A 57,671-nucleotide genomic window follows, 5' to 3' on the forward strand; every position below is an offset into this window, starting at 1 on the left:
AATTTTCAGAGACCTTCCTAAATTTTGTGTAAGTATTTAATCTAAACGTCAGTTACACAGAATCTGGGATGGTCTCTTCAAGTCCTCACTAGCGCACCGATCATAGATAGAATATCTATGGTAAGTACATCATGAAGTACACTGTGGCTATCTCAGCAAGTTGAAACCTTAATACCATTAGCTCACAGCCAAAGATTCAAGTCCTCACTAGGGTACCACCCTTATTTCCATTACGGGTCTTATGTTAGATGGTTCGAGAATAAAAAACTGCCGTGTTGGTTGTGCTACATTGTAGACGGTTTATAGATAAAATATCTCAAAAACACGCCCTAATTATGAGCTGTGGTATAATTTATCACTATAATACCAGCACATTGCTGCCATAGCCTATTTCTCCTTTATACATTAAGACTCTTTTATGTCCAACTCTACATTTGATGCTCAATCTATCTCTAACAGCTTAAAAGCTGCCAAACACCAACCGCGTAAGCGTTTTGGTCAAAACTTCTTGCATGATACGAGCGTGATTCGCGAAATCGTCGAAAGCATTCGCCTAGAGCGTGATGACAATCTGATTGAAATTGGCCCCGGTATGGGCGCGTTGACTGAGCCTTTGCTAGCAGAAGTGGATGCGATGACAGTGGTAGAGCTGGATCGTGACTTGGCAGACAGCTTGCGCATTCGTATTGGGGCCAACAGCCACCCAAACTTTGAGATCATAAAAGACAATGCAATGCATGTGGATTACCGTGAGCTTTACAGTGAAGAGCGCGGTAAGCTGCGCGTAGTAGGTAACTTGCCATATAATATCTCGACACCTATTTTATTTCATTTGCTCGGCTATGCCGATGTGATCCAAGACATGCATTTTATGCTACAAAAAGAAGTGGTGGAGCGCATCACAGCAGACGTGGGTAGCAAAACCTACGGCCGCTTATCGGTCATCATGCAGTATCACTGCGATACCGATTATTTGCTGACCGTACCTCGCGGCGCCTTTAACCCACCGCCAAAAGTCACCAGTGCAGTGTTTCGATTAACGCCGCATATCAACAAACCTGTAGTGGCTGAAGACGAAGAGCATTTTGCCATTGTGGTACGTGAGACCTTTAACCATCGTCGTAAGACGCTACGGGCTATATTTAAAAAATCAACCTTGCTACCGACACTGAGCGAAGATGATTTTGCCGCTTGTGGTATTGATCCGCAGGCACGTCCTGAGACCTTGAGCGTTACAGATTTTGTGAACCTAAGCAATCAGGCACGCAACTTAGAGATTTAAGTAGTAGAGGGTTGAGCCTTAGAGATTTAAGCTAATAGACTGCTAATTATTATCACATAAAGATCATAGAGGTATTATGAGTTTTCGCCATCAGTATGTCATCGGTGATCTACAAGGTTGCCATGCGGCTTATCTGCAATTGCTTAAGGCCTTAGATTTCGATCCTGACCAAGATAAGCTATGGTTTGCAGGTGATCTGGTGGCGCGCGGCGAGGATTCATTAAATACATTACGCGATGTCAAAGCGTTATGTGAGCAGGGCGCAGCAGCCACTGTATTAGGCAATCACGATCTCAATTTAATTGCTGTTTGGCGCGGTGCGGCGAAGCTCAAAAACAAGGATAGAACAGCGCCTATCTTTGCCGCTGATGATTGTGATGAATTGCTTGAATGGTTGCGTCGGCAGCCGTTGTTGATTTATCCAGATAAGCATACCGTGCTCGTACATGCCGGTATCCCGCCGCATTGGACTATTGAGGCAGCAGCAGGATATGCCAAACAGCTAGAAGCACAATTACAAGGTAGCCTAAAGCAACTTGATCGACTATTACCCAATCTTTATAGCAAACAAGCAGATGAGTGGCATGCAGGTATCAATGGCTTCACTAAGATGCGTGCAGTCGCCAATTACCTCACTCGTATGCGGCTGTGTAAGCAAGATGGGATGCTGGAGTTTGAGTTTAACGCTGGACTAGATGAGCCGATGCCAAAAGACTTTTTGCCGTGGTTTGAGTGGCAAGTACCGCGTACGCGTAAAATACTGTTTGGTCATTGGGCGGCTCTAAAAGGTGAGATTGATTTGCCATATGCCCGCGCGCTTGATGGTGGTTGTGTTTGGGGCAATTACTTACTGGCTTATAGACTGGGTGATGGACAGGTTCTTACTTCAGGTGCAGGGTGCTAAAGATCATACCGAGGGCTATAAACATCTTGATATATAGGGTTAGGCAAGTGATTTGTTTTAAGCGGTCCATTAATACGTTTAAAGGGCTAAATAACTGGCTCTTTTGGTGTGTGCCCTAAAGGCATTCATTTTGAAATTCGTGCTATTTAGAAGAAAATTTATGCAACTCACTTTTGGATTCTTCGTTTAAAAAATCATACAAGTCATTATTCAAGACATCGTATGCGCACATAAAAGCACTTTTGTTTTTTTGAGTATAGTCTTGCATCATGTCTATACAAGAAAATGAATTGAGTACATTAAATAGAATACTAGTGTTGTGAGAGGTATATTCCAAAGCTTTTTGGAAATAAATAAGTCCAGAGTAGTTTTCTTTATCTTCAGAAAGATATGGAGCAAGCTCTATGGTTATTCCTTTGAGGTTTAAAGCCTCAGCTATTTCGCTATCTGTTGAATTACTATCAGTAATTACTTCATTTAAGATCTCAAGAGCCAGCTCTGGTTCATCGTTTTGGTAAAAAATATCTGCTTGGGTCAGTCTTTTTTCTATACTAGTCATTAGTTTTTTATCCATTCATCTTTGGTTATACGGTCAGCAACTCAACACCCATATACCACACTGATTAGATACCGATAGCTCTTTGAATAAATATACGACTTTGAAAATGGGTTTAGAGAAAGAATAGGGATGAGTCCCAAAAAGGCAGCAGCATAAGATACTTTAGTGAAGTCTCTATCGTACATGAGTAATGGCATTGGTCTTGAAACAAACAATACACCGATGCCATTACTCGCTTATAGCAGATTTTACTTATTCTTGAACATGCCACATGGCATGTCTAGGGTCAGGCCCCTAAGCTTGTCTGGTCACAGATACTGATTGGTTGACAAAATCCATGGATCCGAACGCCGTTAGGAACGCGACGCTAGACGCGTCGGAACCAACACCGATGCGGGCCATCGTGTTGGCTTCTGCCATACCGGTTGGATCAATGAGATGCCAGCTCCCTCCGAGATAGACCTCCGCCACGGCATGAAAGTCCTGTGGCGTCACATCGGGCGCATAAACGCTCGCGAACCTAGCTGGTATCGACGACGCGCGCGCTAGTGTCACAAGAACATGCGCAAAGTCGCGGCACACGCCCTGACGCTGAACAAAGCTGTCAAGCGCGGTGGTCTGTGCGTGGCTCGATCCAGGCACATAGCTAAACGCCGATTCGATCCAATCGCGCATCGCCGCAATCCGTGCACCACCAGCGAGATTGCCAAATTCGGCATCCACAAAGGCTTGGAACTGATCTGATGGGCAATATCGAGATGGCATCAAATGTCTGATCGTCTCTCCGGGCAAAAGATGGAGAGGCACTTGGGGCAGTACCGATATGTCCAAGGCAGGACGGTCAACGGCAATTTCTGCGAGGTAAGTGCAGCTAAAATCTCCTTCGGCGCGAATCCAGATCCGCTCTCCTATGCCATCATCGGCTGAGACCCGTGAAAAATGAGCAACGTCTGATGTCCAAATCTCAGTCGAACGAACCTGTTGATCGACAAGATTGGCAGCTTCGATCTGAAGTAAAAGGTCCATCGGCTCGGATAGACGATAATGAAGTTTGACATCAAGTTTCAGGATCATATTTGAACTCACTAAGAATGTTGGTCTGGTAAACTAAGGACAGTGTGGGATTTCTAATAGATACAAGGCGACACCTAAGCCGCGCAGGCCTATCGAAACCAAAATATTTTGTGATGAACTGTTTTGTATATCAGAGATTGGCGTACTTAAGTTAGGCAGCAATGCCTCACAGAGTTGAATTATCATAGTACCGTTTTTCAATCTAAAAAGGTAAGATATAACCATAGCACTATGCAGACGGGCTTTATTAAAGCTGAGACGCGTCAAAATTGATTAATTATGGACTTAGCGTTGCAGAGCGAGCGCTGTGCTTGAAGTGTTACTTAATCAAAGGCTGACAGCTCGGCCCCGTAGGTCCCATGCCACTGCTATTTTGGGCTTTTTTGTGTCTACTAGTGCTTGACTCGACACTGCCATAGTGTTCATAACGAACGTTATGAACACTATGGCTTTAAAACCAGCTATTTACCAAGTATCTAGCCATCGAAACTGCCACTCTAATTGGGTAGTTTCGGTGGTTTTTTCGGTTTTGGCAAAGGGGTTTTGGCGTCGCCAGTCGGCTTATCATCAGGATCAGCATGATATTCTTCATCGAGGTCATCGCTATCGATGGCGCTTATTGTTTTGGTCGTTTTATCATACTGAATATCATCGGTATAAGGAGCATTGTTCAATTCTTCATCAGTCAAACCATCATCTAGATCCACGACTTTTTTTGGAGAGTTGTGAGGCTGAGTGTGATCACCTTTTGGTTGACTGTCATAATATATGTCTGTACTTGTCTTCGAGTTTTGAGCTTCATTTTGCTTAGACTCAGGTAGTATTCTGACATCAGATAATCGGCGAACCACATAATTGCTTGGTATTGCCTTTCCGTTCCTTTGTGCTGAGGTATCGTCAAATATCATGTGCCCTTGACTATCGATACGCGCATAGTCCATCGGCTTATCACGCGGCCAAAAGAAGTCAGACGGGTGGCTAATGATGTGACCGAACACCAGTTTTGTGAGGCGACTCCACTCAAAAAATCGCACTTCTTTAGAGCGTAGGGCGACAAACAGTGCCAGTGAAAAGCTGACTATGAGGTTCACCATGCCGATGAGTGCTACGCCAAGTATAGAAATTAAAATGAGGCTCCAATTTATTTCATCAGCAGATATGTTGAAAAGTCCATGTGCCAAGTTGGCCGAGGCAAAAGCAATATGGCGAATATCAATAGGTAAGCCGAAGATATAGCCAATAGTTGCCGTACTACCCAAGAACACCCCGAATAAAAAGTTGCCCATAATAGCGCCTAGATTGGCTTCTATAAATCCGCCCAAACGCTTAAGCCATGATTGAGGCAATATATATTTTAAGAACCTATGACGCTGTATACGTGCACCCACATGGTTATACACTGCTAGGTTGTCATAGTAGCCTGCAATGAGACCAGATAAGAACAGATATACACCAGCGATGGCAGCGTGGGGTAGTGCTAAGGAGCGAAACGGGTCTAGATCGTGTAGTAAGTGACCAGCTTTTTCTGAATCAATCATTGGTGCGCCTGTGTACTGTAACCAGGCGAAAGAAATAATAAGCGCCACAGGCACAGCCAACATTACGTTACCCATGATAGCAACGAACTGAGTCCGCAAAATATCAACAACCAATTCTGATAGCTTTGTTAGCTGATGAGATTTTTTTCCAGAGCCTTCAGATATCGTAGAGGCGATAGCTGCGGCCGTCATAGCGGGCTGTTTTGTCGCTACTGTACCACGAATAATATGAATAAATACAAAGCCCAAACCATAAATCATGCTGTTGATAAACGCCCGTCCCATAGGGGCGAGTGCCAAATGGTAGGCCAGTATCTTGATGGTGGCCATAAATGCAATGAAAAAGCCACCAATAGAGGCTTTTTTGAACATTTTTTGATAGCCAGATTTGTCGGTACTGATGTAATGTTCACCCACACGGCTAGCGTTCTCGGTGACCTTGCGTGAGAGTAGCTTGGTATTATTATCAATCAAATAGCCAATACTATAGCGCTGTCTGGCAGTAGTGATTAGCGTCTGTATCAGCTCGATGACGGCGCGATCTCGTCTTTGGTGATCGTCTGTGACAAGCTCTGTCAAAATACGCATGCGCTGTAAGCTCTGATCCAGACGCAGCATCATATTGGTCAGGCGAATGGAGATACCTGTCTTGTAGATACGTTTGCGGATAGTGGCAACAATATCTTCGCATTGCTCAATCATGACTAATAGCGGTGCTGGATCAACTGCATGTTCAGGGGTAATATCAGTTAAAGTGTCGAGCTCATGTGCTTGTCTATATTGATTGACAAAGAGTACGGCTTCTTGGTTTTGAGCCACAAAAGAAGCGGAGTAGTTGAGCATTTGCGGGTAGGAGTCCATCAGATCAGGATGCAAGCCAAGTCCGCTAATACGATAAGACAAAATAATGATCGCGTTTAAAATACTGTTTTTTGCCGTGGCGACCAAATCTAGGTGCTTTTCTTCTACTCTAATAAGCTCTACCAGCTTATCCCATTTCTCTGCCTCAATATTGGCAAGCCAGCGCTCATCAGTACGCTTATTGAATAGATAACCAATCAATTCAACGACAGAGTCATCTTGGGGGAGTATTGGCAAAAAACGATGACCAATCAATCGTCTTAAACTATTAAAGAATCCTTGATCTGACATGATGCCAGTATCGGTATACAGTGCGATTTGACGGTATTGGATAATCAGTTTTAGCACAAAGCTAGAGAGACCATCGCCGTATTCTGGATGCTGATGCAAGATATCAATAAGGGATTGGATATTTTCGTTTGCTAGAGCCGGTTCTTTATCACTGACTCGCAGTTCATCGATTAAGCGTTTGAGCACCGCAGCATCAGGTACATCACTTAGGGCAGTAATCTGTTGTAAAATGCGTTTTAATTCTGACACGTCGCACCCTTTATTGTAGTTGTTTCTATCACTTTTGTTATTTGATACTTTGACACTATGCATCACATAATGAGTAGCAATGGCTGTCTTAGATTTAGAATATTTTAATTTCGCGTAGCGACACCTTGTCTTGCGTTATTTTAATCGTAACGACGCATCGATAGTGAATTATTTTGTTAGGATTTATTTTGACAAAAAAAAGGACAGTAACAAGACTGTCCTTTTTATCAAAGAATTATAAAGTATTCAAGATGACCATTTAACTTGCAGGAACATCGAAATAGCCAAGATCAAAGTTCATCATTGGATCACTACCAGCTTTAACCATCTGTGCGTGAGCACTGATACGTGGTAGGACACGACCAACGAAATAGTCAGCAAGCTTAGCTTTGTTGGTATAGAACTCGCCTTCTTGACCATTGGCAGCTTCGACCATTAGCGCAAACATGTAAGAGTAGGCTAGGTAGCCAAAAGCATGCATGTAGTCAACAGCACAGCCGTTGATTTCATTTTTGCGTTCGCCAATATTGCTAAGAACCGTTTTGGTTAGCTCTTCAATAGTATCTGCTGCATCTAGAGTAGCTTGCTTGATAGCGTGATCTGCTTGCATGTTATTCACAAAGTCACGAATCTCTTCTAAGAAGTTTGTGACGTACTTACCATTGTTACGAGCAACTTTACGACCCAACAGGTCAAGCGCCTGAATACCGTTAGTCCCTTCATAAATCTGAGCAATACGCGTATCACGAACGATCTGCTCCATACCCCATTCGCGAATATAGCCATGACCACCAAAGACTTGCTGACAATCAACGGTTGCTTCTAATGCCTTATCAGTTAAGAACGCTTTGGCAACAGGGGTTAATAGAGCAACACGAGCAGAAGCCGCTTTTGCTGATTCAGGGTCAGTACTAAATTTCTCTTCATCAAGATTTTTGGCAACGTACATAGCAAAACAACGTGAAGCTTCATTGTTTACTTTGGCATTCAAGAGCATGCGGCGCACGTCTGCATGATGGATAATAGCATCAGCTGGTTTTTCTGGGCTTTGTAGCTGCGTATCGCTACGGCCTTGACCGCGATCATTAGCATATAAAGCAGCATTCTGATAAGCGAGCTCAGAACCACCAAGACCTTGTAGGCCCATAGTAACGCGCTCGTAGTTCATCATAATAAACATAGAAGACAGACCAGTGTTTTCTGCACCAACCATCCAGCCTTTAGCATTATCAAAGTTCATAACACAAGTCGCAGAGGCTTTGATACCCATTTTGTGCTCGATAGAACCTACAGCTAGCGTGTTGCGTTCGCCCAAGCTACCATCAGCATTAACCAAAAACTTTGGTACGACAAATAGTGAGATACCTTTTGAGCCTTCTGGCGCATTTGGTGTCTTTGCTAATACCAAGTGAATGATATTATCGGTAAGGTCATGCTCACCACCAGTGATAAAGATTTTGGTACCAGAGATATTATAGCTGCCATCATCGTTAGGAACGGCTTTGGTCTTGATAATACCCAAATCTGTACCAGCATGTGGCTCAGTCAAACACATAGTTCCTGACCATTCACCGTTGTACATTTTTTCTAGATAAGTCTGTTTTTGTTCTTCAGAACCAGCAGCGTTCAAGCAAAGCGTCGCACCAACTGTCAGGTTTGGATACAGGGCAAACGATTGGTTTGCCGTAAAAACCATTTCTTCAGTAAGCATGGTTACCATTTTTGGGAAGCCTTGACCGCCGTACTCAGCGTTACCACTTAACCCAACCCAACCTGACTCAGCATACTGTTTATAAGCATCTTTGAAACCTGTTGGGGTCGTAACAACGCCGTCACCCTCAAAGGTTGCGCCTTCTTCATCACCGCTACGGTTGATAGGCAGTAGAATATTCTTTGACAGTTTTCCCATTTCTTCTAAAATCATATCGACAGTTTCCATATCGACATGAGCTAGTTTTTCGTTATTTTGCCAAAATTGTGGCGCTTTAAATACATCATTTAAAATAAAACGCATGTCATTAAGAGGGGCATTATAAACAGCCATAAACATTCCTTTGGTTCAAATGAATAAAATTGGAGGTGTTAAGATTATCAACTGTTCTCTTGATATAACCTTAGCGATTCATACTCAAAGTTTAACAAATAAGCTTGTATGCTAGTGTATTTCTTCGTGAATAGTGCGTGCACCAAAAGTTAGTGGCAGCTATTGTAGTGTTTAAATAAGCCTTAGAAACCATCAGTACGTATCAAGAGTATCTAATTAACAAGTATAGATTACAGTCATAATTATAATTACGCTGACTACCATTTTTTTGGTGGCTATCTTTTGTATAGTTATGAGCATATGCACAAAATAAATCGGCAACATACCGTGGTATGTTGCCGATAAAATACAGTGTCAGTAGTGCTTAATGTCTAATTAAAAAGCAAACTGTTCAACATCCATGCTCATAAACGGCTCAACACCAGTACCGATACGTTGTACATGGGTCGTGGTACGCGGTAATAGTTTAGCGAAGTAAAACTGAGCCGTTTTGATCTTCGCGTCATAGAACGCTTTCTCGCCAGTACCATCTGCAATAGCGGTTTGAGCAACCAGTGCCATACGCGCCCATAGGTAAGCTAGGGTCACATAACCACTAAAGTACATATAATCGACCGCCGCGCCGCCGACAGCATCTGGGTTTTCAGTGGCTTGCATGCCGACACGTGCTGTCAAATCACCCCATTCTTTAATGTGCTTGGCAAGCGGGCGGATGAACTGACCCATCTCGTCATTTTCTTTGTTGTCTTCACAGAATGTTTGAATGACTTTTACAAAGTTTGCAAGTAGCTTGCCTTGTGAGCCTAGAACTTTACGGCCGATCAAATCAAGTGACTGGATCTGAGTTGTCCCTTCATAGATACAAGCAATCGTCGTATCACGTACGTTTTGCTCTAGACCATATTCGGTACAGAAGCCACTACCACCCATGACCTGTACACCATGACCTGCCGCTTCTAGACCTGTTTCAGTCAAGAACGCTTTACCAATCGGCGTTAGGAAAGATAGCATTTGATTGGCATACTTTTGCTCATCGCCATTACCTTTGGCAACGATATCAGCAAACTGAGACATATAACCGATAAGTGCACGGCCACCTTCAGCAAATGCTTTGGTAGTCAATAACATATCGCGAACTGCAGGATGAACAATAATAGGATCTGCTGGCTTTTCAGGAGCCTTAGCACCCTTCAAAGAGCGAAACGCCAAACGATCATTTGCAAACGCAAGGCCACCTTGGAAAGCGAACTGAGCTGCGGTAACCCCCTGAATGGCAGTACCGATACGCGCCACATTCATAAACGTGAACATCGCGTTCAAACCACGGTTTTCTTCACCAATTAAGTAACCAGTTGCACCATCATAGTTCATGACACAAGTCGCAGAGGCTTTGATACCCATCTTGTGCTCGATAGAACCACATGATACTTCGTTACGCTCACCTAAGCTCTCATCATCATTAACGTGGAATTTTGAGACCACAAACAAAGACAAGCCTTTAGTGCCTTCTGGCGCATTTGGCAGACGAGCTAGAACGATATGAATGATATTCTCAGACATGTCGTGCTCACCAGCTGAGATCCAGATCTTGCTACCTTTGATGTTGTAAGTGCCATCATCGTTAGGCTCAGCTTTTGTACGTACTTGGTTCAAATCTGAACCACACTGAGGCTCAGTCAAGCACATGACGCCAGTCCATTCGCCTGAGATTAGCTTTGGTAAGTATTTTTGCTTTTGCTCATCAGTACCATGATGCTCTAGAGTCGCCATACAGCCTTCAGACAGACCAGGATACATGCCAAAAGACCAGTTAGCAGTGCCCATAAACTCAGAGATTGCTGAGTTTAGTGACATTGGCATATTTTGCCCACCAAACTCTTCTTCAGCTGTCAATGAGGTAAAGCCAAGCTCACAATACTGCTTATAAGCTTCTTTGAAGCCTTTTGGTGTGGTCACGACGCCATTTTCGAAATGACAGCCTTCAGCATCGCCGCTTTGGTTCAATGGCGATAGCTCGTTTTCAGCAAAGCTTGCAGCTGTTTCTAGATAGCTATCTACAATGTCTGCTTCAATATGAGCATAATCATCAATATTTTGATAATGAGTTGTACTATCTAGAAGCTCATGCATGACAAATTTCATATCACGAATAGGGGCTTTATATTGCATGGTATCCTGTCCTTTTTGTAATGTAGTCGATGATCATTCATAGCAAGCATATGGTGCACTATTTTCTAGCGCGTTGCTCTTACCTAGCCAATCTGAAAATCTAAATAAGTGACAAACAGCAAAGCAGGTCAATCAGGCTGTCGATCACATAAAATAGTGTTGAAAAGAGTAGTGATTGTTAGAGGCAATATGAGATCAAATGCGCTCCAACAAATTCACTATAAAAGATAGGCTTTCATAGATGATTATACAAGTTTGGTCACAGCACTGATAAGTCATGAACCCGCCTTGCATCAGTTATGCAATCGACGTTAGGCACCAATGCTCATCAGTAATAACCGTATAGGAATCTAACGTTACTGACAGGATTAACGCCATGATAATAGGGCATAAAATAAAAAAGCAGTGTTTAATAAACACTACTAATTAAAAGGGTCTTAAGACACGAACATTTATATGATTATTCGGTAGTATATTGTTTGAGCAGCATCTCAGTGGCAACATCAGCAGGGATGGGTTTGCTGAACCAATAACCTTGCCCCTGTTTGCAGCCCATGTCTAGGAGCACATCGCGTTGCTGCTCAGTTTCGATACCTTCCGCCACTACTTGCATATCTAAAGCAACGGCTAGATCTAAAATGGCTTTTACAATCGCATGCTGGGTACGATCCGTTTCGATATTGGATATAAAGCTCTTATCGACTTTGATAAAGTCAAATGGATACTCTTGTAAATAACTCAAAGACGCATAACCAGTGCCAAAGTCGTCTAGCGCAAGACAAACCCCCAGCTCTTTGAGTGAGTTGAGCTGTTGTCTAACGTTATCATGGCGCTGAATCAAGGAAGATTCAGTCACTTCAATATGCAGCTGACAGGCAGCAATATTATGCTGTACCAGCAGACCACTGACCATATCAAAAAAGTCAGGATGGCTAAATTCAGCTGCGTCGGCATTGATACAGATATGTTGGCAAAAACCTTGCTGCTGCCACTCAGATAACTGTTTGGCGATTTGATTTGCCATCTGTGAAAACAGCTCAAATGATAGCTTGTGCGTGAGAATAGCGTCAATAAAATGTATGGGCTTTAGCAGACCACGTGTAGGATGTTGCCAGCGTACCAAGGCTTCAAAACCCGTGATGGCACCCGTATCTAACGAGAATTTTGGCTGATAGTAGGGAACGAACTGACCGTCAGTAGTCGCCACTCTAAGCTCGGCCTCTAACTGCAGACTGCCTGCCGTTGCCTCTTCAATGGTCTTGTCATACCAGCGAATATCGTCACCGCCATGCTGTTTGACGTACTGTAATGCTTTTTCTGCCTTCGTCAGTAATCCTGTTACTTGACCATCGTTTTTAGGAAAATAACTGACGCCCGCTGAAACATGGCAATAAATATTTGCGTCCGTTGTGGCGCTGTCGTTCATAGGGAAAGGGAGTTCACACATTTGCATCAGTGTATCTAGCTGATGGCGTACCATATTGCCGTCTTTGCATTCGAACAATAATGCAAAATCATCACCACCAAAGTGAGATAAACACCGTAAATGCGCCAATTCGAGTTGCTTAATGCGTTCTACAAAGCTGGTTATTAAGGAGTTGATACCATCAGGTCCTAATAAGTTTGCCAGATTGCGATAACGGTCGATATTGAGACGCACGATGACCACTTCTTGATAAGTATCTAATAAAATATCGCTGGTCTGACTCAAAAACACCTTACGGTTAGGTAATCCGGTAAGTTGATCGTAGTTGAGCAAGTGCGCAACTTGTTTTTGATCTTTAACAACCGAAGACATATCGCGTAGCATGCCAACATGATATACCACACCCTCAACAGAGATTTTTCGATAGGTCACATGACATTCGATCATTTGTCCATAGCGATTAGCCATTGAAAAATCAAGCTCGTGAAACCCTTTCTCGCTTAGATTGTTTTTGATGTCTTTTAAAATAAGCTGCTCTTCTTCTGACAAAAATTCAGCAGCGTAAATACCAAGTGGACGACCGACCAAAAATGATTCTTTGTAACCAATCAGGAGCTCATAACTAGCATTAACCGTGAGATAACGCAAATTGCCATCCAATATAAATATGGCATCGTCTATCTGCTCACACAGCTCGGTCATTAATTGCTGTTTAATCGATACTGGGATAGGGTCAAAATTGCTCATAATAATGTCTCACAAAAGATAATGACTCATAGAAACAAATAAAGACTGTGATTCAACTGACTAAAATTGAGCTAAGATCACTTTTAATTCTACACAATATAAAACAAAAGTTGTACTTTAATCATGACTTAAAAGATAACGACTATCATTATTGATTATTTATTATAACTATACAAGGCGAGTAAGGTCGTCAAAGCGACGACAGGTACGGTCTCTGTACGTAAGACTCGAACACCGATTTGCCAAGGGGCAAAACCTACTGACTCCGCTTTTTGACACTCATCATCGCTAAGCCCACCTTCAGGACCAATTAATAGTTCAATATAGGGTGACTCTTGTTTAAGAACGGTATCCAGTATCTCTGGTTTGGCAGGTTGATTTGCTGCCGGTACACTCATTTGCAACCGTAAATCTGCTGTGCTCTCTAGCACTTGATAGTATTTGTCTTTACTGAGTGTAGAGACAATAGGGCTGACCGCTGTCTTATTGTTTGGGGACTCAGTAGGGGCTAGCCAGTCACGAATAGATAACGGAGCAAGGATAAGTGGCGGGCGGTTGAGACCGCATTGCTCACAGGCTGCTATGGCCACTTGTTGCCAATGCGCCAGCTTTTTTTCAACTTGTGCAGGCTTTAAGTTAACTTCACCATGATGGCTGCTGAGCAGTTGTATAGCAGTTACACCAAGCTCTGTTGCTTTTTGGATCGCGTAATCCATACGTTCACCGCGACTCATTACTAGCCCAATCTTACTGATAACAGGTGCGGTGCGGTCATCGTCAAGGTGCGAGAGTAAGGTAGCAGTTGCTTTCTTCTTACTGATTGTCTGTAGCTGTACCTTATACTCACCGCCGAACCCGTCAAACAAGATGCCCTGATCATCGACATTGGCACGCAGAACGCGGCACCAGTGATGGATGATACTATCTGGTAATTCAATATCGCTACCCAAAGCGAGTTCACTCAGCTTAGGCAGTGATGGGGCATCAGCGTTATCACTATCAATGGTATAAAAAAAACGTCGCACGGGGTCTTATTCCTATTTTTTGATTGGAAGCTTTTATTAGCGGTTCCATAGAATATCACTTGAGCCATCTAAAGGCATGGCTTTTGTGATAATTATTGTTAAGCAGAATCACTTTGTATACAGATAATACTATCGCACAGTGAAGGAAAAATAAAAAATTAATTAAGATGAAGTGTATCTCATAAAATATAAAAGGCAGGAGCCCAAAATTTTTCCAATAAAAAACTGGCACTCCTAAGAGCGCCAGTTAACGATCAATCGATTAGATTTGTATTTAAATATTAATCACTAAGCAGTTGATGTTACTCAGCAGTTAAGCCTAGTGCTTCAACCAAGCGTTTGTTTGGCTCGACTTTGTTCATGCTATAAAAATGCATGGCTGGAACACCCTCGGCAATCAAGCGTTCACATAAGCGATAAACCACATCAAACCCAAACTCACGGATGGCTTTGTTGTCGTCGCCGAAGTCAGCCAAGCGTTTACGTACATAGCGTGGAATATCAGCACCGCAGCTATCAGCAAAGCGTATCAGATTGCTAGAGTTGGTGATTGGCATAATACCAGCCACCAATGGCTGTGCGTTGGTATCGATACCGCGTTTTTCTAGTGTGTCACGCAGATATAGATAGCTGTCTGCGTTATAAAAGAACTGCGTAATCGATGCATTGGCACCAGCACGATATTTATTTACCAGATTATCGACATCGAACTCAAAGCTACGTGCTTGTGGGTGCATCTCAGGATAAGAGGCCACTTCGATATGAAAGTGATCACCTGAGTGTTCACGGATAAATCTGACCAAATCTACTGCAAACGGGAGTTCACCCATACCGACCTGACCTGATGGTAAGTCACCACGCAATGCGACAAGACGTCTGATCCCTAAGCTTTTATAAAACTCAAGCAGTTCAGCGATCTCAGACTTGTCATCACCGATACAAGACATATGCGGCGCAATTTCGGTATCTCCGCGTGCGCTCAATGCTTTTACAATGTCTAAGGTACGGTTGCGGGTCGAACCACCGGCACCGTAGGTCACTGAAAAATACGCTGGTGACAGCGAATTCAACTCATCATAAGTGCTAAGAAGTTTTTCGTGACCTAGCTCGGTTTTTGCAGGAAAGAACTCAAAGGAGAAAGCAGGCTTACTCACAGTCAGGCTCCTTTTAGTATTTGTAAGCATCAGGCTTGAATGGACCTTCAACAGGTACGCCTAGATATTTGGCTTGCTTTTGGGTCAGCTTAGTTAGGGTACCGTTAAAACCTGCAACCATAGCAGCGGCTACTTCTTCGTCCAGCTTCTTCGGTAAGACTTTGACATATAAGTTGTCAAAACGCTCATCAGTGGGCAGATCAGCAAATTTTTCTTCGAACAAATACATCTGTGCCAATACTTGGTTGGCAAATGAGCCGTCCATCACGCGTGATGGGTGACCAGTAGCATTACCTAGGTTCACTAGGCGACCTTCAGCAAGCAAGATCAAATAATCGTTTTCGTCATCTGAGCGGAAGATTTGATGCACTTGTGGTTTGATCTCAACCCAGCGCCAGTTATCACGCATAAACTGAGTGTCGATTTCGGTATCAAAGTGACCGATGTTACATACCACAGCACCAGGTTTTAACGCTGCTAGCATATGACGATCACAAACATGGTAGTTACCAGTGGTCGTGACGATCATGTCGGTGTCTTCAAGCAAGCGTTTGTTGATGTTGTCTGCGCCGCCCGTGTTATCACCGTCGATGTATGGCGATAATACTTCAAAGCCGTCCATACATGCTTGCATTGCACAGATTGGATCAACTTCTGAGACACGTACGATCATGCCTTCTTGGCGTAAGCTCTGCGTAGAGCCTTTACCCACATCGCCATAACCGATAACCAAAGCGCGGCGACCAGCAAGGAACATGTCGGTGGCGCGTTTAATAGCATCGTTTAAGCTATGACGGCAGCCGTATTTGTTATCATTTTTAGACTTGGTAACTGCATCGTTGACGTTGATGGCAGGTACTTTGAGTGTGCCGTTGCCAAGCATTTCAACCAGACGATGTACACCAGTGGTGGTCTCCTCTGAGATACCATGGATGTTATCAAGAAGCTCAGCATAATCATCATGGATAAGAGCGGTCAAATCACCACCATCATCCAAGATTAAGTTAGCATCCCAAAGCTGACCTGACGCTTCGCCACCAACATGTACTTGCTGACGTAGGCACCATTCATACTCTTCTTCTGTTTCGCCTTTCCAAGCATAAACAGAGATACCCGCAGCAGCAATCGCCGCAGCAGCATGATCCTGAGTTGAGAAAATGTTACATGAGGTCCAGCGTACTTCAGCACCTAGCGCGACGAGTGTCTCGATAAGTACGGCAGTCTGGATAGTCATGTGGATACAGCCAGCGATTTTCGCGCCTTTGAGTGGCTGGTCTGCTTCGTAGCGACGACGCAAGCCCATTAGGGCAGGCATTTCGGCTTCAGCAAGCGTGATTTCACGGCGGCCGTAATCAGCAAGGCTGATGTCAGCGACTTTATAGTCAGTGAAAGAGGGATCGATCGTATGGGCAGATGGTGTAGTAGACACTGCGTCCATAATATGCTCCTATCAGTGGTTAACGAATGATAAAAAGAATAAAAACGCAGGTGCCGTTGTTTGCGCTGTCAGCGACCAAAAATGTGATCTCTCGACAGTTAACCGAGCCTAACATAACCTGTGATTGCATAACTTTAGAATATTAATGCAGTAAATCACTATTATGGCGCAACACCTCTCGGAGGTCGTTATTGTAATAGATGAGTGGTTAATTGTCACCTATTGACTGAGATAAATGATAAGCAGTCATGGCATAAGTACCTGTATTTTTTCATAGGTATAAAAAAAGGCCACCTGTAGATGACCTTTTATATTTAGATATTTTTTGATGCTACTCAGCCAATGTTAGTACCACTTGTAAGTCAAAGTGGTAAAGTAACTCGTACCTTCTGTGGCGTACTCATTACCGAATTGGCTTGCAAGGGTATAATCCTCATCAGTAATATTATCTACACGCAGGTTAGCACGTAGATTAGGTGTAATATAGGCACTCCCACTCAAGTTAAGCAGTGTATAGCTATCAAGTTCATTGTTTTCAGTTGTTAGTCTATCATCACTATATTTCGCCTCTAAGCGCATATCAAACATAGGCTGCTGATATCCAATATAAACTAAACCACTATTTTTAGGGCGGTAGGGAAGCTGTTGATCAAAGTTGGCATTAGTTTTGGTTTTGTTCTTAGCGTCTAAGTAGTCATACCCTAGGCCAAATATAAAGGCACTCATATTCCAATCTGAAGTCAAACTCAAACCTTTTATTTTTGCTTCACTAATGTTTGTACCACTTGCAATAAGGTCTTCTGCGTCTGTGTGATAGCCTGTCAATCTTGAAGTTTGCATATCGTTAACGTATTCAACGAATACTTCAGTATTCTCAGTTCTTTCAGGCTTTAGGTTTGGATTGTTATCCCCTGGGTAATATAAATCGTTAAAAGTTGGTGCGCGAAAGCCTGTGGCATAATTTGCACCGATGCGCATACCAGCTAGCGGACGTATGGCTGCCCCTAAGTTGTACGTGCTTTCATTACCATATTGTGAGTTGTCATCTACACGATAGTTGGCTTGCAAGTCATAATAAGTATCCGCTAATTGATAACCTACAAAAGCACTCTTAACATCTCTATCGTCAGGGTTATAGGCAGTTTGCACCGCAGGATCAGGGAAGTTTGAAAAGTCTAAAACGTCTGAAGCATCTAATTTTTGTGATAACCATTCTGCACCCACAATGACGGTGCCAGGTTGCGCGTTAATACTAGTCTCTAAGCGTGCTTGCTCTTGAGTGGTATCAAACTGGCTACCATTGTCGTAACTGATAGAGTTGTTATCATGAGAGGTTGATTTATCAATACTTTGACCGTAGCTAAGTTTAGTAAGAGTTAATGGGGTTTTGTATTGTAGATAGGCGTTAGCGCTACCGTTTTTTTGATCAGAGTAAGCGTAAGGAATGACTTCTCCAGCTGAGTCAAACTCAGTCTTAGAGTCTGAATATAAGCCACTAATCCCTGCACTTAATGCATTTGTGAACTTGTGCTGTAGTGCCAAACTGACATTGGTAAATTCAAAGCCATCATCATCAGGGTTATAATCAAAAGAATTACGATTAGCAATCGCGTTAAAACCATCAGTTTCGTTGCGACTTACACCCAAGCTCATTGATGAAGTGTCGTTTTTGAGTTGGCCTGTCACACCGACTTGATAGTGATTATTACTACCATAACCAACTGTAGCAGAGACATTAGATTGGTCTACACTATTGCCCTTAGTAAAAATTTGAATAACACCGCCCATAGCATCTGAGCCATAAAGACTTGATCCTGAAGCGCCATATAAAATCTCAATACGATCAATTTGATCCGCTGATAATAGATTTAGTGATGGACTACCCAAAGATACTGAGCTGTAACGAACGCCATCGATAAGCACCAATACCTGCTTGCTATCGTAACCACGCATATAAAAGTTACTGGTTGTTCCCATGCCGCCGCTTTGCGTAATGTTGATACCGGGTTGATTTTTTAATACATCAGTGACTGTTTGACCCTGATAACGTTGTAATTCTTCCTTATTAATTACTCGTGTTTGCGCAATAACATTACTGGTCTTGGTAGGCGTACGCGTCGCTGTCACGACGATCTCGTCAAGTTCAACCTGTGGCAAGTCACTATCACTGATAGCCGTATCTTGAATGGTAGCTGCCATCGCAGTATTTACTGCAAGTAAGCCAAGCGCGCTCAAAATACTTAAACGAAGATAGGTACGTGAAGATGCACGTGATACAGACATAGTCGATTCCAAAGTAATCAAGTTAAAAATGCAGAAATGAGAGGTAACCATTATGACGTAAAAGGGGTCAAAAGTTACAAAAAACAGTATATAAGCAAAACTGCGCTCATTATCTACAAATTAACTTGCTTTATAAACTACTTTAACCTAATTTTTATTCAGGGTAGCGTGAGTGGAATTCATGATGAGATGTTGATCCTTTGATCAAAGGTAACTTCTTTTTGATTATGGAGGCAGATGAACAATTAGGCCTGCTCATTCACACAGATGACAACAAAAATGCATAATCAAAAGCACTGCTGTTATAAATAATTGTTATCATAGTACAGATATTATATGTTCTTCATCGTGCCACCTATAAAGTTAAGAGGTTTGCCTTGTCTACTAAGCATAATCTGCCGTCTACTACTGCGTTTTTTTCACTAAACGCCATTACTAAAATACCGTTAGCAGTTATTTTGCTTTTGTTGGTCACGATAGTGGGTATTGCGGTGCCCAATAAGGCTTTTGCTCTTGAGGCAGGCGCGCTTGGGGTAGGTGGCGACAGTAGTGAAGAGATGGTAAGTGGACCATTACCTGATTCATTTGGGCGCGATACGCCGCGTGATACCGTGCAAGGATTTATCAGTGCGCTGGGCGAAAACGATTATTTGCTGGCGAGTAACTACCTAAACCTATCTAAGTCTGATAATCCAACGACCGTTGTGCGTCAGTTCAAACAAGCATTGGATGCAGGAGGGCGGTTCCAACCTGATTTGCAGATTAGTAATCTGCCTGGTGGTAATCTCACCGACCAGTTACCACCTAACCAAGAAAATGTGGGTGTGATCAGTATTGGTGAAAAAAACGTGTCATTGTTACTAGAAAGAGTAGTATCCGAAGATAACGAGCAGTACTGGCAGTTCTCAAGTGAAACGCTCGCTTCCGTACCAGAAGTCATAGAAAATACTGAGCCGACGTTGGTATCGCGTTATACCTTTGACTCACTTGACGGCAAAAAACTCTTTGGCTATCAGTTGGCTGACTTGGTCGCTGCGCTAACGATGATTGTGAGTAGTTTTGTGCTCACGTATATTGCTGTGTGGCTACTGTATCATTTACTAAGAATCACTTATCCTCGTGTGCGTGGTACGCCATTACCATTACCGAACAAAGTAATATTACCACTTGCTGTCGTTATTATGGCGCTGATATTGTCAGAGGTTATGGTCTATGCTGGCGTGTCAGTCACGCTGCGTGAGCCTGTCAATCGCTTTACTGATATTGCTTCATGGGTGGCAACCACTTGGCTGTTGCTGCGGGTTATCGATGCCATATTTACGCGCGCGGTCAATCTAAGCTATAAGAAAAACTACACTGAGCGTGTCTCGATATTGGGACTGATGCGAAAAGTAGTTAAAGCGTTACTATTGATATTCGCGGTCATCGTGATTTTTGGCAATTTGGGCTTTGACTTGACGACTGGTATTGCTGCATTGGGTGTGGGTGGTTTAGCCTTAGCACTTGGTGCGCAAAAGACTATTGAAAACCTCGTTGGTAGTGTCGTGGTGGTGGCCGATTCGCCCGTACGTATCGGTGATTATTGTAAATTTGGTACTTACGAAGGCACCGTTATTGATATTGGTATTCGCTCCTCGCGCGTACGCACCTTATCACGGACGATTGTCACCGTACCGAATGGTGATTTTTCGTCGATGCAAATTGAAAACTTTACCTCTCGTGATATGTTTCAGTTTTACCATAAGTTATATCTCAAACGTACCGCTGATATCGATGTGGTATTCAAAATGGTCACAGATTTGGATAATTTTCTGAAAGAACATGAGATGACCAACCAAGAGTGGAACCAAGTCAATATTTCAGAGCTGCGCCAAGACTGTTACGTGATTCAGCTGCAGGCGTATCTTAACGCCAATAACGTTGTTGATTTCTATGACAAGCAAAATGTATTGTTCGTTGAGGTATTGAACCAAGTGGCAAAATACAAGGTCGAGCATGCATTGCCCACCCAGCAGCTGATCGTCAATCAGGCTGAGCTTGAACATCATATAGACAGTACGGTAGATGAAACAATAGAAGAAGATACATCAAATGATAGCAGCGGTAATGGTGATGAGACAACGGTAAGCACAAACAGCAGTGACAATCATGCTAGTACTGGCCTTAACGACAATATAGGTAATGACAACATCAGAAACGATACCAAAAAACCCAATTCATCTATGGCAACCGTTACCAGAAAAGGCGCACTCAAAGCATTAAAACATAAAAGTCATATGCTTAGAAAAAGTAAATTTAAGCACACAAAAAACAAATTTAATCTTTCTATATGGAATCAACCATAAGCGCTATGCCGAACGGTGCTAAGTTCAACAGAGTTGCGTTCAATAGCATCATGTTTCATGACAGTAGTTGTTACAACGGCACAGCGGTTTTATTACGTAGTGAGCCGTAGTATGACCAAAGCAGTAGGCTGGCAGCGCTGCGATAGGGTGACCAATGCTGAGTGAGGTTTTTGAGTTGCTTAGGTGTTGGTCGTTCTGCTAAGCCTAGTAAATGCATGGCACCAACTTTGATGGCTAGGTCATCAACAGCAAACACGTCTGCACGCTTTAAAGAAAATAGTAAGTACATCTCAGCAGTCCAGCGGCCAATGCCTGTCACAGCTGTCAGCGTCTTTATGACGTCTTCATCAGGCATGGTTTCTAAAGTAGTGAAGTCAATATCATGATCGACTAGTGAGCGGACGTAGCGGGTTTTTTGTTTAGATAATCCTTGAGATTTTAGGGTTTCATCTGTCGCTTGACGTATCGCCTGCGGCGTTGTCAACCCTGCATCAACCAAACGTTGCCATATACTAGCCGCCGCCGCTACAGATAATTGCTGACCGACCATCGCTCTCATCAACTGCTCAAACCCACCTGCATTGTGTCTTAGACTAGGTGTGCCTACTTGTTCATAAACGGAGGCAAATTTTGGCTCAATAGCAAGCAACGCAGTGATGTTCTCCTGTAGCTCTTGACTGTTTTCGATGGTTCGTATGCTCATGGTAAGATCGCTTTTCTAATAAGTAGATGTCTTGATGGATATCATAGCAAAGAGTGGTGGGTTTATATCAGTAGGCAAGTGGCTAAACGTTAATAGGCAGAGGGCTAAACGTTAAACAATTAAAAAAACGTATAAGCTACAGACAAAAAAAGGACTACTTAGTGGTAGTCCTTTTTTAATACCGCTCAATTATTAGCGAGTAATCTATTCGCCGTCTGCCTTTGGCTTCTTGAGCAATACGAGTACAGCGCCATTACCGCCGTCTTTTGGCGGTGCAGAGCAAAAGGCCAGTACTTCTGGTAATTGACGCAACCACCCGTTGATACAGGTTTTTAGAATTGCTTCACTACCTTTACCATGTACGATTTTTACCATGGTCTCGTTACTTTGTTTTGCTTGGCTCAGCAGCTTAGTCATGGCATCGCGCGCTTCTTCTATCGTACAGCCATGAATATCTACTGCATCGTACCAGCGCAACTTACCTTTTTTGAGCTGATCGAAAATTTTGTTTTGGAGCGTTGGCTGCTTATAGGACAAATAAGCTTCAGCTGCAACAGGATTCAGTAGGGCTTGCATATCTGACAACCCTGCACCTAAATCACTAGCTTCGCTACCCTGAGCTGCTGCACGTTTTGAGAGTGTTGCTGCATCAGGTTTGCCTGCTTTGGTTGTGCTGGCAGGTGAGCGGACGTTCTTGTCTTCTAACTGATTCACCCCGTGCATGGCTTGCATGAACAGTACCTTATCATCATCGATATGTTCGCTATCGAGCTGTTTGACGGTTTTTTTGACTTGTTTTTGAGTCAATAGTGATACAGGCTCAGTTGGTTTTTGGTTCTCACCTTCAGGTGAATTGGTATCACGACCTTTACTCAATTGGCCTTTTAGTTCTTTGAGCTGGTCTTGCATTTCTTTTGAAAACAGAGAGTTTGACATAAAAGTTAACGTATCGTTGATTAATGAATGTTGGGATAACCGGTAGCACGCCTGCTTTATGAGGGTATTTGGTGCTATCGCCGCTTGAATATGTGAGTTACTTTACTCGTCTACTGTAACGCCTGCAAGTAAGGATTGTAACGCTTGTCCAGGATGGTCCGTTTTCATAAACTGTTCACCGATCAAAAAGTGCTGAATTTCATTGTTGAGCATCAGACGAATATCATCGCTACTATGAATACCACTTTCGGTCACGATCAGCGGTTTTTTATCAGCGTTATCTGCATCACTATCAGTAGCGAGTGCTTCGATTAACCTGCTTTTTAGATCAAGCGTGGTTTGTAGATCCACATCGAACGTATTCAAATCACGGTTATTGATACCATAGATATTATGCTCTGAACGTGGCAACTTTAGGGCCCGCTCAAGTTCGGACTGGGTATGTACTTCTATCAATACGTCCATACCAAGCTCGATACTTAGCGCGTGCAGCTCTTGTACTTTTGCATCGTCTAAGCAGGCCATGATAAGTAGAATACAGTCAGCACCCATCAGATAAGATTGATATATTTGATAAGTATCAATCATAAAGTCTTTGCGCAGTATCGGCAGGCTTGAGGTATTAGCCGCCTGAATCAGATAGATATCATCGCCCTGAAAGTAATCACGATCTGTCAGCACGGACAAACAGGTAGCACCTGCTTGCTCGTACTGCTGAGCAAATAGAGCAGGGGTAAAGTTATGATTGATGACCCCTTTAGATGGTGATGCTTTTTTTATCTCAGCGATGATGCCAACGCCATTGCTTGTAGAGCTGACCGCACGTAACGCAGCAGCAAAGCCTCGACGCGATTTATGATCCTCTGCAACCTTTGCTTGCAAACCCTCAAGGGGTAGTGCTACACGAGCTGCTTTTACTTCTTCTACTTTGGTTGCGACGATGCGTTGTAGTACCGAAGGTATGTCTGAGTGAGTTGTGGTCATACGAGTGTCCGAATATCGTTAAATTGAGTAGAAAATAATGAACAGATTTACGTGTTATAAATGGCGGTAAGTTAACCCTGAGCCACGAGCTGTTGTGTATAAGCAGCCAAAGATTCAAGTTTAAGTAGAGCATCACCATTTTGTATGACTTTTTGTGCTCGGCTGACACCATTCGGGTAGTTACTGGCAAGACCTGCAGTATATATAGCCGCGCCTGCATTCAACGCAATCATGTCACGTGCTTTGAGGACGGCGCGATCATGGGTATCATTACCAGACAGAGCGGCGCGAATCAGCTCAAGGCTTTGCGCTGGAGAGTCGACATCGAGACCGATCAGGGTTTGGGATTCGATACCTGCATCTTCTGGCATCATCTCATAAACAGAGATCTCGCCACCTTTTAGTTCAGCGACTGTGGTTGACGTTGCAAGACTGATCTCATCTAGACCGTCTTTTGCACCGACAACCATGACATGGCGTGCACCTAGGTTTTTCATTACTTTTGCGATCGGCTCACACAACTGTGCGGTAAATACACCAATGACTAGGTTAGGGGTGCCCGCTGGATTGGTCAATGGTCCCAAAATATTAAAGATCGTGCGTGCTTTTAGCTCACGGCGTACAGGATTGGCATAGCGCATGGCGCTGTGGTGATTGGGAGCAAACAAAAAGCCGATACCTTCGTTCTCAATACAGTCTTTTGCTTGTGCTGGACTAAGCGCTAGACTGATACCTGCCTGCTCAAGCAAGTCGGAGCTACCAGACTTGGTCGAGACGCCGCGATTACCGTGTTTGGCTACCTGCGCGCCAGCCGCCGCGACCACCAATGCTGATGCAGTCGAAACATTAAATAAATTAGCACCATCACCGCCAGTACCAACGATATCAACTAAATAATCGCAGTTCTTTGGTTCAATATTGGCGGCTAGTGCACGCATGGCACTGGCTGATGCGGTAATCTCGTCGATCGACTCACCCTTCATGCGTAGACCTGTCAAGATAGCGCCCATCATGGCATCACTACATCTGCCTTGCATGATGATAAGCATCACTTGATACATCTCATCAAAGGTTAGGTCAATATGCTGAAAAATTCTACCGAGCGCTGACGTTAGCAGTTGATGCGTTTGGTCGTCAGACAGTTTTTCGATACTCTCTGGGGTGTGCGTTTCTTCTGTTTTTGTTGTATTCATTATGATCTCGCTTATGATTATTCTTTATGTAAATCTGTGTGAAATTTGGAATGAGTTTATGCAAACAGTATTTTTTATCGACATGCTTTTAGTTAGATCTAACCAACTTGTGGTAGCTCATCGGATGTCAGGGTAGCCAAGCCATAAGTATGTAAAAAGTTATTGAGCAATTGGTAACCTGCTTCGCTCAATATTGACTCAGGATGGAACTGGACGCCCTCTACAGCCAACTCCTTGTGACGAATACCCATGATTTCTCCGATACTGCCATTACTGCTCTGTGTCCATGCAGTGAGCTCAAGACAGTTGGGTAGGCTACTCTTGTCAATAACGAGTGAATGATAACGCGTTACTTTTGATGGGTTGGGTAGTCCAGAAAATATACCTTGGTCATTATGATACACAGCAGATAAGCGCCCATGCATGACTTCACCAGCTTTAACAACTTGTCCACCAAATGCTTGCCCAATAGCCTGATGTCCCAAGCAAATACCAAGTATAGGAATTATCCCTTTGAACACTTCAATCACTTCTAGTGAAATACCAGCACGATCAGGGTCGCAAGGACCTGGTCCAATAACAATCACAGTAGGGGCAAGGGTCTGAATCTGCTCAATAGTGACCTGATCATTACGCCAAACCGTGATGTCTTGTTGCAATTCACCGAAGTACTGTACGATATTGTACGTAAAACTATCGTAATTATCGATCATCAGAATCATGAGCGTTCCAAATTATTGGTTTTTTATACTTCTCAGAATGGGGCGTACATATGGGGTAGATGTTGATAGAGAGCATCAAATAGCAAACATCAACAAGCCATGATGTTCTCGGCTTTTGGACGCCGCCGTTATCTTACCACTATTTTCTCCGCTATCAAATGTAGGACACATACAAGCTAGGCAACCGCGGCTCGAAATAGATTTTTTATCATACTGATCGACTTGGATTAATTATTACAAATAAAATCGTAACTTAATATTTTGATAGCGCACCACAACAGAACAATGGCATCATTACGACTGTCATTAGCACTAATTTGGTGCGTTATGTTTACTGTTGGTGCGTTAAGTAAAAGCAAAATAAAAGGCGATTGAATAAATATTACTGCTGACAACTACTTAGGTTTATTATAAGACGCTGTAATTACTGGTAATAAGCATTTGTATGAGCCGATTTTCGATAATCAATTTAAGACATTGGCACACCCTTTGCATTGACGCTGCTATGATTGTCTATGATTACAAAAAGTGGTCTCAAATAATCGTTAACCATTGATCATCAATAAGTGCCTGAAGCGTTCAGTATTATCAGTTATATATTGCTAGAATGACGTTAGAATTGACTTGGCGTATTTTAGACCATTAAGATAGAGCGGGTTTAATTAAGTAAACGTCTTAGATCAGTGTCTTGACTAATACGATAAATAGTGCTGATAATGAGCATAATATCGAATGCGCTGTTTGGTATTGAAAAGAGTACACTTGGAATACTTGAACAAGAAAATGGTACCAATAATTTTAAATTGCAATAACGTGACCAACACAACGGAGATTATGTATGTCGAACAAATTATTAGATCTTATTCAATCCTCTAATGCTAAATGGGTTGACTTTCGCTTTACTGATACACGCGGCAAAGAGCAGCACATCAGCTTTCCAGCATCTACTGTTGATGAAGATGTCATGGAAGATGGCAAAATGTTTGACGGTTCATCTATCGCTGGTTGGAAAGGTATCGAAGCGTCTGATATGATCTTGCGTCCTGATCCAGAAACAGCATTTATCGATCCGTTCTTTGATGCAGTTACTGTCGTCGTAACTTGCGATATCATCGAGCCATCAACGCTACAAGGCTATGATCGTGACCCACGTTCTATTGCTCGCCGCGCAGAAGAGTATTTGAAGTCTACTGGTATCGGTGACACGGCTTATTTTGGTCCTGAGCCTGAATTCTTCGTATTTGATGACGTTAAGTGGTCAGTTGACATGTCTGGCGTTAGTCATAAGATCACTGCTGAAGAAGCAGCATGGTCGACTAATGAGTCGTATGAATGGGGCAACATGGCGCATCGTCCACGTGTCAAAGGCGGTTACTTCCCAGTACCACCAATCGACAGCTCGCATGACATGCGCTCTGTTATGTGTGAACGTATCGAAGAAATCGTTGGTGAAGGCCGCGTCGAAGTTCATCACCATGAAGTTGCTTCTTGCCAGTCTGAAATCGGTGTTGCATTCAACACGATGGTACGTAAAGCGGATGAAGTTCAGCAATTGAAGTATGTTGTTCATAACGTTGCTCACCAGTTTGGTAAAACAGCGACCTTTATGCCAAAACCAATCGTTGGTGATAATGGCTCAGGTATGCACGTTCATATGTCAATCTCAAAAGATGGCGTAAACACGTTCTCTGGTGATGAATATGCCGGTCTATCTGAGACAGCATTGTACTTTGTTGGTGGTATCATCAAACACGCTCGTGCATTGAACGCAATTACCAACCCATCAACGAACAGCTACAAGCGTCTGGTGCCACATTACGAAGCACCTATTAAGCTTGCTTACTCAGCGTCTAACCGTTCAGCGTCTATTCGTGTGCCACATGTAAGTAGCCCAAAAGCGGTACGTATCGAAGCTCGCTTCCCAGATCCAACAGCCAACCCATACTTAGCATTTGCTGCGCTATTGATGGCAGGTCTTGACGGTATCCAGAACAAAATGCATCCAGGCGAAGCTGCTGACAAGAACTTGTATGACTTGCCACCAGAAGAAGAAGCACAGATCCCAACGGTTGCAGAGAGTCTAGATGTTGCACTACAAGCACTGAAAGATGATCACGACTTCTTATTAAAAGGTGACGTGTTCACTAAAGATATGCTAGAAGCCTTCATTGCATTGAAAGAAGAAGAAGTACAACGCTTGAACGTTACTGTGCATCCTGTTGAGTTTGACATGTACTACAGCTGCTAATCATGAATTAATCTGTTGAGTTAATTCAACAAAAAAGAACCAGTCAAGTTAATCTTGGCTGGTTTTTTTGTGCCGTTAAGACAAGAATGTACTAGCATCAGATAATGCTATTTGAGATGAATAGTGAAGCCACATCAAACATTGCTGATTTTGCATCGAAAATATCGCATAATGATTGATATATCATTATATTAATAGCAGACACTAATTAGGCTGATTGACTATGACTTTGTTATCAACGCAACACTCTATACGAGGCAACATAAAAGTAGGGCTATTGACGATTGCTGCGATAGCAAGTCTTTACGCACCGCTAAGCAATGCAGCACCCATCTATAAAGTGGTTGATGAGCAAACCGGTCAAGTCACCTTTACCGATCGACCGCAGGATTATGAGCAGCAAGCTGGCAAACAAGTCAGTCAAATGGCTATTACGACAGGCAATGAGACGAGCAGCTCAGCCAGCTCTAGCATGGCAGGTAGCTCTGATGCAAATGGCCTGCCATCGAATGTATCGCAAACGAAAGTTACTCCTACGGCCTCTGCTGCCATTACTAAGACCAAGACACCAGTAAACTATCAATTGGCGATTGCTGAACCTAGCGAAGAAAGAGCCTACCGTCGCCCAGCGCAAAGTATCGATGTCGCTGTACAGATAAATCCTGCGCTACAAGCAGATGACAGCGTGCGTATTTATCTAGATGATAAGGAAGTAGCACAAGGGTTGAGCGCGTCGATTGGTACTATAGACGTGCTGCCAGGTGCTCATACGATCAAAGTTGTCATACAAAGCGAAACCGGTCAGGCAATCAAGCAAGTCACACGTACGGTATACGTCATCCAAAATAATACGACGCTACAAAACAATAAAAAGATCGCGCAGCAGCTCTTGGCTTATCAGAATTTGCCTTGGTATCAAAAGGTGCTGTTGAAACTGCGCCAACAGGAAGTGGCCCAGTCTCAATAACGGTTAAATGAGATAGATATCGTTCACTAAAAAAAAGAAAAAGGCAAGCGCCACTGATGATGCTTGCCTTTTTTAACGTCAATTGATTATTTTAGGAGTAAATCAACTTATTTGGTTAGCTCAATGGTGCCGTTAGCAGTGACTGAGATAGTACTGTTACCAGATTCAAAGTTTTGGCTTGGTACTGACTCGTCTGCCATGCCTGATTTCATGCTCATGGCACTGTACATAGGACGTGGATAATTACTACCGGTGTTCAAGTTAACATTTATGACACGATAGCCACGGGCGTCCCAAGCACGGGTAAGGCTCTTGGCTTGCTGTTGAAACGCGCGGGAGGCTTCAGTCATTAGTTTTTGCTCTAGCGCATCTTTTTTGGTATCTGAGACACCAAAGTTCAAATTGTCCATGACCAAGGTTGCTTGTAGATCAGCAATAAGTTGGCTAGTAGCGGCAAAATCGGTACTTTTTAAATCTATATTTGCTTGACCTGTCCAACCGATGATTTTGTCGTTTTTATCGTAGCGTGGATAGGTACGTTGTTGTCCTGTGGTCACAGTAACGCTAGGATAGCGTTTGGCAATTTTCATGGCATTATTAATTGAGGTATTGAGCGTCGTGGCTAGCATTTTAGCATCCGTTGCCTGCGCCTTTTTGTATAAGCTGGCTCGTACTTCGTCGTTCTGGATTTCTTCTTTTATTTCTGTCTGAAAGGTCAGTTGATCGTAGCCTGTTGGTTCTGCATGGGCGCTTCCCATCATTACCGTCATTAGACAAACCGTACCAGACGCTAGCGCCGCTTTATTGAGTAACGTGTTTTTCATCATTGTCTCCTTAATTAATTCTATTGATCTTTATATGGATGTTTTACCGTCCGTTCTTATACAAGAAGCTGTCTCTTTTGTATTCTAAATATTGACATATGTGCAACTTCATTCCCTAAAATAGCAAAATCTATTTAATTTGCTGTGAGAATTTTGTGAGCTACGTTACTCAGTTATTAAACCACTAATATAACTGTGGTATCTTTCACATGGTTTTATTCTCTAGCGTGCGTGGCGCGTACTGGGGTCTAGGGTGCCAACAGTATCAAACGTTTTATATGCCTGTAAGTTCTGTGTGAGTAGCATATAATAGGTCAATGGCCAAGCTTTGGTTAGTGTCAGAAGAAAAAACATCGTTTGAATGAGGTCTATAACCGACTTGTTAAAACCAGTTTTATCGCAGGGGTTGCAAAATAAAAAAATCCTTGTATAATCTACATCCGGTGGCTCCATTGGTAGCCTCGCAACATTGTTCTATGAATCCCGCCAGGACCGGAAGGTAGCAACGGTAATAGTTATAATGTGTGCCGAGGATGTGCTGATGGAGTCGCTTTTTTTTGCCTAAAATTTGATACTGACATCGATAAAATACTAAATATGCTTCTCATTGAAGATACTTTTTATTTGAAACGCTTTTACGATGTGTCCAGCCCTTCATTGCAAAGGGCTTTTTTTTGTCCAAAATTTCATCCGAGATTTGGCTTGATGTGCTATTTAATTTCTTGTTCAATTCAAAAGCTTCATTGGTTAATATGAGTTAAAATACAATGTATTAACTTTTATTAACATTCTAGACACTTTGAGGTTTGGCTATGAAAATGTTTGTTTGGCTGTTTATTGCGTTTGTGGTGCTCGTAGTCGTATTTGGCGTGTCAGTATTTAATAGATTGGTACGCGCACGTAACCAAGCAAAGAACGGCTTTGCTCAAATAGATGTGCAATTAAAGCGTCGTCATGATCTGATTCCAAATCTAGTCGAAACTGCCAAGCGTTATTTGAGCCATGAAGAAGAGACTCTGACACGAGTGATTAGCGCGCGCAATCATGCTCAAGACTTACAAGACTCTAATAAACATCAGCCAGATTCACTAGAGCACATGGCACTATTTGCCAAAGCAGAAGGGATGCTGTCTAAAGCGCTAAGTCAGTTTTCTGCAGTTGTGGAAGCCTATCCTGAGCTCAAAGCCGATAGGATGATCAAGGAGCTCATGGATGAGCTGACTAATACTGAAAACCGAATCGGTTTTGCCCGCCAGCATTACAATGACAGCGTTATGTTCTATAACAATGACCGAGAAGTGTTTCCTAACAATCTTGTCAGTACGACCTTTGGCTTTCGTCCGCTCAGTCCTTTGGTATTCGAAGACAGAGAAGCCATTGCTCAAGCACCGAACGTCAATATGGGTTAAGGTTTCGACAAATTTGGCAAATATTAGGTAGCCTACGATCATGGATTTTTTTGGTGAGCAGCGCATACGTACGCGGCGCAGTCTATTGCTATATGGGCTGTTTTTTTTGATTGTGCTTGCTCATATTGCAGTAGCGCTCGCTGTCATGGGCTTACTACTGACGATATTTACAGGCGGTGTATACCGCTGGGTATTGATACTGGTTATTATCCTGACGCTAGGCAGCTTTTTTGTTGGTAGTTTTTTAGAGTATCAGCGCTTGAGAGCGGGTGGACGTGCTATTGCTCAGCGGGTTGGGGGCGTTAGATTGTTCATTGATAACAGTCAGGTACCCTGGCAGCACAGTCAAGGGGTGACGCATCAACATAAAAGTGAAGACAAGGTTCGTTATAGCGCGCGCCATATCGCAGTAAGTGACGAGCGTGACTTTCCACTAGTCTATCGGCGTTATTATGAAATAGCACAGCAGCTAGCAATTGCGTCGGGACTGAGTACACCAATACTATATGTATTGCCTGATGAGCAAGGAATCAATGGTTTCGTCGCTGGTCGCCACAGTCAGGATATGGTGCTTGTCGTCACCCAAGGAGCGCTAGATAAGCTATCTGATGAAGCGTTATATGGTCTCATTGGTCATGAGTATGGTCATATTTTGCATGGTGATGCCAATTTTAACCTACAGCTAATGGTAGTGCTGGCAGGTCTGCAGATACTGTACGACTGGAGTGATCCGATCTCCAATCATATCTCTAATTATCGTTACTTTGATAACGATACTACCTCCCAAAATTTACTATCACAAAGGCAGGTTGATGTACTTGCGCGCAGTACAGAAGCGCAAACGGCCAGTTTTACCACGCATAGTGAGTGGGTGACGTACTGGCAGACACAGTCGCAGCAACAGCAGTCGTCTGCCAAGCGCCAATCTAAGTGGGTGCAAAATAGACCAGTGATTGATCGACGTGCCCCGCGTAGTATGTGGACATTGCTGCTGCATGGTTTGAGCTTTTCGAGCATGGCAAGTGCTCAGCTGATTAAGCATAGCTTTAACCGTCAGCGTGAGCTACTCGCTGATGCAACCAGCGTACAATTGACGCGCACACCTGCCATTTTAGAGACCTTAAAAGCCATTCACCAAGACTCGCTTGGGTCACGTTTGACTGGTATTGCCGATATCAATGGACTCAGTCATTTTTTCTTTGCCAGTAGTGGTGCTGATTTGGGAGACGTATCATGGTTTGCTACTCATCCAAGCTTAACTGAGCGTATGAGCGCTATTAATGCGGATGCCTACCATGACTTTGCCATACAAGTGGCTACAGAAAAGCGTCTCAATCAACAAAAAATCAAAGAGATATATCGGCAGCGCCAGCTAGGTAACTGGGGCGAGGTAGATACAGCAACTACTCAAAATAGCCTAAGCAATAATTCAAAAGCAATGGATAAATCACTACGTTACTCATCTTCAAATTTTAATCAAAAAAGTAAGGCTGAACATAAGAGCGTAGATGAGCATTCTAATAGCAACTCTTGCGAACAGTGCTCTATTTCTGATAGTCACAAAAATAAAAACAGTTATCAAGCAGAAGAAGGTCTTGAGTTTACTCGAGAGACAGACAAGATTATCGATGGTAGATTACAAGTAGACGCTGTATCTGTAGATGACGATAGTACGCTAAAGCCATGGCAGGCAAAACCTGATGTTGATTTGCCAAAAAATACATTGATAGAAATCAGCGATAAGCAAAAGGTATTACTACCGCAATACATCATCGATCACAGCTATCATCCTCTAGGCGCGCTGGCATTGATTGAAGCGGCTATGCTTTGCCACCAAAGGCGACCACTATCAACGAATGCGTTCTATAGTTTGATAGATATTTGGGGTGCACCTGGCGCGGTGGAAGCTGATAACTCTAGCGATGAGCAGCTTTTACCACATAGAGTAGATACTAAGCTACTGACGCTAGTGGCCAGTGTAGATCGACGTCTAGATAGCGCTTTAATTGAGCTTGCGTTAAAGCAACTAAGACAGCACGATTTATCTGAGAGATCTATCAAAAAATTAAAGCACAAGAGTCATGATAATCATAGTCATAACAGCCATCAGTACTATAAACAACAAGAAAACTGCCGTACGATGTTGTTGCGTTATCAGCAAGGGATGTTAGGTTTATTGAACCAACAACAAGCGTATGATGTTACCCAATACTTCATTCATCATTCATCTGACAAAAAGTCAGCTAAGGATAGTATTTCTTCAAGCTCGACTTCTTGGAATGATTTGGCAGCTTTGGCGCAGCAGCAGTCACCAATATCTTCATTATGGCAAGCGCTACATTTGCTGCAATTACTACCGATGCTGTCTGAGGTTTTATACGATATAGACGCGCCATCTTTGGAGCTAGAGACACTGAGTTCTGGTATAAAAGACATATATGCCCAGCTAGATCCGTCAGGACAGGTATTTGAAAGTCTCAATACAGCTGAGGTATCGATTATAGTGTTACTGGCTTATCGATTATCAAAAGATGCCAAAGGTCAGATGATCTCAATGCATGCTCGGTCGCGATTGAGTGAAGGTGATGAAAGTGTGGTGCATTATATTGTTGACTTGAGACGTCATGCGCGCTTGATTGATATTGATTTGTCGACAGTTACCGATGCAAATTTACAATGGCTATTATTGACTGTTAAACACTTAAATAGTATACAGTTATTGGCAGTTATTGCTGCCGTTCCTGTTAACACCAAACAGTCTATTAATAGCTCCAAAAGTGCTCAGAATGCTGATAGTGATCAAGAGAGACAACAGTATGACAGTCAAATAGATTATAATGATACTGATGCACTCAGGCCTACTCATAATGACTATCGACAGTGGCTAAGTACATTGCATACTGTGATGCTACACGATACGATAATCAGCCAAGATGAGTATGATTGTTTGCTTGCGATGGCAGAATACTGGCTGGGTGTTCGAGAGCTTTTTTGACCCATGCCGGATTACTTCTTACCTGATAATCCGCGCTTAATAGATAGCATTATGCTTGTGCGATCAGTGCCATCGAAATTACAAACCCATCTATAGATGATATAGATAACATAATCAGGACAGTAGAGTCGTATGAGTGATATCCAAGACCCGCTGAGTGTATTGCAGCGCCGTATGCAGCAACGCCAAATATTAGCGATGATGGGTATCGATCAGTGGGTGCAGCCTGAGTCAAAGACCATAAATGTAACAGATATTGTGGCAGTACCAGTGTATCAGTCAAATACTGACCATCCTACTATTGAGTTAACAAGTGACCAGTCGAGAAATACTGAGTCAAAAAACACTGAGTTAGCGAGTGCTGGTTCTATAGACGTAGTAGATCCATCACTGATGGACTATGGTACTGATAGCTCTGATATCGTAAGTTCTGATATTACAAGCTATGACGATATCAGCAGTGATAACGACATTAGTAGTGATTTTAATGGACGAGATGACGGTGTACCACAAGCCAGCGTTCAAAACCCTGTCACGTATAGCTTTGATACGCTGTCGGAATATGATAATACCTCGAGTTACGATGATACCTCAAGTATAGAGACAGACCGATTAGCCATCAACGAAATAGAGCAGTCGACGACCGAACCTGTAGCGCGGCACTCATTTGCTCAAGGCAGTAATAATGATGCTGGCTCAAAAAAGGTAGCACCATTCAACTTGCAAGGTGGTCGTTACGGTGACTGGGTGATACTGGTGGATATTCAAGCACTCAGTAGTGACAGCCAAAAGCTGTGGCAAAATATTACCCAAGCGCTATCACTCACTCATGAGGAGACATCATTTCCCATTTGCGCTGGTATGGACACAGCTGAGCTTGCTAATGCTAGTCTTGCTGGTTATATCTTTCGAATAGGCCTGCGCGAAGAGATACAAGTTGCTGCGTTGACGGCGCTACCTGACGGTCTTTATCATCCCAATCTTACTATCGTACCGACATTAGACGATATGCTTGCAGACAGCGATGCTAAGCGAAAGTTGTGGGAACAGATATCTTCGTAAGATACGTCTACACTAATACTGCTATACCTTTTTTATCAACAAACCGAAATAAAATAAGCTTATTTATTTCCCTACACCTAGGATCGTAATTATGTCCATCAACTCAACGCATACCAACCCAGCGCCCACCAATCCAACTGCTTCTATTAGCCCAACTGGCAGTACCTCACCACATCGTTTACCAAATTTCTGTGCTGGACCTGCGACGATGCCAACAGCGGTATTAGAGCGTGCACAGAGTGAACTGCTTGACTGGCAAGGACGTGGCCTATCGGTCATGGAAGTGAGTCATCGTAGCAAAGAATACATGGCAATCACTGATAAAGCAGAAGCCAAGCTACGCACGCTTATGGAGATACCAGACAACTATAAAGTGCTGTTTTTGCAAGGTGGTGCCAGCTTGCAGTTCTCTGCTATTCCATTAAACCTATTGAACGGCGGGCGTGGTGATTATTTGACGACAGGTGCGTGGTCAGGTAAGGCTATCAAAGAAGCTAAGCGTTATGAAGCGCTCGGTTTGGGTGAGATTAACTTGGTTGCAACTGGCAAAGAAGGCAACTTTACTAGCGTACCGCCTCAAAGTGACTGGCGCATAAGTGAAGATGCTGCTTATTTTCACTACTGTGCCAACGAGACCATTCATGGTTTGCAGATATTTGAGCCGCCACAAGTAGAGGCGCCAATCATTGCTGATATGTCATCCTCTATCTTGTCACAGCCTATCGATGTGTCCAAATTCGGTATGATCTACGCGGGCGCTCAAAAGAACATTGGTCCTGCAGGTTTGGTTATCGTCATCATTCGTGATGATTTACTTGGGCAAGCTAGCGAGTGGTGCCCTATGCTACTGAATTATGAGCACCAAGCAGATAAAGAATCAATGTCTAACACGCCAGCAACGTATTCTTGGTACTTGGCTGGATTGGTATTTGATTGGTTAGAAGAGCAGGGCGGCGTCGCTGCTATCGGTAAGATCAATCAGCAAAAGGCAGATCTACTCTACAAAACAATTGATGACAGTAGCTTTTATAACAACCCAGTAGACCCTCAATACCGTTCTATCATGAACGTACCGTTTACGTTAGCGGACAGTAGTCTGGATAAGGTGTTTTTAGAAGAGTCAGAAAAAGCTGGCCTACTCAATCTAAAGGGCCATCGTGATGTGGGTGGTATGCGCGCCAGTATTTACAACGCCGTACCGCTTGAGTGGGTACAGCAGTTGGTTGACTTTATGATCGCGTTTGAACAAAAACACGCTTAGGTAAGTCGATCAAGAGGTGGCTATAGAATTTAATACGTACTTCAATACCTAAATGTAAATATCTAAGGACGCAAGCACATAAAATTATAAGCAAAAGGCGCAACTGATAACGGTTGCGCCTTTTTTGTGAGTCTATTTACTGGCATAAGTTTAAATATTTATGATTGATAATGCGACATCTATACTGGGCAACATAGCAAACCATTAGGTTAAAAAACCTAAGTTTGTTATGATAAAATTTTGCGATGATGATATTTTGCTATCAGCACTTTATTTTTTGTACTCAAATTGGTTAGCACAGAGGTTGATTAGAAGATCATGATAATAAAAAATACTCTGCTAAAAGCTGTGTTGCTAACCGCCACTGTCAGCTGGATACCAAGCAGTATCGCTGCACCTATTACAAAAACAGCGCTTGGACATAATAGCCCTACCGAGTACATCAATGCACCCTACCTTCCATATGCCAATCCAAAAGCACCATCAGGGGGTACTCTCTCTCTCGATGCCCGTGGCACGTTCAATAGTGCCAATAAATGGATGACCACAGGCGTGGCGATGATCGGTACCGATTATCTGTACGATACATTAATGACGGGTTCATTGAACGAAGCGTTTACTATGTATCCGCAGCTGGCGAGTAAAGTGACCTACGACCCAGATGATACGAGCTGGATTATTTATCATCTTAATCCTGCAGCCCGTTTTTGGGATGGATCACCTGTGACCAGTCGCGATGTCAAAGCGACTTTTGAGGCGCTATTAAATAAAGGTCCCATGTATATCCGTAGTTACTTGGGAGATATTAAGAACGTTGAGGTTATTGATAGTCAGCAAGTAAAGTTCGTCTTTGCCTCTACTGAAAACAAAGAGATATTACTAACAGTCGGGCAGTTTCCTATCTTTGCCAAATCCTCAATCGATGCAAATTTTGAGACCATTAGCTTGACGCCCTTAATGGGCAGTGGCCCTTACAAATTAGGGCGCGTTGATGCGGGTCGTTCAGTCAGTTACATACGTGACCCTAATTACTGGGGCCGTGACTTGATGGTCAATCGTGGTCGCTATAATTTTGACATGATTAAGTTTGTTTATTATCAAAGTGATGAGATTGCTTTTGAGGGTTTTAAGTCTGGTCAATACCGCTTTCGTCCCGAAAACAAAGCTTCGAACTGGGTAAGTGGCTACAATTTCCCAGCGGTAAAAGCAGGACTGATCGAAAAAGAAACCATAACCAGTCAAAATCCAGTACCGATGCAAGCGCTGGTCATGAATATGCGTCGACCGATCTTTCAAGATATTAGGGTTCGTCAGGCTTTAACAGCGGCTTATGACTTTGAATGGATGAATAAAACTTTGTTTCATGGTCAGTATGAGCGATTGCAGAGCTTTTTTCATGGCTCGGAGCTTGCCGCAACAGGCACACCGTCTGACGCAGAGATGCAGGTACTAACGCCTCTATTGTCTGAGCTTGAACCTATTCAGCGCAAAGCAACAGTAGCCGAATGGCAGCTGCCTACCAGTGACGGCAATGGTTTTAATCGTGCAGGATTGTTAGAAGCGCGGCAGTTACTACTGGCGGCTGGGTTTTATTATGACGATATGAAGTTATATCAGCCTGATGGTCAGCGCGCCCAGATCGAGATGCTGATGACGGGTGAGACCATGGGCCGTGTATTATTGCCCTATATTCGTAATCTAAAGCGTTTGGGGTTTGATGCAAGTTTGCGTCAAGTAGACGGGCCGCAGTACTATGAGCGTATGCGCCGATTTGACTATGATATGGTCGTTGACGTGTTCGCTCAAAGCCTATCTCCTGGTGCTGAGCAGGCTGCGTTTTGGGGTAGCGCTGCCGCTGACGAGCCAGGCAATCACAATAGCGCTGGCATCAAAAATGCGGCCATCGATAAGGTCGTTGCTGCACTTGGTAGTGCTAAAGACCGCGATGAGATTGTACTGTATACGCAAGTGCTAGATCGGTTACTGCGAGCGGGTCACTACGTCGTGCCATTGTATGGCAAGTCTGGTACCAACGTGGCGTATTGGAACCAATACCGCCATACAGCAACCTTGCCGACCAATGCCGTTGGTATCGACTATTGGTGGGTTGATAAAGAAGCAGAAGGGCGCATCAATAAGTATTTAAAGCAATGATCAGCGCTCAAAATAATATCCCGCGTCTATTGACAGCGCTGATCTTATAATAACTGATGGTCAGATGTGCAAGCTTCGGTTATGGAATAAAATCGATATTAAATAACTCAAAAATAACGAGCAACAAAAATAACTATTGGTAAGGATTTAACATGAGTATCCGTATTCACCCTATTAAAGCATTCAATGATAACTATATTTGGACGTTAATCAATGACAATAATAAACAAGCAATCGTCATTGACCCCGGTCAAGCTGAACCAGTCATTGATTATTTGGAGACAAATGAGCTGGAGCTGACCTCGATTTGGACCACTCACCATCATCATGATCATATCGGCGGCGTTGTAGCGTTGCAAGAGTCGTATCCTATGACCCATCTGGTTGCGCATAGTGAGCATGGGGTTGATGAAGACCAAACGATAAAAGATGGTAGCACAGTAAGTGCATGGGGCTGCTCAGCACAGGTTTGGGATGTATCAGGGCATACGGCTAGCCATATGGCTTATATCTTAGATATTGATGGGCAAAAACATTGCTTTTGCGGCGACACGCTATTTAGTGCAGGTTGCGGCCGTGTCTTTACGGGTACCATTGAGCAATTGCATGATAGCTTTAAGCGTTTAAATGGTCTGTCTGAAGATACGCTGTTGTACCCTGCACACGAGTATACGGCTAGTAATCTACGCTTTGGGCTATCTATTGAGCCTGCCAATGAGCAAATGCAGCAAGCGCTCGCACAAGCTGAAACGAATACTGCCCACGGCGTGCCAACACTACCAGTGACATTAGAGCATGAGCGCGCGGTCAATGTATTCTTGCGTACTCAAGAGCCAAGTGTCATTGCTGGGGTTGAGTCCAAAACGAATATCGATGATGAGAAGTCTTTAACGGTGTTCGCGGCATTACGCGAGCTAAAAAACAACTTTTAAAGCACGTTTTTGATGCGGCAACTGCTTTCTTGCTTATATTCAATACAACATAGCCCGCTACTGTCGTTATTACCATCTCTTTTTATCTCATCTAGGAAGTCGCCATTATGGGTCGTTATATCTTAAAAAGACTACTACTGATATTGCCGACACTATTTTTGATATTGCTTGCCAACTTTGTCATTGTACAAGCAGCACCTGGAGGTCCTGTTGAGCAGCAGCTGGCGCTGATTGAACAGGGCGCAAAAGACAGCGCGCTCAGTGGTAATATCGGTGCGGGTAGTGCAGGTGGTAGTGACAGTGCTTATCAAGGTACGCGTGGTCTCTCTGAGGAGATGGTCGCTGCAATCAATGCCCAATATGGCTTTGATAAATCGGCACCAGAGCGGTTTTGGCTGATGCTAAAAAACTATGCTCAATTGGACTTTGGTGAGTCGTTTTTTAAGGGTCAAACAGTAACTGACCTTATTATAGAGAAGCTACCGGTCTCGATATCGCTTGGGCTGTGGAGTACACTGCTTATTTATATGATTGCCATTCCACTAGGTGTGTATAAAGCCATGCACCATGGTTCAGGTATTGATAAAGCCACAGCCATGCTGCTTGCTATTGGGCATGCGATACCTGTGTTTGTGTTTGCCGTGATCTTACTGGTGTTTTTTGCAGGAGGGAGCTACTGGAATATTTTCCCGCTACAAGGATTGACGTCTGAGAATTTTGATCAGTTAAGCGCGCTTGGTAAGGTCAAAGACTATTTTTGGCATCTGGCACTACCACTGCTGGCAAGCACAGTGGGCGGGTTTGCAGGATTAACGTATCTGACCAAATTTAGCTTCTTAGAAGAGCTGGGCAAACAGTATGTATTGACCGCTCGCGCTAAGGGTCTAGGTGAACGTCAGGTGCTGTACGGACATGTGTTTCGTAATGCGATGTTGATCATCATTGCTGGTATTCCTGCTGCTATTGTGGGTATTTTCTTTGCGGGTAACTTTTTGATTGAGATTATTTTTAAACTTGATGGCTTGGGCTTGCTAGGTTTTGAAGCGATTCAGCAGCGCGACTATCCAGTGATATTTGGTACGCTGTTTATCTTTACGTTGGTGGGACTACTATTACAGTTGATTAGTGATTTGAGCTATCACTTGATCGATCCCCGCATTGATTTTGAGGGACGCTAATGTCAAGCAATCAATCTCCATTAAAGAGTAAGACTGGTAATAGCGAACCAGATAAATTGCAAATACCTGAGCCTTCGTCTAACACAAAACAACAGCGCTTAAATCCTATTTGGCAAGCAAGGCTCACGCGCTTTCGCCAAAATCGGCTTGGCGTGATATCGCTGTTCGTTTTTGCAGTGATATTTGTCATCTGTATGGCCGCCAATGTCATCGCCAATGACAAACCACTGCTGGTGAAGTATCAAGATGACTATTATTTCCCTGTTTTAAAAACCTATCCTGAAACCACCTTTGGCGGTGTGTTCGAGACTGAGACCAATTACAAAGACCCTGCAGTGCAGTCGCTAATCGATGAGCAAGGTTACTATGTGATGCCGCCCATTCCATTTGCTGATCAGACGCCCAACGTTGAGCTTGGTCTGCCTTATCCCGCGGCGCCCAATGCGCAGAATTGGCTAGGTACTGATGATATGGGACGCGATGTGCTGGCGCGGATACTATATGGGTTGAGAGTGTCGTTATTGTTTGGCCTGGCTTTGACGCTAGCTGGTGCCTTGATTGGTATTATCGTAGGTGCAGTGCAGGGCTATTATGGTGGCTGGGTGGATCTGGCAGGACAGCGATTCATGGAAGTATGGGGCGGTATGCCGCAGCTCTTCATGATTATTATTTTAGTGAGTCTGTTTAGTCCCAGTATCAGCATGCTGTTTGCTATGATGCTGCTCTTTGGCTGGATGGGTCTGGTGGGTTTGGTGCGGGCAGAGTTCCTACGCGCTCGTAACTTTGACTATGTACGCGCCGCCCGCAATTTGGGCGTTTCTGATAGTCAAATCATGCTCAGACACATTCTACCCAATGCGCTCGCGTCAAGCTTATCGCAGTTGCCTTTTATTTTAACCGCCAATATTATTGCATTGACCGCGCTGGACTTTTTGGGATATGGGTTGCCACCTGGTTCACCATCTTTAGGGGAGCTTATGGTGCAAGGAAAAAACAACCTTGATGCCCCTTGGCTGGCCTTATCAGGGTTTTTTAGTCTGACTTTTATTTTGTCACTGCTCATCTTCGTCGGCGAAGCACTGCGTGATGCATTTGATCCGAGGCGCTCTTGATATGACTGATACTATAATTGCTACTAAAAACAATGTATTAGAGACGCCAGACAAAGGCATTCACCAGACGAGAGGTAAGCTTGTGCTGAGCGTAGATCAGTTGATGATCACAACCGTTACAGGTATCAATTTAGTAGACAAGCTGTCTTATGAGCTACGACAAGGGCAGACTCTAGCGATCGTTGGTGAGTCAGGCTCTGGCAAATCGATTGCCAGCCTAGCGCTCCTAGGTCTGCTACCAGAGAGCTTGACTATTGATGGTACCGTTCAGCTGGCAAGTACATCAAACACCTCAGATATGTCTGTATTACCTATAGCGAATGACAAAGCACGTAACGCAGCTCTACGTCCTATTCGTGGGCAGCGTATCGGTATGGTATTTCAGGAACCAATGACAGCGTTAAATCCGCTGCATACAGTCGCTAAGCAAATTGCGGAGTCTCTACGTCTAAGCGGCGTACCCAAAAAGCAATGGCGTGACATCAGCATCGCGCTGCTAAATGATGTCAATATTACCGATCCTGCTGATAAGTTAAATCGCTATCCGCATGAACTCTCAGGTGGTCAGCGTCAACGAGTGATGATTGCTATGGCGCTAGCACAGCAGCCTGACATATTGATTGCTGACGAACCTACCACAGCACTAGATTTGACCTTGCAGCATGAGATTTTGACACTATTGGATGATCTCAAACGCCAACATAATATGGCAATGATACTGATCAGCCATGATCTGAATTTGGTCAGGCGCTACAGCGACGAGGTTATCGTCATGCGTCAAGGTCAAACGATAGAGCAGGGTCATACCGCTACTGTATTTGAGCAGCCCGCAGCAGACTATACTCGTACGCTCATTCAGCAAGACTTCGGTCAAGCATTAACGCTAACGGGCGATAACGCAGATACACGCTTGAACGTACTACAAGTGAGTGATCTCAAAGTACAGTTCCCTATCGAAAAAAGTCTATTCGGCAGTACCAAGCGCTGGTTTGATGCGGTCAAAAATGTCGATATGACCCTGCAAAAAGGACAGGCACTCGGTATCGTTGGTGAGTCTGGCTCTGGCAAAACCACCATTGCTCTCGCGCTCAGTCAATTACTCAGTAATCAAGCACGTATCGATGGACAGATAATGGTCAATGGGCAAGATATCTCGGCTTTGTCAAAGAGTGCATTGCGTACGTTCCGCTCGCAGATACAGATGGTGTTTCAAGACCCGTTTGCTAGTATCAATCCTCGCATGACAGTCATGCAGATCGTGGAAGAGGGACTGTTGGTACAAGGCGTGGATAAAGGTACTCGTCAGCAAGCAGTGATGGAGAGCCTAGCAACAGTACACCTGCCTTTATCCTTCGCGCAGCGCTATCCACATGAGCTATCTGGTGGACAACGTCAACGCGTGGCATTGGCGCGCGCGCTCATCATGAAACCAAGTCTACTCATATTGGATGAGCCTACCTCTGCACTAGACAGTACCACGCAAGTCGCTGTAGTCAGTCTACTGCGTGAAATTCAAGAAAAACTGCAAGTCAGTTACGTCTTTATCAGCCATGACCTAAAGGTAGTACGCGCACTATGTCAGCACATTATGGTACTAAAACAAGGCACGTGCGTGGAATCGGGACATACCGAGGATATTTTTAACAACCCACAGCACCCATATGCACAGCAGTTACTAAAAGCGAGTACAATTTAAGCTAGACGTATTATTTTGAGTGAAATGTTGAGCGAATCTACCAAATCGAAATTTAGAGTAGTAGCCTGGAGCAACGAGCTGCTAGCAATCAGGACATAGCAGTTCATAATAATAGCGACATACCAAAAAGCGCAGTGGTACAATTATTCTCAACAGTCGCCAGAGCTAACCAAATTTTAACTAAGTTCTAGCTGAGCCTTTTTGTTACAGGCATAAGTATTTATTCTGCCAATAGTAATCAAACACCATCAACTGGTCACACAGTTGTTATCGCGGTTAAAATCATCATTGAAAAGGATTTTTGTACCCATGAAAAAACAAAACAGTATGACCAAGCTGGTCAATAGCACAGGACTCCAGCATGCTGGCTACTTGGCCGTTGCTAAGACACGTGCCAAAGTACTAAAAGCAGTCTCTTATGTGATACCTATCAGAAGACCGATGTTATTTGTTGGAGAGTCTTCTTGTGACGAGCTGTGTGATATGCTCATAAATGAAGGTAATACCAACGTGTTTATCGTCACTGATGCCGTGCTAAATAAGCTTGGTATACCTGCAAAGATTACTGACTATCTAGATGCAAAAAATATTCGTTATCATGTTTATGATGGTATTACGCCAGATCCAACCTTCAAGGTTGTTGAAGAAGGACTGCGTCAGTCTATAGATGCCAATTGCGATGCTGTCTTAGCTATTGGCGGTGGTTCAGTGATTGATGCTGCCAAAATGATCGCGATGTCTCAAGGCAACAAGTGCAAGCCTCAAAAACTAATCGGCATTCTTAAAGCAAGAAAGCCTTCAGCACCACTATATTGTGTGCCGACCACAGCAGGTACTGGTTCAGAAGCAACGCTTGGTGCGGTCGTCTCTGATGACAAAACACACCAAAAAGCCCTGTCTATCGACCCAAGAATGGTGCCGCTCGCCGCTGCGATTGACCCTGTTATCATGAAAGGCATGCCAGCCCATATCACAGCCGACACGGGCATTGACGTATTGACACATGCATTAGAAGCATGGATGAGCGCTAATGCAAGCGTAGAGACAGACTACTATGCAGCCTCTGCCGTCAAATCTGTTGTGAATTATCTGCCACTGGTGTATAAAGATGGCGGCAATCTAAAGGCTAGAGAGAAGATGGGGATCGCTGCCCATTATGGTGGAATCGCTTTTAACAAAGCAGGTTTGGGTTATGTTCATGCTATCGCGCATCAGTTAGGCGCTTATTATAGTATTCCTCATGGTCGCGCTAATGCCATCGTGTTGCCTTATGTACTTGACGTCAATCGCAAGGCAAGTAAAAAGAGACTGGCAGCACTGGCAAAAAGAACAGGTATGGTACAAGATGGTCAAGCAGGCAATGGTGATAGTGAAATAGCAAACCATCTCATTGCACAAGTCAGAGAGCTGATTGCCGACTTGAATATCGACCCAACCGTTAGTGGTATGCAAACCAGTGATTTTGATGACATTGCAAAAGCTGCTGCAAAAGAAGTCAGTGATACCTATGCGGTACCGACGTATCTCTCAGCATCTGAAATCAAAGAGATATTAACGAAAATTAAGCAGGCAAGTGACAATGAAGCAAAAGAAGACATCCAAAAGGTGTCATAGTTTTTTACTAACACGCTTATGATAAATAAAGAGCCTATTCTTCTTTTGAGGATAGGCTTTTTTAATACGTTTGAGACAATAACGTGATCAGAAGATCTGCCAAATATCTAGTTTTTCTTTATACATCGATCATAATTTTTATATACTGTATTGATTAAAATACAAGATGATCATCATATTATTGTTTAATTTATCTTCTACTCATTCGTATTTGATAAAAAATAACTTAATAAATTGTAATATGTAACAATACAGGAATGTTATGGTGACACATAGGCGTTAGGATAGTTAAATAACATTACGTTTAGGAGATTTTTATGAATCGCATATTGCCCTCTAAGATCATGGGACTGATTGTCATTGCGAGCAGTGCGCTTTATGCAGGCTGTGCATCTACCGAGAACAGCACCACTGTAAAAAATACAACAGATGCTAATCCCTATGCACCGACTACTCCAGGACTGGCAGTAGCCACAGTAGCTGGCGGGTGTTTTTGGTGTGTTGAAGCAGGCTATGAAAAAATCCCAGGCGTAGTTGAAGTGGTATCTGGCTACACGGGAGGCAATACCGAGAACCCAACCTATAAAGAAGTATCAGCAGGGGGTACGGGTCATACAGAAGCGGCGCAAGTATACTATGATCCCAAAAAAATCACATATAACGGTATAGTGCAAGCATTATGGAGAATTGCTGACCCCACTGACGATCAAGGACAATATGTCGATCGTGGTACACAGTATCGCCCAGCGATTTTTTATAACAATGCTCAAGAAAAGCAAATAGCAGAATCTGCCAAGCAAGCATTGCAAGATTCCGGGGTATACGAAAAACCAGTCGTGATTGAGATTGTACCTACGAGCACGTTTTATCCTGCTGAAGAGTATCATCAGGATTATTACAAAAAGAACCCAATACGCTATAAAGCTTACACGTTCAATTCTGGTCGATATCAGTTTATCGAAAGCGTATACGGCAAAGACTATGAGCTAGATTTTAGCCAGTTTGCACCTACTGCAAGTAGTGCAGAGCCAATGATATCTAGCCAAACGATCAGCAGTACAGTCAGCACAGGGTTCAATCCAGATACCTTTGTGAAACCTGCACAAGATGAGTTAAAAAAATCGCTCACTGATATTCAATATAAAGTCACTCAAAAAGACGGTACTGAGCGCGCCTTTGACAATGAATATTGGGATAATAAAGAACCTGGACTGTATGTCGATGTGATATCTGGTGAGCCATTGTTCTCTTCACGCGACAAATACAAATCTGGCACGGGCTGGCCAAGTTTTACTCGTCCATTAAATACTGAGCTGGTCGTTGAAAAAGAAGATCGCGGTCTTTTTTCGACGCGTACTGAGATTCGTAGCCGCTATGCGGACTCGCATGTCGGTCATGTATTCAATGATGGTCCAGCACCGACAGGTAAGCGATATTGCATGAACTCAGCAGCACTACGTTTTATTCCGCTCGCACAGATGGAAGCCGCTGGTTACGGTCAATGGATAGATGAAGTTAGACCAATGAGCTAGTACCGTTTTTTATAATCTACTCAAATAAAAAGGACGCTAAATGCGTCCTTTTTGCTATTTATAATAGGTGAAATCATCCACAGCATTTAGAAAGCAGGCTGACGTTTAGGTACAGCGCCCAAAAACTCGTTACGAGCTTGGATATTGTGACTGTATTCACCAAGCATCGCCGTACTACGCGTAGTCGAATGCTGTTTGCTGACGCCGCGCATCATCATGCACATATGTGATGCGTCCATAACGACCGCCACTCCGCGGCAGCCAGTGACATCCATGATAGTTTGTGCAATCTGCTCACTCAGGTTTTCTTGTATTTGTAGACGGCGAGCAAACATATCGACAATACGGGCAAACTTCGAAAGCCCTAGTACCTGGCCATCAGGTAGGTAGCCGATATGAGCGACACCATGGAACGGCAGCATATGATGCTCACACAATGAATAGAACTCAATGTTCTGTACCAGTACTAGCTCACGATTGGTCGATGGAAAAACAGCATCATTGACCACTTCTTCGATGCTTTGATGATAGCCTTGAGTTAAGTGAGCAAAGGCTTTTGCAGCACGTACAGGCGTATCTAGCAAACCCGGACGATTCAAGTCTTCGCCAGTCGATCCAATCAATTGGCGATAAGATTCGGTACTTTCTTTATAATCTGGAGTTGTTATTGGGGTGTTACTCATAAGTTTGGCAGCCATCCAAAATGTGGGTGTAGCTTAACGCTGAGTCCTATCATGTGAGGACTCTTATAAAAATTGTGCAAGCTGGGAAGGGCTGTGATTATACTCGAAATCTGCTGAACTTCATACTGCTGTGGTGAGCAGTTGAATCTTTAATCCATAAGAGAGTATTTGGTACTTAATCGGAACAGTTGCAGTGTTAGTATTTGAAGTACGATTTTTCAAACAATGAGCGAGATATTAATGTTCACGCATTTTATCGTGAGGCGTCAATGCTAAAATGCACTTCAATAACTCGCAAGCAGCGTTCGTTGTCGACACTGCTTGAATTGATAAGCCGTTGTTAGGTATTTTTATTTGATTAGCCAGTTGTATTAGTGAAATCAAAGATAAGAATCAAATACAGTTTACGACTGTTTACTTAAATGAATTCGTGTATAATAACTCATCTTTTCATTTGTACTATTTAGTAATCTCAATATTCTAATTACTCTAAATAAATTCTTATTCTAAATCATCTCGATTGATTCAAAAGGAAATCTTATGCTACTGCAAGGACAACGATTTGTCGTAACTGGCATCGCAAGTAAACTCTCTATCGCTTGGGCTATCGCAGAAGCGTTGCACCGCGAAGGGGCATCTTTGATTTTGACTTATCCAAATGACAAAATTAAAAAGCGCGTCGATATGGCTGCCGAAAAGTTCGAAGCAGATTTGGTGCTAGAGTGTGATGTTGCTTCTGATGACTCAATCGCTGCTTGTTTTGAGCAAGTGACTGCTCATTGGGGTGATGGTATCGATGGCGTCGTACATGCGATTGGTTTTGCGCCGATGGATCAGCTAGATGGCGATTTTGTCAGTGCTACCACACGTGAAGGCAGCCATATTGCGCATGATATCTCAAGCTATAGCTTTGTTGCATTGGCAAAGGCCGCTCGTGAGTTGTTAGCGATGCGCCATGGCTCTATGTTGACATTGACTTACGAAGGCAGTATTTCAGTGTTGCCAAACTACAATGTCATGGGTATGGCAAAAGCCAGTCTCGAAGCTAGCGTGCGTTACTTAGCGACGTCTATGGGCGGTGAAGGTATTCGTGTGAATGCAATCTCAGCTGGTCCTATCCGTACGCTTGCGGCTAGCGGTATTAAGTCATTCCGCAAAATGCTTGATGTCAGCGAAAAGATTGCACCACTGCAACGCAATATCACCCAGACCGAAGTAGGTAATGCAGCATTATTCTTACTATCGCCGTGGGCATCTGGTATCACGGGCGAGATTATGTTTGTAGATGCAGGGTTTAATACCGTTGCTATCAGCGAACAGCTTATGATGCTTGATGAACCAGCAAAGTAATGGGTTACACACTGTTTGTGAGTGAGAGTCATGTCTGTTCACTCAGCAGCGTGACTAGCACGCATAACGGTTGTTAAAATAATTCGTTCATTGATATGAAAAGACAGCCGATAGGTTGTCTTTTTTGCTTATACTATTATTGTTGTTCGCTAGGCCACGCAGTTGTATTGTCGACTGACTCCCGCACCATCTTATTATTAAGGTAGCATCGGATTCTTATACTATTATCGGGTATTGTTTTTTTGGTGCTAGTCTAGTAGGGTGTGGTTTACTAATGTTGACTGTGATCCTCTGGTCGTTCTGACCACAGTCGTAGGACAACAAAACTTGTGCAAAAATCAGTTTTTATATATCTGTTAAAAAACGGTCAACATTAAAAAAGCGCTTATCAAAATGATAAACGCTTCTTATGTTTACTGTTTGTGTTATATGAGTAAGCGACTATATTTAAAATTAGCCTGCCCTAAAACACTATTCTTTGTCTTATTCTCTGTGATCTTCGTGTTCATGCATACCTTGCATCATATCGAGCATGGAATCGTCAGTACGTTGCTGATCTTCTTTGGCTAAGCCATCTTGGTTAATGTCCTTTGGGGCCATTTTAGTCGTTGCATCAGTTTTGTTTGAGTCTGTCATAAAGTGCTCCAGTTTATTTTTGTTTGGTTTCCAATAGGAAAACTTACGCCAAGCCTGTACCAGTTATGACGTAGGTAATGTTTAACTCATCTAGTATGAAAGACCAATGCTACGTTGTACATATAAAATATGCGCTTGTTTAGTGACGATGTGTAACCAACCATTAGTGCCAATTTTAGACAGAATACATTGCCAGAGGTAACCGCTTTAATCATATCTATATTAGATATAGATAATAACTAAAAATATATATTAGTAGCATGTGTAGAGATTTTTACCTTAATTAAAGTTTGCATTTAAGGTAATGAGAAGAGAGTCGCTAGTAAGAAAAATGCGTCTTTATATTGGGTTTTTTATACCGTCTTTGATTCAATAAGGACATTTTATGTCAGAGCAAAAACTGGACAGCCATCTGCCTAATGATGGCAATGAATATTTATTTACCGATAGTTTTCCAAAGGGTACGGGTAAGGGGTTGATCGTTGTCGCCATTGCGGCGATTATTGCAATGGTTATCTACAATGTATTGCCATTCGATATCAATGCAAATAAGGGTCTTGCCGTACTGTTTTTTATTGGAGCGTTATGGCTCACAGAAGCTGTGCACGTCACTATTACAGCGCTGCTAGTAGTCGTGGTAGGCGCATTGGTTGGTATACCAGATTTCGATGCTGAGATTGGGTTGCAGAGCTTTGCTAGTCCCACTATTTATCTGTTTTTTGGTGGCTTTGCATTGGCAGCCGCGTTACACGTACAGCAGCTAGACAAAAAAATAGCCCTCAAGATTTTATCGATGTCCGGTGGCAAGCTCAGTACCGCTGTATTTTTGATATTTGGTGTGACTGCGTTCTTATCCATGTGGATATCGAACACAGCTACAGCAGCGATGATGCTACCGCTAGCTTTAGGTATTTTGACACAGGTCGATCGTGAAAAAGACCGAGGAACGTTTGTCTTTGTATTGTTAGGTATTGCTTACTCAGCCAGCCTTGGCGGACTGGGTACAATTGTCGGCTCCCCGCCGAATGCGATTGCGGCAAAAGCGCTAGATATTGCATTTGTTGATTGGATGAAGTTTGGTATCCCTATGATGCTGGTACTGCTACCGCTATTACTGGGTGCCATGTATGTATTCTTAAAACCCAATCTCAATCGCAAAGTCGTGCTCGCCGAAGATGAGCCCATTGCTTGGAATAAGCCACGTATCGCCACTATTATTGTCTTCATCATCACGGCACTGAGCTGGATTTTTTCTAAGAAAATTGGGGCCGCTTTCGATATTACTGATACGGATGCCATTATTGCACTGGCAGCCGCGGTGGCAGTGGTGAGTTTAGGACTGGTGTCTTGGAAGCAAGTATCAGACAATACCGATTGGGGTGTGCTCATGTTGTTCGGTGGCGGGATTGCGCTATCGACTATCTTAAAAGTATCGGGTGCGTCATTGGTGCTGGGTGAGACTGTGGCAAGTGCACTGTCTGCTGCACCGCTGTTGGTTGTCATGATAGCGGTATCTGCATTCATTATTTTCTTGACGGAGTTTGCTTCCAATACGGCATCGGCGGCGCTCCTAGTACCTGTATTTGCAGCGATTGCAGAGCAAATGGGCTTGCCAAATGAAGTGCTGGTATTGGTCATTGGTATCGGTGCGTCGTGTGCCTTTATGCTGCCAGTTGCCACGCCGCCAAATGCTATTGTATTCGGTACTGGTTTAATTAAGCAGACAGAGATGGTGCGCACTGGTATTATATTGAATGTTATTGCGACCATTATTATTGGCTTCTGGGCATATTTTTTCTTGCTATAGTTAAGTAGTCAAAAACCCAGTCATACGTACTGGTGAGAAATCAAACCCGATGTTTAAGGCCGACTTAAGCATCGGGTTTTTTTATGACTTGTTATGCTTCATAAAAGTAAACTACTTATAATTTGCTCTTATACCATAGTGAGTAGCAGTTGGATAAATATTGATGATATACGTCAGTTGTAGCCAGTCGCAACTGATCGTCAATCGATATCTAAAAACAGTACTTAAGAATAATACTTAGGATTATACCTAGGGACAATACTCGAAAAAACACTTAGAAAAAACGCCATAACCTAATGTCATACTATTAAATGGACTTGATCACATGACACAGTATTTATTAAAAATAACGGTCTTTATTATTTTGATTATAGTTGTCGTGCTAGTGGCACTCATAGCACTATATTGGGCACCAGACCGTACTGTCGCTGAGCTAAAGCATTGGCAGCTACCTAATAGTGAATTTATAGACATACAAGGTACGCAGGCACATGTGACGCAATCCGGTATATGTCATGCAAACCGTAGAACAGCATCAATAGACGCAGGGGCTGATACCTCTCCTGATACCACTTCTACTAGCACCATTGTTTTGTTACATGGAACATCAGCAAGCTTGCATACGTGGAGTGGCTGGACAGAGGCGCTTTCTAATCAATACTGTGTTGTGAGTATGGATTTACCAGGATTTGGTCTGACAGGTCCTTATATTGACCAAAGCATACAATATAGCAGTGAGCGTTATGCTGAATTTGTCATTCAAGTGCTTGATCGCTTGGATATAGGCCGTGTCATTCTAGCAGGCAATTCGCTGGGCGGTAAAATTGCTTGGCGTACCGCAGCCTTGTATCCTGAGCGTATAGGACGGCTCATATTAGTGGATTCAGTGGGTTATCCAGCAGCACCCAAACATATTCCTATTGGCTTTAAGGTTGCAGGCTATCCTGCAATAGCGCCTATTTTAAATTATATCTTGCCCAGAAGTGTCGTCGAAAAAAGCGTCGTGAGCGTGTATGCAGATGAGAGTAAGGTCGACGATGACTTAGTTGATAGATACTATGAATTGACACTACGCCAAGGCAATCGGCAAGCCTTGACTCGTCGTCTAAAAGAAACCGATAGTGATAGTCATCAAGAACAAATCAAGCAGTTGGATATACCGACATTGATATTATGGGGTGCAAAAGATAACCTCATACCTGTAGAAAACGCGGAATTATTTCACAGGGATATACGTAACAGTCAGCTTGTGGTGTTTGATGATTTGGGTCATGTACCGCATGAAGAAAATCCGATAGCAACTGTTGATGTTGTGAAGCAGTTCTTGATGAATGAGTAGACTTGATGAATGAGTAGAGACATGAACAAGATAAGAAAAACAACAACCATCGCTGCGATTTCAGACATTCATAGTAATGTCTTTGCTTTGGAGGCGGTGCTTGCTGATATCAAACAACGCGGTGCTGATCAGATCGTAAATCTTGGTGATATTTTATATGGGCCAATAGCGCCTCAGGCTACCTATGAGCTGTTAATGGAACATCAAGAAGACATTATTACCATACGAGGTAATCAGGATAGGCAGATTTATGAGGCAACGACAGTAGAAATTGTTAGCAATTCAACGTTGAGTTTTATTGTCACAGAATTATCTAAAGATGCGATTGAATGGATGCGGTTTTTGCCGTTCGATTATCATTTAAGTAAGGATGTCTACCTATGCCACGGCTCACCAACCGATGACATGACGTATTTACTAGAAGATATTAAAACAGGGCAGCCAGTAGTACGTGATGATGCCTCTATTTCAGCACTGCTTGATGGTGTCGATAGTGCGGTCATTGTCTGTGGTCATACCCATATTCCACGAACAGTAGTATTATCATCAGGTCAAACAGTTATTAATTGTGGTAGCGTTGGTTACCCCGCTTACGAAGATGATTTGCCTATCATCCATAAAATGCAGACCTATTCACCTTATGCTAACTATTCTCTTATAACATGCATTGATACTCAACAAGGTAAACGTTGGCAAACTGAGCATATCAAGGTGGCTTATGATCATAAAAAAGCAGCTACACTGGCCTCTAAAAATGGACGCGAAGACTGGGCGTTTGCTTTAAATACTGGGCGAGTATTGTAGTGTGGAAGACTCAGCATTATTGCTAGCCGAAATGATTAAAGCCACCAACCATGATCTACCATTAAATTATTATAAGGACGGTGTTACATGCTCACTCTATATATGGTTCAACTTGGTGGTCGTCCTAAAGGGCGTCTGATAGAGCAGCACGACATGTTTTTTGGTGTCGCCAATCAGGTCAGTGGGCTGGTAGTAGGTATCAACCAACATTGGCCAGAGGTCAAAAATAAATGGCATATTGATTCGTATCGAGCAGTTACTAAGGTTGATGGTTACACGATCAAACTGCTTGAGTCAGGTGAGCAAGTCAGTACAGAGGCCGACCTAAAGCTGTTCTTTATCAATTTGGGCGGTTATCAGCGGGGCAGTTTTGAAGAGTTTCATTATAAATTGCTTGTTGTCGCCACCAGTCAGGCACAAGCGATTAAGCAGGCTAAACAAAGCGATTTTTATAAACAGTTCACCTTCACAGATATCGATTCACCTCTCGATGCCGCCTCTCATATCGATGATAAGTTTGAAGTGGATATAGATGATATCTATAACGTGAATGATCTGATCTCAAATGTTCAGCTGTTGATCGAGCCTATCGCTGAGATAGGGGAGTACAATATTGAGATTGGAGAAGATAAAGAGTATGTGGGATACTTGAGTATCAAGAATCTAAGGAAGTTGTCATAATATGTCTTTAAATATGCACTACAAAAGTGGTCTAATCCGCAAAGCGCGCTGCCAGATATCTGATGACCTACTGCCCATACTTTATCAAATTCATAATAACGCAAAATTTCCACGATTGACGTGGCTAATTGACAACCTTTATGAAAACCCACAGATTGGTCCTGACGTAGCGAGAGAGTTGGCTAATGAGATGGTTGGGTTTGAAAAACTGATACTGTCGCTACATCTGCCTTTTCCTAGACTGTCATTACAAAAAATACATGCCTTTTTTGAAGGTGCTGCTACCAGTCAACAGATTATTTATACCAAAGCCTATCCCAATAGTGATTAATGTTACTAGCTGATCCTTCTCTGCGGCTTTCAGTATGTGCAATCTAATGTTTATATCCATGCTATCTCAGCTACGTGCGTCGATACTTTTATGACAGCTAAGACAGGCGTTCTATCGCGCATAGTTATAGTGTGAATTTCAGGTGTGTAATCAATACAGGACTCACTTGAATCGCCTGCTATTTGCCTCCATAATCTAATCACTTATTAATAATAAATAGCCTAAGCAAATATGCCAGATACTTCCGAGAAAAACAATTTAAGCACTCCTAGTACAAATGAAATTGAAGATACAAAAAGAGCGGTGGAACCATTAGCCGACCTACCTGTACTTGCTAAAGATAATTACTATTTAAACCGTCTTGAACGGGAGCTGACGCGTGCCGCCGTGTCTAAAAATAAAAAATCCAATCATGATTCTGAGCAAAAAAACAATCAAGACGATGTGCTGACTAAGAAGCGTGCCCAATACGATAAGATAAAAACGCGCTCTCAAGCAGCAGTACAAGCCCGCATCGACAGTATTCCAAGCGATTTGCCCGCTAAGTTAAATCTTGATCTGCCTGTTAGTCAACGCGCAGAAGATCTGGTACAAGCCATCATCGACAATCAAGTCATTATCGTGGCGGGTGAGACAGGTTCTGGTAAAACAACGCAATTACCTAAGCTTGCCATGCTGGCAGGACGCGGTATTACTGGACAGATAGGGCACACGCAGCCAAGACGCTTGGCCGCGCGTAGCGTCGCAAACCGTATTGCAGAAGAGCTCGGAGAGCAGCTAGGCAATACGGTCAGTTTCAAGATTCGCTTCAACGAGCAAGGATCAGCGCAATCTGTAGTCAAGCTAATGACTGATGGTATTTTGCTCGCTGAGCTGGGTCATGATCGTTTTTTGAGTAAATACGATACGATTATCATTGATGAAGCACATGAGCGTAGCTTAAATATCGACTTTATCATGGGTTATCTCAAAAAGATGCTACCCAAACGTCCAGATTTAAAAGTAATTATTACCTCAGCGACCCTTGATACCAAGCGTTTTAGTGAATACTTTAGCCGTTATGATGCTAAGCTCAAACGGCAAGTCCCTGCGCCTATCTTCAATGTTGAAGGACGCAGCTTTCCAGTAGAGGTGCGCTATCGTCCGTTGACCGATGAGCCAGTAAATAGCTCAGAAGACGACAGCTATGATGATTTTGAAGAAAATCTACCGCGTGCGTTGGTTGCCGCTGTCGAAGAGTGTTTTAGCGATGCGCAGAGTAAAGGTCATGCTGATCAAGCAGATATATTGATATTTGCCGCGACTGAGGCGGAGATTCGCGAAACACAAGAAGTGCTTGAGCGTCACGGTCCACGCCATACTGAAGTGTTGCCACTGTTTGCACGGCAGACCTATGAAGAACAGCAGCGTATCTTTCAGCCGTCAGGTCGAGGTCGACGTATTGTCATCGCGACCAATGTCGCTGAGACGGCGTTGACAGTACCGGGTATTCGCTATGTAATCGACTTGGGATTTGCGCGTATTTCGCGTTATTCGTATCGCTCACGCGTACAACGTCTGCCGATTGAAGCGATTTCGCAAGCGGCAGCCAACCAGCGTAAGGGGCGTTGTGGCCGTGTCGCGCCAGGGGTTTGTATTCGTCTTTATTCTGAAGAGGACTTTAGTGGTCGTCCTGAATTTACTGAGCCTGAGATCTTACGTACCAATCTAGCCTCTGTGATATTGCAGATGGCAAACCTGCGTTTGGGTAGTGTTGACAACTTTGATTTTATTGAGCCACCTGATAGTCGATTGGTCACTGATGGTCACAAGCTGCTTGATGAACTGGGCGCCATCACATCCAAACAAGATACTACGCAAGATAAAAACAAATCATCAAAGCGTCAAAAAGGGCTCGATCATCTTCGCCTAACAGCAACAGGTCAGAAAATGGCACGTATGCCAATCGATCCAAGGCTGGCACGTATGCTAGTGGCTGGTTCTGACTTTGATTGTATTCGTGAGATGCTAATCGTGGTTGCTGCGCTTGCGGTACAAGATCCACGTGAGCGTCCTGCCAATAAGCGCACACAAGCTGATCAAAAACATGCGGTCTTTCGTCAAGACGACTCTGACTTTTTATTCTATTTAAGTCTGTGGAAGGCACTGTTTGAAAAAGACGAAGACGGCAATAAACTGTCCGGTAATCAGCGTAAGCAGTTTGCAAAAAAGAACTATCTAAGTTTCCCGCGTGTACGCGAATGGCACCAGACGCATCGTCAATTGGTACAAATGGTCACTGAGCTTAAGTTAACCGATGTCAATGACTCACAAATATCGGATAAAAATGTTGCCAAGAATGACCCAACAGCGATCGAAGACGAAGCGTTAAAAGCTGTTAAATATGCCAACCTACATAGAGCGCTACTGACGGGTTTATTGTCTATTATCGCGCACAAAACCGAAAGTCGCGGTGAGTATTTGGCGGCGCGCCAGCAAAAAGCCAAGATATTCCCAGCCAGTACGGTATTTAAACAGATACCGCCTTGGGTTATGGCATTTGAGATGGTCGAAACCTCCCAAGTGTTTATGCGTACCGTTGCCAAAATTGAACCCGAATGGATTACCTCGGCGGCAGGTGACCTGCTCAAATATCATTACTTTGAGCCGCATTGGTCCAAAAAGACAGGACGAGTCAAAGCGTACGCGCAGATTAGTCTATTTGGCTTGATTATTATCAGTAAGCAGCTCACCAATTACGAGCAAGTAAACTTGGTCGAGTCACGAGAGATATTCATTCGTGATGGTCTGGTGACTGGTAATTTCGGTCGCAATGCGCCATTTTTACAGCATAATATGGACAAAGTTGCTCATGTTGAGCGCATCGAAGACAAGCTACGTCGCCGTGATTTATTGGTTGATGAAGAAACGCTCTATCAGTTCTATGACAAAAAGATTCCTGAGTATGTTGCCAGCCGCAAAACATTTGAAGACTGGCGGGCAGAGGTAGAGAAAAACGACAACAAGTATCTGTTTTTTACTGACGAGGATGTACTCACTAGCCAAGCACCAACCACGGGCGACTTCCCAGAAGTATGGAAGCTGGGTGATCTAAAACTGCCGCTGCGTTATATCTTTGATCCAGCAAGC

At 43.3% G+C, this 57,671-nt stretch carries 41 protein-coding genes and 1 other RNA gene (1 of these 42 running past the window's edge); 24 read left to right on the forward strand and 18 right to left on the reverse strand.

The features are described from left to right. The first annotated feature begins 418 nt into the window (after window positions 1-418). On the forward strand, window positions 419-1,282 hold the full coding sequence (gene rsmA / locus ACTXGL_RS12335) for a 16S rRNA (adenine(1518)-N(6)/adenine(1519)-N(6))-dimethyltransferase RsmA (protein ID WP_443527046.1): 864 nt from the start codon (window positions 419-421) through the stop codon (window positions 1,280-1,282). A 76-nt stretch (window positions 1,283-1,358) separates the two neighbouring features. Beyond that, window positions 1,359-2,186: a symmetrical bis(5'-nucleosyl)-tetraphosphatase gene (locus ACTXGL_RS12340; protein ID WP_443527047.1), complete on the forward strand. Its 828-nt coding sequence runs from the start codon at window positions 1,359-1,361 to the stop codon at window positions 2,184-2,186. Window positions 2,187-2,328: 142 nt separating this feature from the next. Here ACTXGL_RS12340 and ACTXGL_RS12345 read toward each other — a convergent pair whose 3' ends face one another. From ACTXGL_RS12345 to ACTXGL_RS12390, 10 genes are all read right to left on the reverse strand, one after another. Beyond that, window positions 2,329-2,745: a hypothetical protein gene (locus ACTXGL_RS12345; RefSeq protein ID WP_443527048.1), complete on the reverse strand. Its 417-nt coding sequence runs from the start codon at window positions 2,743-2,745 to the stop codon at window positions 2,329-2,331. 294 nt (window positions 2,746-3,039) lie between these two features. Then, window positions 3,040-3,819 carry a transglutaminase-like domain-containing protein gene (locus ACTXGL_RS12350; protein WP_443527049.1) on the reverse strand — a complete coding sequence of 260 codons (780 nt, stop codon included), beginning with the start codon at window positions 3,817-3,819 and terminating at the stop codon, window positions 3,040-3,042. A gap of 497 nt (window positions 3,820-4,316) precedes the next feature. Beyond that, window positions 4,317-6,758: a site-specific recombinase gene (locus ACTXGL_RS12355; protein WP_443527050.1), complete on the reverse strand. Its 2,442-nt coding sequence runs from the start codon at window positions 6,756-6,758 to the stop codon at window positions 4,317-4,319. A gap of 259 nt (window positions 6,759-7,017) precedes the next feature. Then, window positions 7,018-8,802 carry an acyl-CoA dehydrogenase C-terminal domain-containing protein gene (locus ACTXGL_RS12360; protein ID WP_443527051.1) on the reverse strand — a complete coding sequence of 595 codons (1,785 nt, stop codon included), beginning with the start codon at window positions 8,800-8,802 and terminating at the stop codon, window positions 7,018-7,020. 375 nt (window positions 8,803-9,177) lie between these two features. Beyond that, entirely contained in the window at window positions 9,178-10,971 is a 1,794-nt protein-coding gene (locus ACTXGL_RS12365; RefSeq protein WP_319051951.1) for an acyl-CoA dehydrogenase C-terminal domain-containing protein, read from the reverse strand. Window positions 10,972-11,431: 460 nt separating this feature from the next. Then, on the reverse strand, window positions 11,432-13,144 hold the full coding sequence (locus tag ACTXGL_RS12370) for a putative bifunctional diguanylate cyclase/phosphodiesterase (protein WP_443527052.1): 1,713 nt from the start codon (window positions 13,142-13,144) through the stop codon (window positions 11,432-11,434). A 155-nt stretch (window positions 13,145-13,299) separates the two neighbouring features. Continuing rightward, window positions 13,300-14,169, reverse strand: coding sequence for a 16S rRNA (uracil(1498)-N(3))-methyltransferase (locus ACTXGL_RS12375; protein ID WP_443527053.1), 870 nt, complete (start codon window positions 14,167-14,169; stop codon window positions 13,300-13,302). 302 nt (window positions 14,170-14,471) lie between these two features. Then, entirely contained in the window at window positions 14,472-15,353 is an 882-nt protein-coding gene (locus tag ACTXGL_RS12380) for a methylenetetrahydrofolate reductase (protein ID WP_443527054.1), read from the reverse strand. Continuing rightward, window positions 15,337-16,761 (reverse strand): adenosylhomocysteinase, encoded by a 1,425-nt coding sequence (ahcY, locus tag ACTXGL_RS12385; protein WP_443527055.1) that lies wholly within the window; start codon window positions 16,759-16,761, stop codon window positions 15,337-15,339. The genes ACTXGL_RS12380 and ahcY overlap by 17 nt, the downstream gene beginning before the upstream one ends. A gap of 345 nt (window positions 16,762-17,106) precedes the next feature. After that, on the reverse strand, window positions 17,107-19,044 hold the full coding sequence (locus tag ACTXGL_RS12390; protein WP_443527056.1) for a TonB-dependent receptor domain-containing protein: 1,938 nt from the start codon (window positions 19,042-19,044) through the stop codon (window positions 17,107-17,109). A gap of 377 nt (window positions 19,045-19,421) precedes the next feature. Between ACTXGL_RS12390 and ACTXGL_RS12395 the strand changes: the two genes are divergently transcribed. Further along, a complete protein-coding gene (locus tag ACTXGL_RS12395) occupies window positions 19,422-21,389 on the forward strand; it encodes a mechanosensitive ion channel family protein (RefSeq protein ID WP_443527057.1) in 1,968 nt (655 codons plus the stop codon). 70 nt (window positions 21,390-21,459) lie between these two features. Here the strand turns inward: ACTXGL_RS12395 and ACTXGL_RS12400 are convergent, their stop codons facing one another. The 5 genes from ACTXGL_RS12400 to ACTXGL_RS12420 form a co-directional block, all read right to left on the reverse strand. After that, entirely contained in the window at window positions 21,460-22,092 is a 633-nt protein-coding gene (locus ACTXGL_RS12400; protein WP_443527058.1) for a DNA-3-methyladenine glycosylase family protein, read from the reverse strand. Window positions 22,093-22,296: 204 nt separating this feature from the next. Beyond that, window positions 22,297-23,028, reverse strand: coding sequence for a Smr/MutS family protein (locus ACTXGL_RS12405; protein WP_319051959.1), 732 nt, complete (start codon window positions 23,026-23,028; stop codon window positions 22,297-22,299). A gap of 102 nt (window positions 23,029-23,130) precedes the next feature. Further along, window positions 23,131-24,012, reverse strand: coding sequence for an indole-3-glycerol phosphate synthase TrpC (trpC, locus tag ACTXGL_RS12410; RefSeq protein WP_443527059.1), 882 nt, complete (start codon window positions 24,010-24,012; stop codon window positions 23,131-23,133). 71 nt (window positions 24,013-24,083) lie between these two features. After that, window positions 24,084-25,205, reverse strand: coding sequence for an anthranilate phosphoribosyltransferase (trpD, locus tag ACTXGL_RS12415; protein ID WP_443527060.1), 1,122 nt, complete (start codon window positions 25,203-25,205; stop codon window positions 24,084-24,086). Window positions 25,206-25,303: 98 nt separating this feature from the next. Next, window positions 25,304-25,927: an anthranilate synthase component II gene (locus ACTXGL_RS12420; protein WP_443527061.1), complete on the reverse strand. Its 624-nt coding sequence runs from the start codon at window positions 25,925-25,927 to the stop codon at window positions 25,304-25,306. Between the two features lie 838 nt (window positions 25,928-26,765). Between ACTXGL_RS12420 and glnA the strand changes: the two genes are divergently transcribed. After that, window positions 26,766-28,175 (forward strand): type I glutamate--ammonia ligase, encoded by a 1,410-nt coding sequence (glnA, locus tag ACTXGL_RS12425; protein ID WP_319051963.1) that lies wholly within the window; start codon window positions 26,766-26,768, stop codon window positions 28,173-28,175. A 223-nt stretch (window positions 28,176-28,398) separates the two neighbouring features. Further along, window positions 28,399-29,142: a DUF4124 domain-containing protein gene (locus ACTXGL_RS12430; protein ID WP_443527062.1), complete on the forward strand. Its 744-nt coding sequence runs from the start codon at window positions 28,399-28,401 to the stop codon at window positions 29,140-29,142. Window positions 29,143-29,249: 107 nt separating this feature from the next. On the opposite strand, the gene ACTXGL_RS12435 is transcribed toward ACTXGL_RS12430, so the two are convergent. Beyond that, complete coding sequence (locus tag ACTXGL_RS12435; RefSeq protein ID WP_443527063.1) at window positions 29,250-29,966, reverse strand: SIMPL domain-containing protein; 717 nt, start codon at window positions 29,964-29,966, stop codon at window positions 29,250-29,252. Between the two features lie 450 nt (window positions 29,967-30,416). On the opposite strand from ACTXGL_RS12435, the gene ffs reads away from it, so the two are divergent. The 12 genes from ffs to msrB all read left to right on the forward strand — a co-directional run bounded on the left by ffs (window position 30,417) and on the right by msrB (window position 46,911). Next, window positions 30,417-30,513: signal recognition particle sRNA small type (gene ffs / locus ACTXGL_RS12440), an RNA gene on the forward strand. 265 nt (window positions 30,514-30,778) lie between these two features. After that, window positions 30,779-31,375, forward strand: a complete 597-nt coding sequence (locus ACTXGL_RS12445; protein WP_443527064.1) for a LemA family protein — start codon at window positions 30,779-30,781, stop codon at window positions 31,373-31,375. A 40-nt stretch (window positions 31,376-31,415) separates the two neighbouring features. Beyond that, the gene (locus ACTXGL_RS12450; protein WP_443527065.1) at window positions 31,416-34,370 is read left to right on the forward strand and encodes a M48 family metalloprotease; all 2,955 of its coding nucleotides are present in this window, start codon (window positions 31,416-31,418) and stop codon (window positions 34,368-34,370) included. A gap of 132 nt (window positions 34,371-34,502) precedes the next feature. Next, window positions 34,503-35,432 carry a DNA polymerase III subunit psi gene (locus tag ACTXGL_RS12455; protein ID WP_443527066.1) on the forward strand — a complete coding sequence of 310 codons (930 nt, stop codon included), beginning with the start codon at window positions 34,503-34,505 and terminating at the stop codon, window positions 35,430-35,432. 91 nt (window positions 35,433-35,523) lie between these two features. Beyond that, window positions 35,524-36,693, forward strand: coding sequence for a 3-phosphoserine/phosphohydroxythreonine transaminase (gene serC, locus ACTXGL_RS12460; RefSeq protein WP_443527067.1), 1,170 nt, complete (start codon window positions 35,524-35,526; stop codon window positions 36,691-36,693). 321 nt (window positions 36,694-37,014) lie between these two features. Continuing rightward, window positions 37,015-38,847 carry an extracellular solute-binding protein gene (locus ACTXGL_RS12465; protein WP_443527091.1) on the forward strand — a complete coding sequence of 611 codons (1,833 nt, stop codon included), beginning with the start codon at window positions 37,015-37,017 and terminating at the stop codon, window positions 38,845-38,847. 152 nt (window positions 38,848-38,999) lie between these two features. Continuing rightward, window positions 39,000-39,779, forward strand: a complete 780-nt coding sequence (gene gloB, locus ACTXGL_RS12470) for a hydroxyacylglutathione hydrolase (RefSeq protein WP_443527068.1) — start codon at window positions 39,000-39,002, stop codon at window positions 39,777-39,779. 107 nt (window positions 39,780-39,886) lie between these two features. After that, window positions 39,887-40,957 (forward strand): microcin C ABC transporter permease YejB, encoded by a 1,071-nt coding sequence (gene yejB / locus ACTXGL_RS12475; RefSeq protein WP_443527069.1) that lies wholly within the window; start codon window positions 39,887-39,889, stop codon window positions 40,955-40,957. Further along, on the forward strand, window positions 40,957-42,069 hold the full coding sequence (locus tag ACTXGL_RS12480) for an ABC transporter permease (protein ID WP_319051973.1): 1,113 nt from the start codon (window positions 40,957-40,959) through the stop codon (window positions 42,067-42,069). Before yejB ends, ACTXGL_RS12480 begins: the two co-directional genes overlap by 1 nt. A gap of 1 nt (window position 42,070) precedes the next feature. Then, the gene (locus ACTXGL_RS12485) at window positions 42,071-43,765 is read left to right on the forward strand and encodes an ABC transporter ATP-binding protein (RefSeq protein ID WP_443527070.1); all 1,695 of its coding nucleotides are present in this window, start codon (window positions 42,071-42,073) and stop codon (window positions 43,763-43,765) included. Window positions 43,766-44,074: 309 nt separating this feature from the next. Then, window positions 44,075-45,379: an iron-containing alcohol dehydrogenase gene (locus tag ACTXGL_RS12490; RefSeq protein ID WP_443527071.1), complete on the forward strand. Its 1,305-nt coding sequence runs from the start codon at window positions 44,075-44,077 to the stop codon at window positions 45,377-45,379. A 317-nt stretch (window positions 45,380-45,696) separates the two neighbouring features. Beyond that, complete coding sequence (msrB, locus tag ACTXGL_RS12495; protein WP_443527072.1) at window positions 45,697-46,911, forward strand: peptide-methionine (R)-S-oxide reductase MsrB; 1,215 nt, start codon at window positions 45,697-45,699, stop codon at window positions 46,909-46,911. Between the two features lie 86 nt (window positions 46,912-46,997). On the opposite strand, the gene folE is transcribed toward msrB, so the two are convergent. Then, complete coding sequence (folE, locus tag ACTXGL_RS12500; RefSeq protein WP_443527073.1) at window positions 46,998-47,594, reverse strand: GTP cyclohydrolase I FolE; 597 nt, start codon at window positions 47,592-47,594, stop codon at window positions 46,998-47,000. Window positions 47,595-48,134: 540 nt separating this feature from the next. Between folE and ACTXGL_RS12505 the strand changes: the two genes are divergently transcribed. Further along, a complete protein-coding gene (locus ACTXGL_RS12505; RefSeq protein ID WP_319052298.1) occupies window positions 48,135-48,944 on the forward strand; it encodes an enoyl-ACP reductase FabI in 810 nt (269 codons plus the stop codon). Window positions 48,945-49,427: 483 nt separating this feature from the next. Here the strand turns inward: ACTXGL_RS12505 and ACTXGL_RS12510 are convergent, their stop codons facing one another. Then, the gene (locus tag ACTXGL_RS12510; RefSeq protein ID WP_443527074.1) at window positions 49,428-49,580 is read right to left on the reverse strand and encodes a hypothetical protein; all 153 of its coding nucleotides are present in this window, start codon (window positions 49,578-49,580) and stop codon (window positions 49,428-49,430) included. Window positions 49,581-49,965: 385 nt separating this feature from the next. Here ACTXGL_RS12510 and ACTXGL_RS12515 point away from each other — a divergent pair, with 385 nt between their 5' ends. The 6 genes from ACTXGL_RS12515 to hrpA all read left to right on the forward strand — a co-directional run. Continuing rightward, complete coding sequence (locus tag ACTXGL_RS12515) at window positions 49,966-51,387, forward strand: SLC13 family permease (protein WP_443527075.1); 1,422 nt, start codon at window positions 49,966-49,968, stop codon at window positions 51,385-51,387. 325 nt (window positions 51,388-51,712) lie between these two features. Then, window positions 51,713-52,726, forward strand: coding sequence for an alpha/beta fold hydrolase (locus ACTXGL_RS12520; RefSeq protein ID WP_443527076.1), 1,014 nt, complete (start codon window positions 51,713-51,715; stop codon window positions 52,724-52,726). A 21-nt stretch (window positions 52,727-52,747) separates the two neighbouring features. Then, window positions 52,748-53,530 (forward strand): metallophosphoesterase family protein, encoded by a 783-nt coding sequence (locus tag ACTXGL_RS12525; protein WP_443527077.1) that lies wholly within the window; start codon window positions 52,748-52,750, stop codon window positions 53,528-53,530. Between the two features lie 87 nt (window positions 53,531-53,617). Continuing rightward, a complete protein-coding gene (locus ACTXGL_RS12530) occupies window positions 53,618-54,211 on the forward strand; it encodes a DUF1543 domain-containing protein (RefSeq protein ID WP_443527078.1) in 594 nt (197 codons plus the stop codon). 1 nt (window position 54,212) lies between these two features. Next, window positions 54,213-54,542, forward strand: a complete 330-nt coding sequence (locus ACTXGL_RS12535) for a hypothetical protein (protein ID WP_443527079.1) — start codon at window positions 54,213-54,215, stop codon at window positions 54,540-54,542. 303 nt (window positions 54,543-54,845) lie between these two features. Next, window positions 54,846-57,671, forward strand: partial view of an ATP-dependent RNA helicase HrpA gene (gene hrpA, locus ACTXGL_RS12540; RefSeq protein WP_443527092.1) — the 5' portion only. It continues 1,317 nt past the right edge of the window; the window shows 2,826 of its 4,143 coding nt (coding positions 1-2,826); the start codon lies at window positions 54,846-54,848; its stop codon lies off the right edge, out of view.

Source organism: Psychrobacter sp. T6-6, from assembly GCF_052258185.1.
Classification (GTDB): Bacteria; Pseudomonadota; Gammaproteobacteria; order Pseudomonadales; family Moraxellaceae; genus Psychrobacter.

Coding starts and splice junctions, on each gene's coding strand:
- rsmA (WP_443527046.1), top strand. CDS start 419: ATGTCCAACTCTACATTTGATGCTCAATCTATCTCTAACAGCTTAAAA.
- ACTXGL_RS12340 (WP_443527047.1), top strand. CDS start 1,359: ATGAGTTTTCGCCATCAGTATGTCATCGGTGATCTACAAGGTTGCCAT.
- ACTXGL_RS12345 (WP_443527048.1), bottom strand. CDS start 2,745: ATGACTAGTATAGAAAAAAGACTGACCCAAGCAGATATTTTTTACCAA.
- ACTXGL_RS12350 (WP_443527049.1), bottom strand. CDS start 3,819: ATGATCCTGAAACTTGATGTCAAACTTCATTATCGTCTATCCGAGCCG.
- ACTXGL_RS12360 (WP_443527051.1), bottom strand. CDS start 8,802: ATGGCTGTTTATAATGCCCCTCTTAATGACATGCGTTTTATTTTAAAT.
- ACTXGL_RS12365 (WP_319051951.1), bottom strand. CDS start 10,971: ATGCAATATAAAGCCCCTATTCGTGATATGAAATTTGTCATGCATGAG.
- ACTXGL_RS12370 (WP_443527052.1), bottom strand. CDS start 13,144: ATGAGCAATTTTGACCCTATCCCAGTATCGATTAAACAGCAATTAATG.
- ACTXGL_RS12380 (WP_443527054.1), bottom strand. CDS start 15,353: ATGCTTACAAATACTAAAAGGAGCCTGACTGTGAGTAAGCCTGCTTTC.
- ahcY (WP_443527055.1), bottom strand. CDS start 16,761: ATGGACGCAGTGTCTACTACACCATCTGCCCATACGATCGATCCCTCT.
- ACTXGL_RS12390 (WP_443527056.1), bottom strand. CDS start 19,044: ATGTCTGTATCACGTGCATCTTCACGTACCTATCTTCGTTTAAGTATT.
- ACTXGL_RS12400 (WP_443527058.1), bottom strand. CDS start 22,092: ATGAGCATACGAACCATCGAAAACAGTCAAGAGCTACAGGAGAACATC.
- ACTXGL_RS12405 (WP_319051959.1), bottom strand. CDS start 23,028: ATGTCAAACTCTCTGTTTTCAAAAGAAATGCAAGACCAGCTCAAAGAA.
- trpC (WP_443527059.1), bottom strand. CDS start 24,012: ATGACCACAACTCACTCAGACATACCTTCGGTACTACAACGCATCGTC.
- trpD (WP_443527060.1), bottom strand. CDS start 25,205: ATGAATACAACAAAAACAGAAGAAACGCACACCCCAGAGAGTATCGAA.
- ACTXGL_RS12420 (WP_443527061.1), bottom strand. CDS start 25,927: ATGATTCTGATGATCGATAATTACGATAGTTTTACGTACAATATCGTA.
- glnA (WP_319051963.1), top strand. CDS start 26,766: ATGTCGAACAAATTATTAGATCTTATTCAATCCTCTAATGCTAAATGG.
- ACTXGL_RS12430 (WP_443527062.1), top strand. CDS start 28,399: ATGACTTTGTTATCAACGCAACACTCTATACGAGGCAACATAAAAGTA.
- ACTXGL_RS12435 (WP_443527063.1), bottom strand. CDS start 29,966: ATGAAAAACACGTTACTCAATAAAGCGGCGCTAGCGTCTGGTACGGTT.
- ACTXGL_RS12445 (WP_443527064.1), top strand. CDS start 30,779: ATGAAAATGTTTGTTTGGCTGTTTATTGCGTTTGTGGTGCTCGTAGTC.
- ACTXGL_RS12450 (WP_443527065.1), top strand. CDS start 31,416: ATGGATTTTTTTGGTGAGCAGCGCATACGTACGCGGCGCAGTCTATTG.
- ACTXGL_RS12455 (WP_443527066.1), top strand. CDS start 34,503: ATGAGTGATATCCAAGACCCGCTGAGTGTATTGCAGCGCCGTATGCAG.
- serC (WP_443527067.1), top strand. CDS start 35,524: ATGTCCATCAACTCAACGCATACCAACCCAGCGCCCACCAATCCAACT.
- gloB (WP_443527068.1), top strand. CDS start 39,000: ATGAGTATCCGTATTCACCCTATTAAAGCATTCAATGATAACTATATT.
- yejB (WP_443527069.1), top strand. CDS start 39,887: ATGGGTCGTTATATCTTAAAAAGACTACTACTGATATTGCCGACACTA.
- ACTXGL_RS12480 (WP_319051973.1), top strand. CDS start 40,957: ATGTCAAGCAATCAATCTCCATTAAAGAGTAAGACTGGTAATAGCGAA.
- ACTXGL_RS12485 (WP_443527070.1), top strand. CDS start 42,071: ATGACTGATACTATAATTGCTACTAAAAACAATGTATTAGAGACGCCA.
- ACTXGL_RS12490 (WP_443527071.1), top strand. CDS start 44,075: ATGAAAAAACAAAACAGTATGACCAAGCTGGTCAATAGCACAGGACTC.
- msrB (WP_443527072.1), top strand. CDS start 45,697: ATGAATCGCATATTGCCCTCTAAGATCATGGGACTGATTGTCATTGCG.
- folE (WP_443527073.1), bottom strand. CDS start 47,594: ATGAGTAACACCCCAATAACAACTCCAGATTATAAAGAAAGTACCGAA.
- ACTXGL_RS12505 (WP_319052298.1), top strand. CDS start 48,135: ATGCTACTGCAAGGACAACGATTTGTCGTAACTGGCATCGCAAGTAAA.
- ACTXGL_RS12510 (WP_443527074.1), bottom strand. CDS start 49,580: ATGACAGACTCAAACAAAACTGATGCAACGACTAAAATGGCCCCAAAG.
- ACTXGL_RS12515 (WP_443527075.1), top strand. CDS start 49,966: ATGTCAGAGCAAAAACTGGACAGCCATCTGCCTAATGATGGCAATGAA.
- ACTXGL_RS12520 (WP_443527076.1), top strand. CDS start 51,713: ATGACACAGTATTTATTAAAAATAACGGTCTTTATTATTTTGATTATA.
- ACTXGL_RS12525 (WP_443527077.1), top strand. CDS start 52,748: ATGAACAAGATAAGAAAAACAACAACCATCGCTGCGATTTCAGACATT.
- ACTXGL_RS12530 (WP_443527078.1), top strand. CDS start 53,618: ATGCTCACTCTATATATGGTTCAACTTGGTGGTCGTCCTAAAGGGCGT.
- ACTXGL_RS12535 (WP_443527079.1), top strand. CDS start 54,213: ATGTCTTTAAATATGCACTACAAAAGTGGTCTAATCCGCAAAGCGCGC.